General features: G+C 59.7%; 52 protein-coding genes and 1 other RNA gene. 11 read left to right on the top strand and 42 right to left on the bottom strand.

Features of this window, described 5'->3' with window-relative positions; translation table 11 throughout:
* Positions 1 to 129 precede the first annotated feature (129 nt).
* Together NBH09_RS06435 and NBH09_RS06430 are read right to left on the bottom strand one after the other, a co-directional pair.
* Entirely contained in the window at positions 130 to 1434 is a 1305-nt protein-coding gene (locus NBH09_RS06435) for an MFS transporter (protein ID WP_250787383.1), read from the bottom strand.
* A gap of 142 nt (positions 1435 to 1576) precedes the next feature.
* Positions 1577 to 2860, bottom strand: coding sequence for an O-acetylhomoserine aminocarboxypropyltransferase/cysteine synthase family protein (locus NBH09_RS06430; protein WP_250787382.1), 1284 nt, complete (start codon positions 2858 to 2860; stop codon positions 1577 to 1579).
* A gap of 230 nt (positions 2861 to 3090) precedes the next feature.
* Here NBH09_RS06430 and NBH09_RS06425 point away from each other — a divergent pair, with 230 nt between their 5' ends.
* Positions 3091 to 3537 carry a C-GCAxxG-C-C family protein gene (locus NBH09_RS06425; protein WP_250787381.1) on the top strand — a complete coding sequence of 149 codons (447 nt, stop codon included), beginning with the start codon at positions 3091 to 3093 and terminating at the stop codon, positions 3535 to 3537.
* 66 nt (positions 3538 to 3603) lie between these two features.
* Here the strand turns inward: NBH09_RS06425 and NBH09_RS06420 are convergent, their stop codons facing one another.
* The 3 genes from NBH09_RS06420 to rpsA all read right to left on the bottom strand — a co-directional run bounded on the left by NBH09_RS06420 (position 3604) and on the right by rpsA (position 6179).
* Positions 3604 to 4242, bottom strand: a complete 639-nt coding sequence (locus NBH09_RS06420) for a YigZ family protein (protein WP_196031896.1) — start codon at positions 4240 to 4242, stop codon at positions 3604 to 3606.
* Positions 4243 to 4323: 81 nt separating this feature from the next.
* An RNA gene (gene rnpB / locus NBH09_RS06415) (RNase P RNA component class A) lies at positions 4324 to 4685 on the bottom strand.
* A 327-nt stretch (positions 4686 to 5012) separates the two neighbouring features.
* Complete coding sequence (gene rpsA, locus NBH09_RS06410; protein WP_022095232.1) at positions 5013 to 6179, bottom strand: 30S ribosomal protein S1; 1167 nt, start codon at positions 6177 to 6179, stop codon at positions 5013 to 5015.
* Between the two features lie 315 nt (positions 6180 to 6494).
* On the opposite strand from rpsA, the gene NBH09_RS06405 reads away from it, so the two are divergent.
* A complete protein-coding gene (locus NBH09_RS06405) occupies positions 6495 to 7253 on the top strand; it encodes an HAD family hydrolase (RefSeq protein WP_250787380.1) in 759 nt (252 codons plus the stop codon).
* 189 nt (positions 7254 to 7442) lie between these two features.
* Here NBH09_RS06405 and NBH09_RS06400 read toward each other — a convergent pair whose 3' ends face one another.
* Entirely contained in the window at positions 7443 to 8762 is a 1320-nt protein-coding gene (locus tag NBH09_RS06400; RefSeq protein WP_250787379.1) for an L-cysteine desulfidase family protein, read from the bottom strand.
* 271 nt (positions 8763 to 9033) lie between these two features.
* Between NBH09_RS06400 and rpiB the strand changes: the two genes are divergently transcribed.
* The gene (rpiB, locus tag NBH09_RS06395) at positions 9034 to 9501 is read left to right on the top strand and encodes a ribose 5-phosphate isomerase B (protein WP_035138007.1); all 468 of its coding nucleotides are present in this window, start codon (positions 9034 to 9036) and stop codon (positions 9499 to 9501) included.
* 151 nt (positions 9502 to 9652) lie between these two features.
* Here the strand turns inward: rpiB and ndk are convergent, their stop codons facing one another.
* From ndk to NBH09_RS06375, 4 genes are all read right to left on the bottom strand, one after another.
* Positions 9653 to 10057, bottom strand: coding sequence for a nucleoside-diphosphate kinase (ndk, locus tag NBH09_RS06390; RefSeq protein WP_006234152.1), 405 nt, complete (start codon positions 10055 to 10057; stop codon positions 9653 to 9655).
* Positions 10058 to 10442: 385 nt separating this feature from the next.
* Positions 10443 to 11873 (bottom strand): argininosuccinate lyase, encoded by a 1431-nt coding sequence (gene argH, locus NBH09_RS06385; protein ID WP_250787378.1) that lies wholly within the window; start codon positions 11871 to 11873, stop codon positions 10443 to 10445.
* A gap of 118 nt (positions 11874 to 11991) precedes the next feature.
* Positions 11992 to 12162 (bottom strand): hypothetical protein, encoded by a 171-nt coding sequence (locus tag NBH09_RS06380; protein ID WP_158550218.1) that lies wholly within the window; start codon positions 12160 to 12162, stop codon positions 11992 to 11994.
* 230 nt (positions 12163 to 12392) lie between these two features.
* A complete protein-coding gene (locus tag NBH09_RS06375; protein ID WP_238057250.1) occupies positions 12393 to 13619 on the bottom strand; it encodes an argininosuccinate synthase in 1227 nt (408 codons plus the stop codon).
* A 554-nt stretch (positions 13620 to 14173) separates the two neighbouring features.
* Between NBH09_RS06375 and NBH09_RS06370 the strand changes: the two genes are divergently transcribed.
* A complete protein-coding gene (locus NBH09_RS06370) occupies positions 14174 to 15001 on the top strand; it encodes a Cof-type HAD-IIB family hydrolase (protein WP_117746767.1) in 828 nt (275 codons plus the stop codon).
* Between the two features lie 276 nt (positions 15002 to 15277).
* Here the strand turns inward: NBH09_RS06370 and polA are convergent, their stop codons facing one another.
* Complete coding sequence (gene polA, locus NBH09_RS06365; protein WP_250787377.1) at positions 15278 to 18025, bottom strand: DNA polymerase I; 2748 nt, start codon at positions 18023 to 18025, stop codon at positions 15278 to 15280.
* 166 nt (positions 18026 to 18191) lie between these two features.
* Between polA and NBH09_RS06360 the strand changes: the two genes are divergently transcribed.
* A complete protein-coding gene (locus NBH09_RS06360) occupies positions 18192 to 19589 on the top strand; it encodes an aminopeptidase (protein ID WP_250787376.1) in 1398 nt (465 codons plus the stop codon).
* Positions 19590 to 19693: 104 nt separating this feature from the next.
* The gene (locus NBH09_RS06355; RefSeq protein WP_250787375.1) at positions 19694 to 20503 is read left to right on the top strand and encodes a YaaA family protein; all 810 of its coding nucleotides are present in this window, start codon (positions 19694 to 19696) and stop codon (positions 20501 to 20503) included.
* Positions 20504 to 20526: 23 nt separating this feature from the next.
* Here the strand turns inward: NBH09_RS06355 and NBH09_RS06350 are convergent, their stop codons facing one another.
* The gene (locus NBH09_RS06350; protein WP_250787374.1) at positions 20527 to 21048 is read right to left on the bottom strand and encodes a hypothetical protein; all 522 of its coding nucleotides are present in this window, start codon (positions 21046 to 21048) and stop codon (positions 20527 to 20529) included.
* A 170-nt stretch (positions 21049 to 21218) separates the two neighbouring features.
* On the opposite strand from NBH09_RS06350, the gene thiC reads away from it, so the two are divergent.
* A complete protein-coding gene (gene thiC, locus NBH09_RS06345; RefSeq protein ID WP_250787373.1) occupies positions 21219 to 22553 on the top strand; it encodes a phosphomethylpyrimidine synthase ThiC in 1335 nt (444 codons plus the stop codon).
* A 182-nt stretch (positions 22554 to 22735) separates the two neighbouring features.
* A complete protein-coding gene (gene thiD / locus NBH09_RS06340) occupies positions 22736 to 23566 on the top strand; it encodes a bifunctional hydroxymethylpyrimidine kinase/phosphomethylpyrimidine kinase (RefSeq protein ID WP_225093440.1) in 831 nt (276 codons plus the stop codon).
* A 61-nt stretch (positions 23567 to 23627) separates the two neighbouring features.
* Here thiD and NBH09_RS06335 read toward each other — a convergent pair whose 3' ends face one another.
* The 4 genes from NBH09_RS06335 to NBH09_RS06320 form a co-directional block, all read right to left on the bottom strand.
* Positions 23628 to 24287 carry an SGNH/GDSL hydrolase family protein gene (locus tag NBH09_RS06335; protein ID WP_250787372.1) on the bottom strand — a complete coding sequence of 220 codons (660 nt, stop codon included), beginning with the start codon at positions 24285 to 24287 and terminating at the stop codon, positions 23628 to 23630.
* 78 nt (positions 24288 to 24365) lie between these two features.
* Positions 24366 to 25478 carry a TIGR02452 family protein gene (locus tag NBH09_RS06330; protein ID WP_250787371.1) on the bottom strand — a complete coding sequence of 371 codons (1113 nt, stop codon included), beginning with the start codon at positions 25476 to 25478 and terminating at the stop codon, positions 24366 to 24368.
* Positions 25479 to 25618: 140 nt separating this feature from the next.
* Positions 25619 to 26314, bottom strand: coding sequence for a Bax inhibitor-1 family protein (locus NBH09_RS06325; RefSeq protein WP_250787370.1), 696 nt, complete (start codon positions 26312 to 26314; stop codon positions 25619 to 25621).
* An 84-nt stretch (positions 26315 to 26398) separates the two neighbouring features.
* Entirely contained in the window at positions 26399 to 26737 is a 339-nt protein-coding gene (locus NBH09_RS06320) for a hypothetical protein (RefSeq protein ID WP_250787369.1), read from the bottom strand.
* 250 nt (positions 26738 to 26987) lie between these two features.
* On the opposite strand from NBH09_RS06320, the gene NBH09_RS06315 reads away from it, so the two are divergent.
* From NBH09_RS06315 to NBH09_RS06305, 3 genes are all read left to right on the top strand, one after another.
* Positions 26988 to 28037, top strand: a complete 1050-nt coding sequence (locus NBH09_RS06315) for an inorganic phosphate transporter (protein WP_006234237.1) — start codon at positions 26988 to 26990, stop codon at positions 28035 to 28037.
* Between the two features lie 67 nt (positions 28038 to 28104).
* Positions 28105 to 28728 (top strand): DUF47 domain-containing protein, encoded by a 624-nt coding sequence (locus tag NBH09_RS06310; protein WP_161115571.1) that lies wholly within the window; start codon positions 28105 to 28107, stop codon positions 28726 to 28728.
* Between the two features lie 286 nt (positions 28729 to 29014).
* On the top strand, positions 29015 to 29545 hold the full coding sequence (locus NBH09_RS06305; RefSeq protein ID WP_250787368.1) for a nitroreductase family protein: 531 nt from the start codon (positions 29015 to 29017) through the stop codon (positions 29543 to 29545).
* Positions 29546 to 29711: 166 nt separating this feature from the next.
* On the opposite strand, the gene NBH09_RS06300 is transcribed toward NBH09_RS06305, so the two are convergent.
* The 26 genes from NBH09_RS06300 to NBH09_RS06175 all read right to left on the bottom strand — a co-directional run bounded on the left by NBH09_RS06300 (position 29712) and on the right by NBH09_RS06175 (position 56922).
* Positions 29712 to 30386, bottom strand: a complete 675-nt coding sequence (locus tag NBH09_RS06300; RefSeq protein ID WP_006234242.1) for a DivIVA domain-containing protein — start codon at positions 30384 to 30386, stop codon at positions 29712 to 29714.
* A gap of 61 nt (positions 30387 to 30447) precedes the next feature.
* On the bottom strand, positions 30448 to 30714 hold the full coding sequence (locus tag NBH09_RS06295) for a YggT family protein (RefSeq protein ID WP_488212537.1): 267 nt from the start codon (positions 30712 to 30714) through the stop codon (positions 30448 to 30450).
* A 36-nt stretch (positions 30715 to 30750) separates the two neighbouring features.
* On the bottom strand, positions 30751 to 31473 hold the full coding sequence (locus NBH09_RS06290) for a cell division protein SepF (protein ID WP_022094497.1): 723 nt from the start codon (positions 31471 to 31473) through the stop codon (positions 30751 to 30753).
* Positions 31474 to 31533: 60 nt separating this feature from the next.
* On the bottom strand, positions 31534 to 32271 hold the full coding sequence (locus NBH09_RS06285) for a YggS family pyridoxal phosphate-dependent enzyme (protein ID WP_250787367.1): 738 nt from the start codon (positions 32269 to 32271) through the stop codon (positions 31534 to 31536).
* A gap of 119 nt (positions 32272 to 32390) precedes the next feature.
* Positions 32391 to 33248 carry a phosphate signaling complex PhoU family protein gene (locus NBH09_RS06280; protein ID WP_161115575.1) on the bottom strand — a complete coding sequence of 286 codons (858 nt, stop codon included), beginning with the start codon at positions 33246 to 33248 and terminating at the stop codon, positions 32391 to 32393.
* Positions 33249 to 33340: 92 nt separating this feature from the next.
* Positions 33341 to 34144, bottom strand: a complete 804-nt coding sequence (gene pstB / locus NBH09_RS06275; protein WP_089571588.1) for a phosphate ABC transporter ATP-binding protein PstB — start codon at positions 34142 to 34144, stop codon at positions 33341 to 33343.
* Between the two features lie 12 nt (positions 34145 to 34156).
* The gene (gene pstA / locus NBH09_RS06270; protein ID WP_161115576.1) at positions 34157 to 35062 is read right to left on the bottom strand and encodes a phosphate ABC transporter permease PstA; all 906 of its coding nucleotides are present in this window, start codon (positions 35060 to 35062) and stop codon (positions 34157 to 34159) included.
* 3 nt (positions 35063 to 35065) lie between these two features.
* The gene (pstC, locus tag NBH09_RS06265; RefSeq protein ID WP_006234251.1) at positions 35066 to 35992 is read right to left on the bottom strand and encodes a phosphate ABC transporter permease subunit PstC; all 927 of its coding nucleotides are present in this window, start codon (positions 35990 to 35992) and stop codon (positions 35066 to 35068) included.
* A gap of 1 nt (position 35993) precedes the next feature.
* Entirely contained in the window at positions 35994 to 36830 is an 837-nt protein-coding gene (locus tag NBH09_RS06260) for a phosphate ABC transporter substrate-binding protein (protein ID WP_055251678.1), read from the bottom strand.
* Positions 36827 to 37627, bottom strand: coding sequence for a purine nucleoside phosphorylase YfiH/LACC1 family protein (locus NBH09_RS06255; RefSeq protein WP_161115577.1), 801 nt, complete (start codon positions 37625 to 37627; stop codon positions 36827 to 36829). The genes NBH09_RS06260 and NBH09_RS06255 overlap by 4 nt, the downstream gene beginning before the upstream one ends.
* Positions 37628 to 37837: 210 nt before the next feature.
* Positions 37838 to 38992 carry a cell division protein FtsZ gene (gene ftsZ / locus NBH09_RS06250; protein ID WP_118080350.1) on the bottom strand — a complete coding sequence of 385 codons (1155 nt, stop codon included), beginning with the start codon at positions 38990 to 38992 and terminating at the stop codon, positions 37838 to 37840.
* A 198-nt stretch (positions 38993 to 39190) separates the two neighbouring features.
* The gene (locus NBH09_RS06245) at positions 39191 to 40153 is read right to left on the bottom strand and encodes a cell division protein FtsQ/DivIB (protein WP_250787366.1); all 963 of its coding nucleotides are present in this window, start codon (positions 40151 to 40153) and stop codon (positions 39191 to 39193) included.
* Positions 40154 to 40415: 262 nt separating this feature from the next.
* Positions 40416 to 41327: a UDP-N-acetylmuramate dehydrogenase gene (murB, locus tag NBH09_RS06240; protein ID WP_118080347.1), complete on the bottom strand. Its 912-nt coding sequence runs from the start codon at positions 41325 to 41327 to the stop codon at positions 40416 to 40418.
* A gap of 5 nt (positions 41328 to 41332) precedes the next feature.
* Positions 41333 to 42751, bottom strand: a complete 1419-nt coding sequence (murC, locus tag NBH09_RS06235; RefSeq protein WP_250787365.1) for a UDP-N-acetylmuramate--L-alanine ligase — start codon at positions 42749 to 42751, stop codon at positions 41333 to 41335.
* A gap of 97 nt (positions 42752 to 42848) precedes the next feature.
* Complete coding sequence (gene murG, locus NBH09_RS06230; RefSeq protein WP_238057237.1) at positions 42849 to 43964, bottom strand: undecaprenyldiphospho-muramoylpentapeptide beta-N-acetylglucosaminyltransferase; 1116 nt, start codon at positions 43962 to 43964, stop codon at positions 42849 to 42851.
* Positions 43954 to 45447, bottom strand: a complete 1494-nt coding sequence (ftsW, locus tag NBH09_RS06225) for a putative lipid II flippase FtsW (protein WP_238057235.1) — start codon at positions 45445 to 45447, stop codon at positions 43954 to 43956. The genes murG and ftsW overlap by 11 nt, the downstream gene beginning before the upstream one ends.
* Before the next feature lie 35 nt (positions 45448 to 45482).
* Positions 45483 to 46889, bottom strand: coding sequence for a UDP-N-acetylmuramoyl-L-alanine--D-glutamate ligase (gene murD / locus NBH09_RS06220; protein ID WP_250787364.1), 1407 nt, complete (start codon positions 46887 to 46889; stop codon positions 45483 to 45485).
* A 9-nt stretch (positions 46890 to 46898) separates the two neighbouring features.
* Positions 46899 to 47918 (bottom strand): phospho-N-acetylmuramoyl-pentapeptide-transferase, encoded by a 1020-nt coding sequence (gene mraY / locus NBH09_RS06215; RefSeq protein ID WP_117746963.1) that lies wholly within the window; start codon positions 47916 to 47918, stop codon positions 46899 to 46901.
* Between the two features lie 3 nt (positions 47919 to 47921).
* Complete coding sequence (locus NBH09_RS06210; RefSeq protein ID WP_238057230.1) at positions 47922 to 49346, bottom strand: UDP-N-acetylmuramoyl-tripeptide--D-alanyl-D-alanine ligase; 1425 nt, start codon at positions 49344 to 49346, stop codon at positions 47922 to 47924.
* 126 nt (positions 49347 to 49472) lie between these two features.
* On the bottom strand, positions 49473 to 51095 hold the full coding sequence (locus tag NBH09_RS06205; protein WP_250787363.1) for a peptidoglycan D,D-transpeptidase FtsI family protein: 1623 nt from the start codon (positions 51093 to 51095) through the stop codon (positions 49473 to 49475).
* 260 nt (positions 51096 to 51355) lie between these two features.
* Entirely contained in the window at positions 51356 to 51826 is a 471-nt protein-coding gene (locus NBH09_RS06200) for a hypothetical protein (protein ID WP_022094483.1), read from the bottom strand.
* A 90-nt stretch (positions 51827 to 51916) separates the two neighbouring features.
* On the bottom strand, positions 51917 to 52882 hold the full coding sequence (rsmH, locus tag NBH09_RS06195) for a 16S rRNA (cytosine(1402)-N(4))-methyltransferase RsmH (protein ID WP_082421863.1): 966 nt from the start codon (positions 52880 to 52882) through the stop codon (positions 51917 to 51919).
* A gap of 20 nt (positions 52883 to 52902) precedes the next feature.
* A complete protein-coding gene (locus NBH09_RS06190; RefSeq protein ID WP_006234269.1) occupies positions 52903 to 53337 on the bottom strand; it encodes a division/cell wall cluster transcriptional repressor MraZ in 435 nt (144 codons plus the stop codon).
* Positions 53338 to 53799: 462 nt separating this feature from the next.
* The gene (xerD, locus tag NBH09_RS06185; RefSeq protein WP_171025140.1) at positions 53800 to 54741 is read right to left on the bottom strand and encodes a site-specific tyrosine recombinase XerD; all 942 of its coding nucleotides are present in this window, start codon (positions 54739 to 54741) and stop codon (positions 53800 to 53802) included.
* Positions 54742 to 54743: 2 nt separating this feature from the next.
* Positions 54744 to 56405, bottom strand: coding sequence for a CTP synthase (pyrG, locus tag NBH09_RS06180; protein WP_055286060.1), 1662 nt, complete (start codon positions 56403 to 56405; stop codon positions 54744 to 54746).
* A 178-nt stretch (positions 56406 to 56583) separates the two neighbouring features.
* Positions 56584 to 56922, bottom strand: coding sequence for a helix-turn-helix domain-containing protein (locus NBH09_RS06175; RefSeq protein WP_040358312.1), 339 nt, complete (start codon positions 56920 to 56922; stop codon positions 56584 to 56586).
* Positions 56923 to 57217: the final 295 nt, after the last annotated feature.

Here is a 57217-nt window from a genome sequence, read left to right as displayed (position 1 = left end):
GCGCGATTAATAAACGTTGTTCGATAGTCTACCACGGACCGACCCCCGCCCGCCCCACAAGCCACATCGCACCATAAAGCTGCAAGACCAGTAGATAAGCCCGATTCGTGGCAAGCCTGCCACCACAAGCTAATGGCGGGCGCGCATCCTCACCAAACGCACCATGGCGAGCGCAAAGCCCACAGCGGCCACAGCCATGAGCACGTAGAACACCGAGCGAAAGCCAAACAGGAACACATCCGGACGGCCTGCAACAATACTGGTCACAGCCTCGCCCATCGCCACGCCCATCTGCCCATATAGGATATGTGATGCAGCCGTAATGCCCACTGCCATACCCGCATAGCGAGCCAAACTGCCCAAGCTGCCTGCAAAACCGAGCGCCTCGCGCGGGGCCGAACCCATATACAGCGAGTTGTTGGGGCTCTGGAAAATCGACGTGCCGCACGACATAAACGCGGCACAGCACACGATCACAGGGATAGAAGAGTGCTCGTCGAGCGTGCTTACCGCAAAGAGACCGCACACGTACACGCCCAGGCCGACCGCCGTGGGGCCCTCGCAGCCAACACGGTCCGAAACCGTTCCCGAAAGCGGGCCGATAAAGGCATTCACCATCGGCAGTGCCAAAAAGAGCAGTCCGGAAATATCGGAGCTAAAGCCATGGGCGTCCTGAAAATAGAACGGCAGAATAAACTCGGATGCGCCAATGCCAACGAACACGATGAGCATGCAGGCAAGGTTGATGGTAAAGGCCGAATTTGCAAAGCAGCGACGAGCGGCCTCGATCATGGACATGGAACGCTCGCCGGCCTCCGGCTTAACATGCGGCAGCGTATAGAGCCCCACGATAAACGAGATGACGCCAATGGGCAGGTTAATGAGAAAGATGCTCTCCCAGGGAAAGCTTGCCACCAGCATGCCACCGAGCACGGGGCCACACATCATGCCGAGGGCCACGAAGGTCGCGAGAATACCCATAGCACGACCGCGTTCGCGCGCCGGAAACGACTCGGTGATGATACCCATGTTGTTGGCCATGGCCGCCGCGCAACCGACGCCCTGAACAATACGTGCCAGAATAAGAACCTCGAGCGAGGCCGAAAGGCCACAAAGCAGCGAGCCGACCGTAAAGACGATGACGCCCAGCTGGAATACGCCCACCTTGCCGCGCACGTCGCCCAGGCGGCCAAACGGCAGCATAGCCACGCATGTCGCAAGCAGGTACACCGAACTCACCAGCTGAATGCGATCGAGGCCCACGCCCAGTTCCTTTTGCATCACGGGCAACGCCACGGTCACGACGGTCGAATCCAGGCACACCATAAACGTCATGATGAGCACGGTAAACAGAATCGCCCATTTGTTCTTGCCATGGGTGTCACCCTCTAGAGCAATGTGCTCGCGGCGCAGCTGCTCTGCAGTTTTCTCCATATCCATCCTTTCGAGTGGCCTAACGCAAAAAACGGGGCCCCGATCGCCTGCAAACAGCCGCGATTGGGGTCCCGCCTACGGAATCGGAACGAAAGGTCGCCGAAGCTTTCTGCCAGCATCGGCGCCTTATGCGAACGCTAGCCTAGCACTGCTCGAGTGCCTGCTCAAGGTCGGCAATCAGATCGGCCGTGTCCTCGAGGCCGCACGACAGGCGCACCATGTCGGCGGAGATGCCACAGGCGATGAGCTCCTCATCGTTCATCTGGCGGTGCGTAGCGTTAGCGGGATGCAGGCAGCAGGTGCGGGCGTCGGCCACATGCGTGGCGATCTGGGCGAGCTTGAGGCTCTTCATAAAGGTCTCGGCCGCCGCGCGACCACCATTAAAGCCAAAGCTCACAACGCCGCAGGTACCGTTTGGCATGTACTTCTGAGCGAGGTCATAGTACTTGTCGCCCTCCAGGCCCGGATAGCTCACGAAGCGCACCTTGGGATGGCTCTGCAGGAACTTGGCAACGGCCAGGCCGTTCTCGCAATGACGCGGCATGCGCACATGCAGGCTCTCGAGCGAGCTGTTCAAGAAGAACGCCGCCTGCGGGTTCTGCATGGGGCCAAGATCGCGCATGAGCTGCGCGGTGGCCTTGGTAATGAAGGCGCCCTCGCGACCGAACTTCTCGGCATAGGTCACGCCATGGTAGCTCTCGTCAGGCGTGGTGAGACCCGGGAACTTGTCCGCATGGGCCATCCAGTCAAACTGGCCGTGGTCGACGATCACGCCGCCCAGGTAGGCAGCATGTCCATCCATGTACTTGGTGGTGGAGTGCGTAACGATGTCGGCGCCCCACTCAAAGGGACGGCACATCACGGGCGTCGGGAAGGTGTTGTCGACCATCAACGGCACACCGTGGTCATGTGCGGCCTTGGCAAAGCGCTCAATATCGAGCACGGCAAGGGCGGGGTTTGCGATCGTCTCGCCAAAAACGAGCTTTGTGTTGGGCTGGAAGGCTGCCTCGAGCTCCTCATCGGTGCAGTCGGGGGCGACGAACGTGCAGGTCACGCCCATGCGGCCCATGGTGTGGGCGAGCAGGTTATACGTACCGCCGTAAATGGCAGAGCTTGCGACCACGTGATCGCCGGCACCGGCAACGTTAAAGATCGCGAGGAAGTTCGCAGCCATGCCCGAACTCGTGAGCATCGCTGCGGTGCCGCCCTCCATCTCGCAGATCTTGGCGGCAACCAAATCGCACGTGGGGTTCTGCAGACGGCTGTAGAAGTAGCCAGACTCCTCCAGGTCAAACAGCTTGCCCATGTGCTCCGACGTGTCGTACTTCCACGTGGTGGACTGGTAGATGGGCACCTGGCGCGGCTCCGCATCTCCCGGGTGATAGCCGCCCTGAACACATGTAGTACCGATAGTCTGCTCGCTCATATCTAGCTCCCTTACCTGGGTTACGTTTTATTCGGTTCACGATACCGCTACCCTGCACCCCTCTCAACCCATCCCCAAGGTAGGTTATGGGACAAATTGATTAGGGGTATTTATCTCAAGCCTTGGGCATTTGCTCGATAGATAAAAATGAGGCATACATGAAGCTCTCGATGATTACATGCCCCGTCACGGGTACCATAGGCGGGTACACCGTGACCAAGGAGACAACGATGAAGCAGATCGATACCACCCAGCTCGACACCGCCGCCTGCCAGGCTCAGGCTGCCGAATACCACGCCCGCGGCTTTAACTGCGCACAGGCCGTTGCCTGCACGCTCGCACCTGCCGTCGGGCTCGACCCCCAGACCGCCTTTACCCTCACCGAGGGCTTTGGCGCCGGCATGGGTGGCATGACCGAGACCTGCGGCGCCATCTCGGGCGCTGTTGCCATCATGGGCTTTGTAATGAGCAACGGCATGGAGAACCCCAAGACCAAAGGCCAGACCTACAAGCTGTCGCGCGAGATTGCCAAGCGATTTGGCGAGAAGAACACGACGACCGTCTGCGGCACGCTCAAGGGCATCGGATCGGATAAAGGTCCGCTCCGCAGCTGCCCCGGCTGCATCGACGATGCCGTCGAGATCGCCTGCGATGTGCTAAAGCAGCTCGCCGAGTAAACGGCAGCGACATAAAACGACGGCCGGCGCGCTTGGGATATATCCAAAGCGCGCCGGCCGTCGTCGTTAGAACTCGGCAAACTCGGGAGCGCCGACCTCGATCTCCTCGCGCCCCGCCATAAGCTCGCGCATCTTAACGCAAAACGACTCCTGCTCCCCTGCCTTAAACACAAAATGAAGTGTCACGGCATCCGCGAAATCGGTATCCGAAACCTTGGCACCCGAATCCTGCGCCAAACGAAGCACCTGCTCATACTGCGGATAGGCCACATGCACGTCAACCGGCACGACGCTTGTCATCTCAACGATCTGCCCTGCCTCCTGAGCCGCGGCCACCGCCGCCTGCGTCGCCGCGGTATAGGCGCGTACCAAGCCACCAGGCCCCAACAGCGTGCCACCAAAATAGCGCGTCACCACGCAGCAAACATTTTTGAGCCCCGCACCGCGCAGCACCTCGAGCGTCGGCATGCCGCTCGTGCGGCTCGGCTCACCATCATCGCTCTGGCGCTCGCGCCCATCGACCAAAATCCACGCGGGAACATTGTGTCGAGCGTCGTAATGACGCTTGCGAACCATCTCGATAAAGGCATTCGCCTCATCCTCGGACTCAATATGGACCAGCTGGGCAATAAACCGGCTCTTGCGGTCCACAAACTCGCCCGAAGCCTCAATATTCGATTGCAGAGTAAAATAGCTGTCCAACAAAGTCCCTCAACAGAATAAAGCGCAGCAACAAACAGCCTCAATAATACGGCAAAGGCCGTACCGATTGTCAGGGTAACAAAAATGCCAAGTGGGCCTATAAGCCGGGTTCTGTCGTGAACGGTCATTTATCTTGTCTGCACGTTACCGTGCAGCTCCACGCACGCTACCCGAACGCGGACCGGGCCGGCCCATAGCGTTCCTATTCGCGCTTGCTCCGGATGGGGCTTGCCAAGCCGCCGTGTTGCCACGACGCTGGTGGTCTCTTACACCACCGTTTCAGCTTTTCCCTTTACGCCTTGCGGCGCAGGTGGGAGTCTTCTTTTCTGCGGCGCTTTCCGTCGGATCACTCCGCCCGGCCGTTAGCCGGCATCCCGCCCTCTGGAGCCCGGACTTTCCTCACGCGTACTGTAAGCAGCACATCGCGCGACCGTCTGGCCCACTCAGCAGTGCAAGAGTGTAGCACACCGTCACCACAGGCAATGGCACAACACAAGCGTTCGACACGATAAACCAAGAACCACGCCATGCAGTACAATAGGGTTGTCGATGGGCAACGTCGTCAGTCGAGACGCGACCGCGCTCCGCACCCCTCCGTCTACTCGGTGCGTTCCCGCCTCCTCCCCGAGGCGGGATGTCGGCATTTTTTCATGCACCGACAACCAAATAGCCTGTGTACAGCATGGGCAGCATCGCGTATCTCGGCACCAAATGCAAAAAGGGACCCGTCCATTACGGACGGATCCCTTAAAACAAGTGATCGTCAAACCGATTTACTCGGCGTCGGTCTCCTCGTCCTTCTTCTCGGAAGGAAGCGGGGTAACCTCGATCTCGACGCCCAGAGTCTCAGCAGCGGACTTCATGGACAGGGAGATACGACGACGGTCGAGGTCGATCTCCATGACCTTGACCTGAACCTTGTCGCCCACATGGGTGACCTGAGAAGGCTGATCGACGTGCTTGTTGGCCATCTCGGAGATGTGCACCAGGCCCTCGATGCCCTCGCCCAGGTCGACGAAAGCGCCGAACGGGACAAGCTTGGTCACAGTGCCCTCGACGATAGCGCCGACGGGGTACTTCTTGACCAGTGCACGCCACGGATCCTCGGTGGTCTGCTTGAGACCCAGGGAGATGCGCTCGCGGTTGAGATCGACGTCGAGAACCTCGACCTCGACCTCCTGGCCGACCTTGACAACCTCAGAAGGATGGTTGACGTGGTTCCAGGAGAGCTCGGAGATGTGGATGAGGCCGTCGATACCGCCGAGGTCGACGAAGGCGCCGAAGTCGACGATGGAGGAAACGGTGCCCTGGAGACGCATGCCAGACTTGAGCTTGGACAGAATCTCGGAGCGCTCGGCCTTACGGGACTCCTCGAGCACGACGCGACGGGAGAGGACGACGTTGTTGCGGTTGCGGTCCATCTCGATGACGCGAGCCTCGATGCGGGTGCCCATGTAGGAGGTGAGGTCCTTGACACGACGGAGGTCGACGAGGGAAGCGGGCAGGAAGCCACGCAGGCCGATGTCGAGGATCAGGCCGCCCTTGACAACCTCGATAACCTCGCCCTCGACGTTCTCGCCGGAGTTGAACTTCTCCTCGATGCGGTTCCAAGCACGCTCGTACTCGGCACGCTTCTTGGACAGGACCAGACGACCGTCCTTGTCCTCCTTCTGGAGAACCAGAGCCTCGATGGGATCACCGAGTGCAACGATGTCTGCAGGGTTAGCGTCCTTGCGGATGGACAGCTCGCGGACCGGGATAACGCCCTCGGACTTGAATCCGATGTCAACGAGCACCTCGTCATGCTCGATCTTAACGACAGTGCCGTTAACGAGATCGCCCTCATCAAAGTCGGTAATCGTACCGTCGATGAGGTTGTTCATCTCCTCCTCATTGACATCGTCAAGAGAGAAAATGGACGAGTTCTGAATCTCACTCAAAGGTGGACCCCTTTCGAACTACGGGGCCCCGATTGCTAGGACCTACAGAAGGGTGCGACAAGCACACAACGTTTAGGAACACTCGGGAGCCGACAGATACTAATGTGACGCTTATGCAATCACGTTCGTATAGGTTACGGGGAAATGAGTTCGATTTCAAGCGTGAACTGCGATTTTTTACTCGTGTGGAGACTTTTTCGTAATCTTATGAACACACGTCTCCACAACTTGACGATAACCAGCCAGGCATTTGGCTTTGGGGTAAAGTATCCGGAGCCAACGATTCTGGAACGATTTATCGAGAAAGGTGCCCGCGTGCTCAAAGCAGTCGTTTTCGATATGGACGAAACGCTTCTCAGCATCAACCTCAACGCGTTCATCCTTCGCTATTTTAAGGATGTCTCGTCGATGCTCGCGGATATCGGTCGCCGCAGCCACGGTGGCACGATGGCACGCCTCGGCACTATCTTGGTCGACCTCAACGCCAATCGCCGAAACGGCACGGATAATCGCACCAATCTTGAGTTCTACCAAGAAGAGGTTGAGCGCCGGTGCGGCATTTGCCTCTCGGACCCACTCATCTACGAGGCGTTTACCTACTACGACCGCGAAGTTCTTCCGTACAAGAACGACGATGTCATCAACGCCCACGCCATGCCGGGCGCACACGCCGCGCTTCAGGCCGTACAGGATGCAGGGCTACGTTGCGCGCTCTTTACCAACCCCAGCTTTCCGCAGGGGGCCATCGAGTGCCGCATGGGTTGGGGCGACCTGGCCGACGCCCCCTTTGAGCTCGTCACGCACATGGGAAACACCACCCGCTGCAAGCCCGATGCCACCTACTATCTAGAGCAGCTTCAGGTGATGGGGCTCGAGCCGCACGAGGTCCTTATGGTGGGCAACGATCCCAAGCGCGACTTCCCCAGTCCCGCCTGCGGCATTCAAACTGCCTATGTTGGCCAGGGAAAACCCGGCCGAGCCACCTGGCGCGGAACCATGGAAGACTTCGCCCGCGACTTTAACGCCGTAGTAGAAGCCTTCTACGAACACCAAGTAGCCGACGAACTGTCGTAGGACCCCTCGCTCCAAACCAAATATCGCCGCAGTTTGAGCACAAGTCAGCGAAAATGCCCCTAAACGAGCAATGTGCCTTGAAAGAGGAGGGCATAGGCCTTCTGGCCATGCCCGACGATTGAAAGGCAGATTGCCGCTTAGGGGCGTTTGCAGCGTCGACTGGTTACGCGGTTTGGTAAAACCGCGTAACTAGCACACCTGGGTTTTGCCGATCATGATGTTGAGGATCTCGATGTCGGTGTCCTTCATGCCCACGCGGCCTACGTAGCCCATACTGGCGATTGTCTGCTCAACGGTATCTTGGATCAGGCCCTCGCCGGCGCGGAAGCCGCGACCCTGCATGGCCATATCGTGGCCCAGAATCGCCGCATCAACGGCTGCGGAAATCTTGGCGGCACAGCTCGCCTTGGCGCCGTCGCACACGATGCCGCCCACGTTGCCAAGCGTATTCGAGACCGTCGCGCCAATCTGCTCGCGCGTGCCACCGCACAGCCAGGTAATCGCGGCGCCGGCGCCGCACGCGGCGCAAATAGCACCGCAAAACGCCGAGAGCGCACCAATATAGCTCTTGATATGCACAGCGATAAGATCGGACAGCATCACGGCGCGCACCAAGCGCTCGTGGTCGCAGCGCAGGTACTCGGCATACTCCATGACGGGCAATGCGCAGGTAATGCCCTGATTGCCCGAGCCGCACACAATGGCGACCGGCAGCGCGCAGCCGTTCATGCGGGCGTCGGACCCGGCGGCCGCACGGGCACGGGCACGGCAGGCGACGTCATCGGCACGAGCACCCAGCAGCGTACGACCCACCTCGGCGCCCCAAGCGTGCGCAAGGCCCTCGGCACTGATTACGCCATTCAGCTCAATCTGACGCTCAACGGCAGCGCGGGCGTCCTCAATGTCACCGTCCTCGATAAAGTCGATGATAGTCTCAATCGACATGGGCGTATCGGCATTATCTGCCGCCCGCTCGGCCACGACGCGCTCGGCGCAGGCGGCACACTCCCCCGCCGACTTGCCGCACACCGGAATACCGTCGAGCGTATGGCACGTGATATTGGTGTGGTGGTCGGTAATCTCGACGACCGCGGTATGGCCCCCGGCCGTCGCAGTCACCTTGATGTAGAGGTTGGGCACACCCTCGACAAGCGACACATCGCAGTAGCCGGCGTCGGCGAGGAGCTCGGACACGCGCGCACGGTCTTTATCGTCAACGCTCTCGAGCACCTCGAGAGCGCTCTTGGCGTCGCCGCCCACGGCACCCAGCACGGCCGCAGCCTCAATACCATGCATTCCGCCCGAATTGGGCACGGTCACGCTCTTAACGTTCTTGATGATGTTGCCCGAGCAGGCAACGTCCATGTGATCGGGTTCGCAACCGAGCGTCTGGCTCGCCAGCGCCGCTGCATAGGCAACGGCAATGGGCTCGGTGCAGCCGAGTGCACAGACAAGCTCGCGGTTCAAAACATCGCAAAACGCGGCATCACGGATGGAATCGGTAGGCATAGGTATCTCCTGCTTGCATAACGGGCTGGGCTCTCAAAAAAGTTAGCTCCTTTATTTGATAACAATGCATCAAAAACCGCAACCATGGTTCCGGCAGACGGCGCTCAAGCGCAAACTGACGACATTCATTCACGAGAAGCCAGTCTTGTTGCCTGCTAAAGCGTTTGACCAAAAAACGCTCGAGCGTTTACGCAAAAGTCGCGCTATCATGCAGTCGAACGCGGTAAACACCTTTAGCATTTGCGCCGCACAGACCAGAGAGGAACCATCCATGAAGATCGGTATCGGTAACGACCACGCCGCCGTCGAGCTCAAGAACATCATTTCCGAGCACCTGAAGGAGCGCGGCTGCGAGGTCGTGAACTTTGGCACCGACACCTCCGAGAGCTTTGACTACCCCATCGCCGGCTACAAGGTGGGTAAGGCCGTTGCCAACGGCGACGTCGACCTGGGCATCCTCATCTGTGGCACCGGTGTCGGGATCAGCCTGGCTGCCAACAAGGTCGAGGGCGTACGCGCCGTTGTGTGCTCCGAGCCCTTCAGCGCCAAGCTCTCCCGCATGCACAACAATACCAACGTGCTCGCCTTTGGCGCCCGCGTCGTGGGCTCCGAGCTCGCCAAGATGATTGTCGACGAGTGGCTCGACGCCGAGTTTGAGGGCGGTCGTCACGAGCGTCGCGTTAACCTCCTCAACGAGATCGATCACACGCGCGGCCTTAAGATCGTCGACGAAGCCTAAACTATTCAGTGCCACAAGCTAACAGCAGGGGCCCGCTCGGAACACATGTCCGAGCGGGCCCCTGCATAGATTTTGGAATAAAAGGGCACCGCAGATGGAGTTCCGCGGCGCCCAAGCCACACGCTAACAGCTTTAAGGAGTCAAAGCTGGTTTAGCCAAAGAAGCGCTTGATCTCAATCTCGGCGTTCTCCAGGCAGTCGGAGCCGTGGATCACGTTGGCGTTGACATCGACGGCAAAGTCGCCGCGGATGGTACCAGGAGCAGCGTCAAGCGGATTAGTAGCGCCCATGAGGGTGCGCATCTTAGCAACAGCGGAGAGACCGGAAACGACCATCTTGACGACCGGACCGCTCGTCATAAAGTCGCAGAGACCGCCAAAGAAGGGCTTGTCGGCCAGATGGGCGTAGTGCTCCTCGACGGTAGCGCGCTCGAGCGTGGTCATCTCCATGCGCTCGATGACAAGGCCGCTGCGCTCAATGCGAGCAACGATCTCGCCGATCTTGCGGTCGCGCACGGCGTCGGGCTTAATCATGATGAAGGTCTTCTCGATAGCCATAAAAGTAGCCTTTCAAGTAGGTTCGCGCGTGCCCAAGTCCCATTCCGGCACCCGCCTGGACTGCATCGTAACAGAGTTTTAGCTGCAGTTAAACAAAAAGCTGTTTATTGAAACGTTGCAATTTATTAAAGCGCTCCATATGTGTCACTTCTGTTTCGAAGCCCGATTAGAGTACCATCCGACCGCCCATCAACCGCATCGAACAGAGCAGGCGGTCGGTTGCCGCCCGCGAACGTAACCCCTTCACAACCTGCCCAAAGGTCCTACAGAAGTTCTCGACAAGCCCCTCCCCCATAGCAACAAAATACGGGCGCCCACATCAGCAGGCGCCCGTAAAGTGAAAACGATTTATCAATAAATGGCCAAAACGGCTTCAGCCAAATCCCTACTTTACCCCGTGGCCCATCTCGACGACCTTAGTCAGCGATCCAAACACGCCCTCGTCGGCCACGAGCTGTGCCTCGGCGCGCTGCAGCTGCACGGCAACGGCGGCAGGGGCGGTGCCGCCCTCGGTCGTGCGCGCGGCGACAATCGACGGGATGTCGAGCGCCTCGGTAATGTCGCGCTCAAAGAGCGGGCTTGCCTCATGGAACACCTCAAACGGCAGGTCCTCAAGATTGCAGCCGCGCTTCTCACACATCAGAACCAGATGCCCCACCACGGCATGAGCCTCGCGGAACGGCAGACCACGCTTAGCCAGGTAATCGGCAACATCGGTGGCGGCAAGGTGACCCACGCCGCACTCGCGCGCCATGGCATCCTCGTTGACGGCCCAAGTCGAAATCATACCGGCCATAACCGACAGGCACTGCATGAGCGTATGGGCGGTATCGAGCGCGCCCTCCTTGTCCTCCTGCAAATCCTTGTTATAAGCAAGCGGCAGGCCTTTCATGGTCACGAGCAGCTGCACCAGGTTGCCATACACACGGCCGCTCTTGCCGCGAATAAGCTCGGCAAAGTCGGGATTCTTCTTCTGCGGCATGATAGACGAGCCGGTGGAGTAGGAGTCTGAAAGCGTGATAAAGCCAAATTCGGAGCTCGACCACAGCACGATCTCCTCGGAAAGACGCGACAGGTGCATCGCCATGACGGATCCGGCGTAATGCAGATCGAGCAGGAAATCGCGATCGGAAACAGCATCGAGTGAGTTAGGAATCACGCCCGCAAAGCCAAGCTCGGCAGCCGTCATCTGGCGATCGAGCGGATAGCTCGTACCGGCAAGCGCGGCAGCACCCAGCGGGCAGTTGTCGGCGGCATCAAAGGCGGCCTTCAGGCGCGTAAAGTCGCGCGCGAACATCCAGGAATACGCCAGCAGATGATGCGAGAGCAGCACGGGCTGAGCGTGCTGCATATGCGTGTAGCCCGGCAGAATCACCTTGTCGTACTTCTTAGCCGCATCCACCAGCACATGGCGCAGCTCAAGATTGGCCTCCATGAGCTCCTTGGCCAGCGCCTTGACGCCCAGGCGCGTATCGGTCGCCACCTGGTCGTTGCGCGAACGGCCGGTATGCAAGCGCTTACCGGCCTCGCCGATGCGGCGCGTCAACTCGCTCTCGATGGACATATGAATGTCCTCATCGTTGATATCGAAGGTAAAGTTGCCGGCATCGATATCCTGTTCGATTCCGGTCAGGCCCTTGGCAATCGCCTGCTCGTCCTCGGCACTGATGATGCCCTGGGCCGCCAGCATTTTGGCATGCGCCTTAGAGCCGGCGATATCCTGCTTATAGAGATGTTTGTCGACCGGCAGCGACGCGCCAAACTCCTGCGTGACCTCGGCCACGCCTGCCTCAAAACGACCGCCCCAAAGAGCCATGGAACCGTCCCCTTTCTCCAAATACCAAAACAAGCGCCCAAAGCAATGCGCCATATCGCTAAAGCGATTTTTCAACCGCTAGTTTTACACATTCCCCACCGTGTGCGGTGCCATGTAGCTAATTTGCAAAGAAGTGACGCGCCATGCACTTGGCGCCCAACGTCTCCCTCCGGATGTTGCCCTGCGAACCATCGATCCAGGCCTTCAGGCTCATAGGGACGTCCTCGACCCTTGCAGCATCGAACTCGGGCGCGAGGGCAAGTAAAGCATGCGCGATAGCATTGAACATAATGGATACTCCTCATATATAGGCGCAGAGCCGCCAAATTGATAGAAGGAGCCCCGCCGGACAACCCCGGCGGGGCTCGGACTCAGCCACAGTCGCGGCATCATATATGCGGGCGGAACGTAGGGGCCACCGATGTTAAGAAGTGTCAGCAAGCATAACGAAAGGTAGGACCCCGTGCGCCCGTTATGTATCACGCGGATGGGCCGCGCGGATACCAAGGGAAGGAGGCGCTAGGCCTGGGCGGCAGCAGAGCTGGGGCCCTGGACCTTTGCCCACGTCTTGAGCGACAGCGTATCGATCTCGATAAAGCCGGCGCTGGCCTTCTCGTCAAACGTGGTGTCGCGGTCGTAGGTAGCCAGGCCGTAGTCGTAGAGGCTGAAGGGACTCTTGCGGCCGACGACATGGCAGTTGCCCTTAAAGAACTTCAGACGGACAGTGCCGGTCACGAACTTCTGGGTATCGGCCATAAAGGCGTCGAGCGCGTTCTTGAGCGGGCTGTACCACTGGCCGTTGTACACGGCGGTGGCCCAATCCTGCTCGAGCTTGATCTTGGTCTTGAGCAGGTCGCCCTCGACGCAGATGTCCTCGAGCGCCTTGTGGGCGGTGATGAGCGTCAGGGCGCCGGGAACCTCATAGCACTCGCGGCTCTTGAGGCCCACCAGACGATCCTCGACCAGGTCAAGACGGCCAAAGCCGTTGTCGCCCGAAATCTTGTTGAGGGCGATGACGATCTCGGAGAGCTTCATCTTCTTGCCGTCGACGGCGACAGGCTTGCCGGCCTCAAACTCGATCTCGGTATAGGTCGGGGCGTCAGGCGTGTCCTCGGGGTTCTTGGTCATAACCCAAGCGTCATCGAGCGGCTCATTCCAAGGGTCCTCCAGGTGACCGCACTCGATGGCGCGACCCCACAGGTTGTCGTCGATGGAGTAGGGGTTATCGTTGGCACCCTCGGGAACCGGCACGTTGTGGGCGTGGGCATAGGCGACCTCGTCGGGACGGCACTTCAGATCCCACTCGCGCACCGGGGCGATAACCTTGAGCTCAGGGTCGAGGGCCTTGACGGCAGCCTCAAAACGAACCTGGTCGTTACCCTTGCCGGTGCAGCCGTGGGCGACGTAGGTCGCGCCAAACTCGTGGGCGACCTCAACAAGCTTCTTGGCAAGCAGCGGGCGAGACAGGGCGGAGAGCAGCGGATACTTGTTCTCGTACATGGAGTTTGCTGCGATGGCTTTGGTCAGGAACTCATCGGAGAACTCGTCGCGCAGGTCGAGCACCTGGCAATCGAGAACGCCCAGGTCGAGCGCCTTCTGCTTCTTGGCATCCAGTCCGGTCTCTTCCTGGCCCACGTTGCCGCAGACGCAAACGACATCGAGATTCTTCTCGTCCTGGAGCCATTTGACACATACGGATGTATCAAGACCACCGGAATATGCGAGAACGACTTTTTCCTTGCTCATGGCTGTTTCCTTTCGCCCTTGGTAGCTAGTTAGAACATCGGTCAGTTGCAAGTCATTTCAAGGTCATATACCGTGCAATATCAGGTTAAATAGCAAAAATCAGCACATACATGCCCTAGAAACATGCAGCAATGTCGTGCTAAAACCCAACGACCTCAAAATGACTCTGTTGAGGCAATTCGCCCCATGCGGACAGAGACGATTGTTATCGTCGTCGGGAAATTGCGCGCTGGCGTCGGATGGCATTGTCTGCAGTGGTGATGATCTTTACGAACTGCATCTGCCTCTCCTTTCACGTATCGCCGGGCGCAATTCAAATATCGTAAACGGTACCTTTTACTCGGTAGGCGGTTGTTTTTCCGTCTCCGTTTTCGATGGTCGCTATATTACGCTAAAGTGCCCGCAGCACAAGCGACAAATTCAAATTTCTGAAAAGTTTTTTCATTACTTTGTGAAGCGTGGTGCAAACACGCTCCGTTCCTGCGAAAATACGCTCGACTACGAGTTGATGGTTATAACGTCTGAAACAATCTCGAAACGAAAGGCTCGCTTTTATGCAAACTTACGAATCGGACGCCAACATCGGCAACATTAAGATTCTCGCCGTCGATATGGACAAGACGCTGCTGACCGACGAGCGTGTGCTGCCCCAGGGTCTTGATGAGCGCCTGGACAAGCTCGCCGACGCCGGCATCGTATTCTGCCCCGCCAGCGGACGTCCCGCCCCCAAGCTCGAGGAGATGTTCGAGGGCATCAAGAACCGCCTCGCCTTTTGTCCCGACAACGGAGCTTGCGTGATCTATCGCGGCAGCTATATCTATAAAAGCAATATTGACGTGGAGCTGTATCAGCAGGTCTTGAACCGTGCCTCGGAGGATCCTCGCGCTGTCCCCGTCCTGTGCTGCTTCGACGAGTTCTACGTGCTTGCCCGCGACCATCAATACCACGACGAGATCAGCGTCTACTACAACACAATCAACTACGTAGACAGCTTTGAGGGCATTGATTTCGAGTCCAACAAGATTTCGGTCTTCTTCCCCGGCTACGACGCCGAGCCCGCTTTCCGCGAGACCTATAGCCCCGAGTTCTCGGACAAACTCTACGTCACCAACGCTGGGCGCGAGTGGATCGACTTTATGAACCTGGGCGTCGACAAGGGCGCCGGCGTCGCTCACCTGTGCGAGCACCTGGGCATCGATATTGCCGATGCTGCCGCCGTGGGCGACACCTACAACGACATCCCCATGCTGGAGCGCGTCGGTCACAGCTTTATCGTGGACAATGCCGAAGAGCACATGAACGCGCACGCCAAGTGGCGCATTCCGAGCAACAACGACGGGGGCGTACTGACGCTCATCGACGCCATCCTGGCGGCTCGTTAACGTTGCTCGTCGGACCTGGCCGGGCGAGGCGGGTAAGTTTTTCGTTCGGTCAGGTCCTGGGCTCGCTCGGAAAGCACATTAAGTGCTTTCCGGCTCGTGCGGAATCTACGAAAATCTTACCCGCCTCGCCCGGCCAGGTCCTAGGGTGACTTGCTTGCCGTCTGGGTGGCGTCTTGGCGCCTAGATACTTTGGCTGATTTTTTGGAATGAAGGGGGCTCCTTGTTGGCAAGGAGCCCCCTTCTGCTTTTAGTTACTTTGGAATTGTGAGCGCTTCCCTATTTGGCGTCGGCCCAGGTTATGCCGGTGCTGGCTTCGGCGATTAGGGGGACGCGGAGGTCTACTACGTGTTCCATGACGTCGCGGACCATGGTGGTTAGGCGCTCGACTTCGTCGACGGGGCACTCAAAGTCCAGTTCGTCGTGTACCTGCAAGATCATGTGGGCGGCAAAGCCTTCTTCTTCCAGGCGACGACTTACGCGGACCATGGCGATCTTGATGATGTCTGCTGCGGTGCCCTGCATGGGATGGTTCATGGCCGTGCGCTCGCCAAAGCCGCGGAGTTGCGGGTTTTTGGCCTTGAGCTCCGGAATATGACGACGGCGGCCGTACATGGTCTCGGCGTAGCCCGTCTGCTTGGCGCGTGCCACCACGTTGTCGAGGAACGTACGCACGCCCGGGTAGGCCTCGTAGTAGCGGTCGATCATGTCGCGCGCCTCGGCCATCGAGATATGCAGCGACTGCGACAGGCCGTAGGCCTGCTGGCCATACACGATGCCAAAGTTCACGGCCTTGGCGCGACTGCGCAGGTCGGGCGTTACCTCGGACACCGGCACACCAAACACGCGCGCCGCCGTCTCGGCATGGAAGTCCTCGCCCTCGTTAAAGGCGCGCACCAAGTGCTCGTCACCCGAGAGATGTGCCAGCAGACGCAGCTCGATCTGCGAGTAGTCCACCGCCAAAAAGACGCTTCCCTCGCCTGCCGAAAACGCCGTCTTGACGGTACGCCCCAGCTCCGAGCGCGTCGGAATGTTTTGCAGATTAGGGTCGCTCGAAGACAGACGCCCCGTCGCGGTGATGGTCTGGTTGTACGTGGTGTGCACACGACCGTCACCGCGGCGCAGCGGGCCCAACGTGTCCAGATAGGTTGACTTGATCTTGGACTTCTCGCGCCAGTCTAAGATCAAACGAACAATCTCGTGGTCACGGGCAAGATCACTCAGTACCTTGGCATTGGTCGAATAGTAACCGCGCTTGGTCTTTTTGAGACCCTTGGTCGGAAGGCCCATCACATCAAAGAGCACATGCGAAAGTTGCATGGGGCTGCCGATGTTAAAGGTCTCGTCACCGGCAAGGTCGCGAATACTGCGCTCAACCTCGGTAATCTGGGTCGCCAGGCCCTCGGACAGACTGCGCAGGCGATCGGGGTCCACGAGCATGCCCGCGCGCTCCATCTTGGCAAGCACCGGCACGAGCGGCATCTCGATGCCATCGAACACGTTGGCGGCGTTCTCGCGGGCCATGCGGTCGCGCAGCGGTGCGACCAGCGCCAGCGTCAAGGCCGCCGTGCGAGCGGCGGGCGCCGGAGCGTCCTCACCGGCACCCCCTGCACCGCGCGCCGCAGGCAGCACCATCTGCAGATACGTATCGGCCAGATATGCCTCATCGAACTCGGAGCGATCGGAATCCAGCAGATAGGCAGCGACAACGGTATCGAAGATACGCGTGGAATCGGCAGCGAGCGGATCCATGAGCTCGGGCTCAGAAGAATCGATGGGCGAAAGCTCGTGCAGCAGCACCTTCATATCCGGGCTCGCCACGCGACCCTCCATAAACAGACGCGCGAGCACGCCAGCAATCACGCCGTGGACGAAGTTGAAGCCCTCAACCTCAGCCGCCGCGCAGCTGTCGCCCTCCTCGAGCGCGAACAGGCCCTTGGACGTCGCCAGCCACAGCGTGCGCGTCAGTCCAAAGAGCGCGCCCTCTTCCTTGTCGTCATCCACCACGGCGGCGACCCACTCGCCGGCATCAATCGCGCGGGAGACCTCAGCCGCAACGGCACCAAGCGCGTCAGCATCGCCGGCGGCTGCGCGAACCATAGCAGGTATCTCAAACACACTGGAGGCAGCAGCCCCGCCCTCGCCGCCGATCAGCGCCAAGAAACGGTTCTGCATGGCGGTGATACCAAGCGTACCCAGCGCCGCGGAAACCTCATCGGCAGAAAACGCCGGGAAGGACGTCGCCTCAAAGTCGAGCTCGACGGGCGCATCGGTGCGAATTGTCGCAACCTTGCGGCTCAGTAGTGCGTCATCGATGTGTGCACGCAGGTTCTCGCCCATCTTGCCCTTGACCTCGTCGGCATGCGCGATGACTTCGTCCAGGCTACCGTACTTCGCAATGAGCGCACTCGCCTTTTTGGGACCGATGCCCGGTACACCGGGGATGTTGTCGGACGTATCGCCCTTTAGACCGTAAAAATCGGGCACGAGCGCCGGCGTAATGCCGTGATACAGGTCGTCCACGCTCTCGGGCGTCATGATCGCCACGTCAGACAGGCCCTTGCGGGTCGAGACCACGTTGACGTGCTCGGTCACGAGTTGATACATGTCGCGGTCGCCGGTCACCAGTAGCATGTCGCAGCCGGCCTGCTCGCCCAGGCGCGCCATGGTTCCCAGGATATCGTCGCCTTCCCAGCCCTCGGACTGCAGAATCGGCACGTTGAGCGCGGTGAGCAGCTCCTTAATCATCGGAAACTGCGCATGCAGATCGGGGTCCATGGGCGGGCGTTGCGCCTTATACTGCGGCAGCATCTCCATGCGCACGCGCGGCTTACCCTTGTCAAACGCCACGACCACACCGTCGGGGTTAAAGGCATCAATCATCTTAAGAAACATGTTCAGAAAGCCAAAGATCGCGTTGGTGGGGCGACCGTCCGGCGCGTTCATGGTCGGCGGCACGGCGTGAAAGGCGCGGTGCATGAGCGAGTTGCCGTCGATAACGGCAAAAGTGCGGCGCTTGTCAGACATATTAAATACCTCGCTTTGGGCTGGGCACGGTTTGCTCACTCCAGTTTACACGCTCCCCACCCCGCGGCCACCTCACATCAAGCTCCCCCGCCACCGTGAGCCCGCGCGTGATACGATGGCTCACGGTACATCAACCAGCACGATCGATCCGAAAGGAGCCTGCGTCATGGAGCGTCCCTGCGCATGGAAAAAGTACACGCCACAGCAAGTCGAGGAGCTCGAGGAGCTTTGCCGCGGCTATAAGCAGTTTTTGAGCGAGAACAAGACCGAGCGCCTGTGCGTCAAGACCGGCATCAAGATGGCCAAGGAGGCGGGATACGTCGACCTGGAGACCGTGATCGCCGAAGGCCGCGAGCTCAAGGCAGGCGACAAGGTGTACGCCGCCAATCACGGCAAGGACCTCATGCTCGTCAACCTGGGCAACGCCCCGCTCGAGCAGGGCTTTAACATCCTGGGCGCCCACGTGGACTCGCCGCGCCTAGACCTTAAGCAGAACCCCGCCTTCGAGGCCGGCGACATGGCCTATCTCGACACGCACTACTACGGTGGCGTCAAGAGCTACCACTGGGTGGCCTCCCCGCTCGCACTCGTGGGCGTCATCTGCAAAAAGGACGGTACCACCGTCGACATCAATATCGGCGACAAGGCGGACGACCCGGTCTTTACCATCTCCGACCTGCTGATCCACCTCTCGAGCGAGCAGATGTCCAAGCCTGCCAAGGACGCCGTCGATGCCGAGATTCTCGACGTGATCGTGGGCGGCCGCCCCGTCAAGTTTGACGAGGACGACAAGGACGCCCCCAAGGAGCCCGTCAAGCAGATGTTCCTGGACATCCTTAAGGAGCAGTACGACGTCGAGGAGGAGGACTTCCTCTCCGCCGAGATCGAGGTCGTGCCCGCCGGCCCCGCCCGCGACATGGGCCTCGACCGCTCCATGATTCTGGGCTATGGCCATGACGACCGCGTCTGTGCCTACCCCTCCATGCTCGCCCAGATCAACGTCACCAACGTGGAGCGCACGAGCATCACGCTCATCGTCGACAAGGAGGAGATCGGTTCCGTGGGTGCCACCGGCATGACGAGTCACTTCTTCGAGAACACCGTCGCCGAGATCATGATGCTCGCCGGCGAGGACAGCCCGCTGGCTCTGCGCCGCGCGCTCGCCCGCAGCCGTATGCTCTCCTCCGACGTGTCCGCCGGCTTCGACCCGGGCTATGCCGGCAAGTTCGAGACCAAGAACGCCGCCTTCATGGGTCGCGGCCTGTGCTTTAACAAGTACACGGGCAGCCGCGGCAAGGGCGGCTCTAACGACGCCGACGCCGAGTATGTGGCCCTCGTCCGCGACATCATGGACGAGGCCGGCGTGGACTTCCAGACCTGCGAGCTCGGCCGCGTCAACGCTGGTGGCGGCGGCACCATCGCCTACATCATGGCCAAGTACGGCATGAACGTCATCGACTCCGGCGTTGCCGTCCTGTCCATGCACGCCCTGTGGGAGGTCGCCAACAAGGCCGACATCTACGAGGCATATCGCGGTTACAAGGCCTTCCTCGAGCGCGCCTAACCAGCCCCTTCATCAGTTGCGGTGAAATACGGACTAAACTGGCCTATAAACGGCCAAAACAGACCGTATTCCACCGCAACTTCCTTTTTGACAGAGGAGAGTCCATGCTGCAGGTCATCATTTCGCCCGCCAAGCAGATGCGCTCGGCCCAAGATGCTTTTGAAGTCCTGGGCATTCCGCCCTTTGCGCGCGAGACGGCTCGACTGCATCGCGCGTTGCTAGATATTGAGCGAAATGAAGGCAGCGGCGGCCTGCAGGCGCTATGGAACGTGAGTGACAAACTGCTGGGGCCTTGCCTCAACACCCTGCATGAGTTCGGGCCCATCCTGAAAAGCGGCGATCTCGACAATCCCGCACTCGCCCGTCACCTCTCCCCTGCCGTCATGTCCTATCACGGCATTCAATACCAGAGCATGGCCCCCGAGGTGATGGATGCCGCGCAGCTCGCATGGCTGCAAGACCATCTGTGGATCCTCTCGGGCCTTTACGGATGCGTACGCCCCTTTCATGCCGTCGAACCGTATCGGCTGGAGATGGGTGCGAAGCTCGCCGTTGACGATGCCCGAGACCTCTACGCGTTTTGGAGCGACAAGCTCGCGCGGATTATCGCCCCGGCAGGTTCAAACACCACAATCGTCAACCTCGCCAGCGTAGAGTATGCCAAAGCCGTTCTGCCCCACCTCGCGGGCGACGCCACAGCCGTCACGTGCCTCTTTGGCGAGGGTATCCGCAACGGGAAGCCCATCCAACGGTCGACCGCCAGCAAAAAGGCGCGCGGCTCCATGGTGCGGTGGATGGCAGAAAACAAGCTCGAGGATGCAAGCGAACTTACCGCATTCAACATCGGCTATCGGCACATCCCCGAGCTTTCAGACAAAAACACCCTGGTTTTCATGAACGCGCAGGCACAATAGGCCCGCCGTTTCCAAACACCCCATTACTCCGCCAAGCCATCGGCCTTTGCAATCTCGCTCGTCGAGCCATCTTGGTAGGTAATCTTAACGTGCCCTACGTCGGATACCGCAACGCCCGACGGAGGTTCCAGACGCCATTCCGTCAGGGCGATATCCATGGTCGTGGGCGCATCTCCTTGATCTTTGAGCTTCACCGTGAGCGTTTTGAGCGCCGCGTCAAACGTCACGCATTCGATTTCTTCACCTGGAATGGACCCACCACTCAGTTGCAACTGCACAAACTCATCGCGCGGGTACCAATAATCGCCCGGAACGGCGAGCGTATTGGCATTACCGCCAGTACTCCTCACCGTCATAATCGGTAGGCTGTCATCAGCCTCGAACTCCCATGCAGCGCCGCCGCGACCGCCGAACGTCCAAATACAAAAGGCAATCACCAACACGGCAAGCACCGCAAAACCAATCGCGACAAGGCCATGGTGCGCACGGCTTTCCTCGGCCGATACATCCCATTGTGTCTCTCGATATAGATGCTTGTCTTCCATGTTCGCCTCCCCACGGGCACGCTTGTTAGGCCAATCGTACCCATTCAGGCTATACTTGAGCCCATGACATAACGGGGAGCTTGCAGGACAAGACGGCAGGCTGAGACTGGGCGCGCCCGCCCTGACCCGCAAACCTGATATGGGTAATGCCAACGAAGGGAGCCGTGCCAATGAGCACACAGACCGAGCCCAAGCTCGTCACGCAAATCGACTTCGCCCGTGCCGGGCAGATCACACCGCAGATGAAGGAGGTCGCCGAGCGCGAGCATCGCGACCCCGAGTACATTCGCGAACGCGTGGCCGACGGCCGCATCGCCATCCCCGCCAACATCGTGCATATCAAAAAGGGCATGCGTGCCTTTGGCGTCGGCGAGGGCCTGTCCACCAAGGTCAACGTGAACTTGGGCATCTCGGGCGACAAGGCCGACGCCGCTGAGGAATGGAAGAAGGTCAAGATCGCCGAGGACTTTGGCGCCGACGCCATCATGGACCTCTCCAACTCGGGCAAGACGCGCCAGTTCCGCCAGCAGCTCATCGACGAGACGCCGCTCATGGTAGGCACCGTCCCCATGTACGATGCCATCGGCTACATGGAAAAGCCGCTGGTCAAGCTGACCAAGGACGATCTGCTCGAGGTCGTGCGTGCACACGCCGAAGACGGCGTGGACTTTATGACCATCCACTGCGGCATCAATAAATCGGTCATCAAGACCTTCAAGGAGACCGGCCGCCTCATGAACATCGTCAGCCGCGGCGGCTCGCTGCTGTTTGGCTGGATGGAAGTCACCGGTAACGAGAACCCCTTCTACGAGTTCTACGACGAGGTGCTCGAAATCTGCCACGAGTACGACGTAACGATCTCGCTCGGCGACTCCTGCCGCCCGGGCTGTCTCTACGACTCCAACGACGCCACCGAGACTGCCGAGATGATCGAACTGGGCAAGCTGTGCAAGCGTGCTTGGGCCGCCGGCGTCCAGGTCATGGTCGAGGGCCCGGGTCACATGGCGCTCGACGAGATCGCCGCCAATATGAAGCTGCAGAAGCGTCTGTGCCACAACGCCCCGTTCTATGTGCTGGGGCCGCTGGTGACCGATATCGGCGTGGGCTACGACCACATCACCGCAGCCATCGGCGGCGCCATCTCCGCGAGCTCCGGCGCCGACTTCCTGTGCTACGTGACGCCGGCCGAGCACCTATGCCTGCCTAACGCCCAGGACGTGCTCGACGGCCTCATGGCCACTAAGATTGCCGCGCACGCCGCCGATATCGCCAAGAAGGTGCCGCACGCCCGCGACATGGACGACAAGATGGGCCAGGCACGCCGCAAGCTCGATTGGGACGCCATGTGGAAGTGCGCACTCGACCCGGTTACGGGCAAGAAGCGCTACGAGGAGTCCCCCGCCGCCACCGAAGGCACTTGCACCATGTGTGGCAAGATGTGTGCCGTCCGCACCGTCAACAAGATTTTCGAGGGCACCACGATCGACCTCGGCGTGGAGGACTAGCCCTGTCGCCGCGGCCGCTTCTGGCGGCGAGCTGGTGCCTGTCAATTGTTGACGTGTGAACATTTGCTTGCATTTGCGTAAAGATTGCATCGCCCGCCCGGGTTCGACATAGAGTCGGCCCGGGCATCATTATAATGCTGGCTTATAGACCCATTTGATTCCGACCGAACAAGGGAGCGAACATGGATCGTAGTAAGGTACCTGCCGTTCTATCCATCGCAGGATCCGATTCCAGCGGTGGCGCCGGCATTCAGGCCGACATCAAGACCATCACGGCGCACCGCCTGTATGCCGAGACGGCCATCACCGCCATCACCGCACAGAACACCTTGGGCGTCACCGCCGTACAGGATATCTCGCCAGATATCGTAGCCGCGCAAATTGACGCCGTTTTTGACGATATCCGCCCGAACGCCGTCAAGATCGGCATGGTTTCTTCTGTCGAGATTATCGAAGTCATCGCCGACCGCTTGAGCGCCTGGAACGCAACAAACGTGGTCGTCGACCCCGTCATGGTAGCCACCTCGGGCGCACGGCTGATTGCCGAAGATGCCGCCGAGGCGCTCACCCGCCGCCTGTTCCCGCTAGCGACGGTTATCACGCCCAATATCCCCGAGGCCATGGCCCTGCTCGACTACGAGGTCGACTCCGAGCGCACGCAGCAAAATGCTGCCATGCTCCTCACCCGCCGCTTTGGTTGCGCGTCTCTCGTTAAGGGCGGGCATTTTGTCAACGAGGCCAACGATGTGCTAGCAGAGCCCGCGCCGCTCGATGACGAGGGCAACCACCTGGGCGATCCGCTCACCACGTGGTTCCGCCACAAGCGCATCGAGACCGGCAACACGCATGGCACCGGTTGCACGCTCTCGTCCGCCATCGCCTGCGCGCTGGCCCAGGGCATGGATCTTGCCGACGCCGTCAACGCCGGCAAGGCCTACCTAACCGGCGCTCTCGCCGCCGGCTTTGACATGGGCAAAGGCTCCGGCCCCGTTAACCATATGTGGCAGTATTAAGACTCGCAGTCCAAAGCCACCGCAAAGGCGCCCGTCCCCTTTGCGGTGGCTTGGGGTCGCGCTACTCACCAAGCATCTCTTGGAGCTTGGCTGCCACGGCGTGGCCCAGGCTCTCGTGGCTTTCGGGCATCATGTGCAGATAATCGATATCGCCCGGCTCGGCAAAATCAGCGGCATTCAAAAAGTCGCAGCCAAACTGTTTAGCAGCATACGCATAGTATTCGGCAAAATGCTCCGAGGCCTCGACGGAGCGCTCGTCAAAGTCGGTCATGTACACATCGGCGATCTGCGGTTTAATCTTGATAGGTGCCATCAGCAGAATACGCGGGCAGGGTGCGGCATTGGTCCAGGGAAATGCACGCACCGCGCGAATCAGCGCCATGGTGCCACGGGCAATATCGGAGGCCGTCACACCAAAGACCGTCTTGCAGTCGTTGGTGCCCAGCATAATCACGATCGCATCCAGCGGCTTATGAGCCTCGAGCAGCATCGGCAACGCGCGGATGCCGTTGAGATTAGTGTCCAGATGGCACATGTCGTCACGCACCGTCGTGCGGCCGTTGAGGCCTTCCTCAATCACGTGCCAGCCCTCGCCCAGGTCGCGCTGGGCCACGCCGCACCAGCGCACATCGTGCGCATAGCGTACCGCGGTGCCGTCGCGCATGCCCGCCGGATCATAGCCGTAGGTATTGCTGTCGCCAAAGCACAGAACGTTTTTCATCGTAAGCCCTTCCTCTAGTAAAAAGTCGGCGGGAGCAGTCTCTCCCGCCGAATCGACCTATCTGTCAGCACATACCGATTACAGGTACTTGCGCCAATCGTCATCGTCTTCATCGTCCTCGGCGGCAGCCTGGGCCTGCTCGGCGGCGCGGGCAGCCGCAGCGCGAGCGGCAACCTGGGCATAGGACTCCTCGTTGCGCTCGGGGAAGTTTGCCAGCACATGCTCGAACTTGGCAAAATCTTCGTCCCAGCGCGTAGAGGGCACGGCAAAAAAGACCTGCTTGACCTTAAAGTCGCCCGATGCGAGCTCCTTGCGGAAGAGCTCGGCCACGGCCTCGGCGTCAAAGCCGTTGTTGTCGCAGCCCCAAGCGCCCAGCACGAGCTTCTCGCGACCCAGCTCGTCGCAGATGGCAAGCACAAAGCGGATGCGATCGCGCAGGGCGTCCAGCAGGGCATCGTCACCCACACGATACTCCTGGCGAGCGCGCTTGGCGTTGGGCGCGGCGGCCACGATCACGTCGGCATACGCATGCACGTGGTTGCGGTCGAAGCGCACCGCAGGCACCACCAGCGCACGGTTGCGGTAAAGCTCGCAGTTGATGTTGCGGCGACGGTTCTCGCCGTACCATTTGCGCTGTTTATCGAGCACGTTGTACAGGTACGAATCGGCACAGAGCGTGGCCTCCTGACCCAGATAGCCCTGGATGTAGCCGCCGCCCGGGTTGGTGAACGAGGCAAAGTCGAGCACGGCCATGTCGCAGAACTGCGCATAGCCTCGGCCGTTATCCAGAATGGCCTGCGTGGCAGAGGCGTCAAGCACGGTGACCTCGGGCAGGACCGGAGCGGGCTCCTCGGCGGGCTCGGACTCGGCTTCGGCGGCCTCCTCGACGGGCTCGGGCGCCACCTCGGTATCGACTGCAGCCTCGACCTCGGCGGCCTCGGGCTCCTCGGCAACCTGCTCCTCGGCAGCAGCAGCCACCTGGGCCTTGGCCTTCATCGCCGCGACAAAACCGGCAGGCATACCATCGAACTCGCACACGCCGGCAAGCGAACGCTCGATATCCTTGGCGCACGCTTCGGACACAGTTGCCACGTGACGCTCGGCGGCCTTGGCACGGGCCTCGCGCTTGGGATTGGGCTGACCCGCTCGGTTGGACCTGCGGTTACGGTTCCTGTTGTCGACGTCTGCCATAAGTGGTCACCTTTCCTGTCGCTGCCGCTATCGGCTTTTCCCATCCATGATACCCCGCCGCGTACAAAAAAGACGGCCCCGAAGGACCGCCTTTCGCATCGTTTTACCGTGTCCGGCAGGAAGCGTCGCAATGCCGCGCTTTAATCGCGACGGCCGAGGATGTTCAAAATGCGCAGGAACACGTTGATAATATCCACGAACAGGTTAGAGGCCATGAGCACGGCGTTGGGCAGCGTAGGCGGCACCGTCGCGGCAACATAGGTGTCGTAGCCAATAAAGCCGGCGAACACCACGATCACGATCAGATCGGTGATGGTCTGCGAGACGCCCATGAACATCAGCACGATCTCAACCAGAATAGTGGCGAGCAGAATGCCAAAACCGATGCCATATACGCGCTGGAAAAACTTGGGGAACGTCACGCCCAAGGCGCCAAAGACAAAGGTGATGGCGGCCGTGGCGATAAAGGCAGTGTTGATGGTGGGCAGGTCGTAGTTGGCAAGGCCAAACGACGCGGTCAGCCCAAAGGTACTCGCAAAGATTACGTAGCCCACAAGGGACAGGCCCACGGACTGCTTGCTGGCGGCGGCCGACATCATGACCATGCCGACGATGGTTAAAATAAACGAGCCAAAGACTAGCGGCAAGGCGGCGCCGCTCATCATCATGCGCGCAAACGACATGGTGCTCGTAAAGTAGGCGCCGGCGCCCATGGCGCAAAAGCCCAAGAAGATGAGGGCAGACATGACAAGGTTGTACGCGCGCGGCGACATCTCCTTGGCGCGGCTTGCGCCGCTCTCGACGGGGCCGTTCTGATAGCCCTGGATATCGTTCATAGGTTCGTCCTTTCAAAAAGCGCCACAAATAACGGCACAGCAGGTGACAAGATTCCTGTCATTGTACCCGAATGCCGTACGTCCTTACCTACGGCGCTCGCCCTCGAGCGTACGATCAAAGGCCCAGACCCACCAACGCATCACGTGCGCCTGCGAGCCATCTGGTCGTTCGCGCGTCTGGTCCTCCAAATACAACTCGGTCGCGTGCCCGCCAAAACGCACCTTATAGGTTGCCGTACGAATGCCGTGAACTGTCAGGCCAAACCCAGTGGTCGAGACAATCTCGTCAATCGTAAAGCAACGACCGTCGACCCAGCAGACGGTGACCGGCACAACCTGCCCGCCCGCGAGGATGCGAGCCACGACGTCCACATACTGCTTGTGCACGCGCCGAGTTTTGCCATCTGTCTGTCGATATTCCATGCCTCCTATTATCGAACGCATGTTTGCATGTTGTAAAGCGAACAGACTGTGGTTTTGGAGTGTCGCAGTAATCGCACGTGTCCGCATGGCGTGTTAGCAAAAAGAACACCCGCGGTCAACAGGGCTAATATTCAATTTTAGTGCCAAAAAGTTCACTTCTCCCATCAGAACTCGGTAAAGAAACCCACAGGAGGTGATACGATTTATCATGTTTTTGTAACGTGTCTGCAAACTTCGAGAAAGCCCATATATGGACGTAACGTTCTCAACCTTCCTCGGCCAAATTGTGTCGAACCCAGTCCTTGCCGTCACCGTGATCCTCGCGTTGGGTGCCATCTTCGTCAATGGATGGACCGACGCGCCCAACGCCATCGCGACCTGCGTCACTACGCGTTGCATGCCCGCCCGCGCCGCCATTCTCATGAGCGCCGCATTCAACTTCCTCGGCGTGCTCATCATGACGCACTTTAACGCGAGCGTCGCCAACACCATCTCACATATCGTCGACTTTGGCGGAAACAGCACCATGGCGCTCGCCTGCCTATGCGCGGCGCTGTTCTCCATCGTCGTCTACGGCGCCACAGCGTCGCGTTTTGGCATCCCCACCTCGCAAAGCCACAGCCTTATCGCCGGCCTGACCGGTGCCGCCATCGCCCTCGGCGGTGCGAGCAGCGTCAACGTCCACGAGTGGATGAAGGTCATCTACGGCCTGGCGCTCTCCATCGGCCTGGGCTTTGTCATGGGCTGGGTCCTGTGCAAGCTCGTCTCGATTCTTTTCGCCGCCGCCAACAGGCGACGTGCCAATGTCTTCTTTAAATACGCTCAGATCGCGAGCGCTGCGGCCATGAGCTTTATGCACGGCGCGCAGGATGGACAGAAGTTCATCGGCGTGCTCTTTTTAGGCGTGGCCTTTGCCAGCGGCCAGACGAGCGTCGGCGATGCAGGCATCCCCATCTGGATTATGCTGCTGTGCTCGGCCACTATGGGTATCGGCACCAGCGTGGGCGGCGAGCGCATCATCAAGTCCGTCGGCCAGAGCATGGTCAAGCTCGAAAAGTATCAGGGCTTCTCCGCCGACCTGGCGGGCGCCGCAAACCTGCTGCTTGCCACCCTTACCGGCATCCCCGTGTCCTCCACACACATCAAGACCTGCGCCATCATGGGCGTCGGTGCCGTCAAGCGCCTCTCAGCCATCAACTTCGGCGTCGTCAAAGACATGATGTTCACCTGGTTCTTCACCTTCCCCGCCTGCGGACTCATCAGCTTTGTCATGGCCAAGCTGTTCATGATGTTCCTCTAGTCAAACCGAACGTCCATCCGGACTGCATTACCTCGCCCACCCGTCTTCGCCTCGAAAGGACCCACCCATGGCAAAGAAACCCGATTCGTTCTACTTCGACAACTACGTCGCCTGCGCCGACCTTGCCGTCCAGGCCGCCGAGCTGCTCACCAAGATTTTCGAGAACTTCGATCCCGCAAAGATTCACGATATGCTCAACAAGATGCACGCGATCGAGCATACGGCCGACAAGAAGCACCATGAGCTTGAGGACGCCTTGCTCACCGCCTTTATCACCCCGCTCGAGCGCGAGGATCTGGATCTGATGAGCTGCTCACTCGACACCGTGCTCGACCGCATCGAGGGCGTCGTGCAGCGCGTCTACTTCACCAACATCCAGAGCATCCATCCCGACGCCATCGTCATCGCCCACAAGGTGACTGACGCCTGCCGCGCCATGAAAGACCTGATGGTCGAGCTGCCCAACTACCGCAAGTCCAAGACCCTGCGCGAACTCGTCATCCAGATCAACACCATCGAGTCCGAAGCCGACGAGCTCTATATCAACGCCATGCGCAACCTGCACGTCAACGGCAAGGACCCGCTCGAGGTCATCGCCTGGCGTGACGTATACGCCTTCTTGGAGTACTGCGCCGACTGCTGCGAGAATGTGGCCGATGTCGTGGATTCGATTGTCATGAAGAACAGTTAATTGGGGGTATGTGTCCCACCGGTCGCGGGCCCGACCACTAATAACCTTTTTCACTCCGGCTGCAAGCAGAGTCGTTCAAAAGGTTATTAGTGGTCGGGCCCGCTCCCTTATGTACCACCATTGGGAACTTTGGCTGATAGTTTTAGCGCAACGGGGGTTTGGCTGAAGGGACCTTTGGTACCCGTTCGAACACTTTGGCCCTTGGTGAGCGTTTGGCTGATTGCCGCTTTGGGTACTCTTTGGGTTACTTTGGGTTTGTTTAATTTTTAATTGTTGGAGGGCTTGTATGTCGTATTTGGATCTGGCTCGGTCTCGGTATTCTTGTCGTTTGTTTGAGGACCGTTCTGTTGAGCAGGCTGTGGTGGATGCCATTGTTGAGGCTGGGCGTATTGCTCCTTCTGCTTGTAATAATCATCCAACCCGTGTGATGGTGTTGGATACGCCTGAGCTTCTGGAGAAGGCTGCTGCTTGTCAGCCTCGGTTTGCTCGTGATGGGTCTATCTTTGGGGCTCCGCTTGTCTTTCTTATTTGCAGCGTTACCGATGATGCTTGGGTGCGCCCGTATGATCAGATGAATTCCAGTGAAATCGATACGTCCATCGTGTGTGATCAGATGATGATGGAGGCCACCGAGCAGGGCCTGGGAACGTGCTGGGTATGCCATTTTAAGCCTGGGGTGGCACAGGAGCAGTTCAATCTGCCCAAGGGCGTCTATCCCTATCACATGCTCGTCTGTGGATATCCTGCCGACCACATCGCCGATCCCGAGCATCGCGAGGCCCGTACCATTCCCCTCTCCGACTTCCTCCTCAAGTAGGTTTTGGGACATGCCTTAAAACCTACCCTTGACCGCTCACCCGTTCGCCGAGTTCTGCGCCATTATGTGCAGGGCTCGGTTTTTTATGTTACGCACTCCGGCACAGTCATAAAAAAGGACCCGCAAGCTGCGGGTCTTTTCTAGGCACTAAATTGTAGGCCGAATGTTAGTCCAGGTCGTCGGCAGCAAAGTTGTCGATCGGGGCGAAGGGATCGGCCACGGGGACAACCGGGTCAGCGACGGGCAGCGGCTCGGCGGGAACAGTCACTGCAGGAGAAGCGGCAGAACCGACCGGCGTGGAAGCCATCAGATCGGCCGGGAAGGAATTCTGGGCATCGTCCATGAAGTGCTGGATGAGCTTGAGATACTCTGCCTTGAACTCCTCACGGGAAGCCTTGAGACGATCGATCTCCTCGAGCTCGGCCTGCTTCTCGGTCAGAGCCTGGCGGATAACCTCGCGGGCCTTGGCGTCAGCCTCGTTGCGGATACGCTCAGCGTTCTCGTTGGCATCGTTGACGATGGTCTCAGCGGTCTGCTGGGCAGCGATCAGGGCAGCGGAAATCTGGCGCTCCTGAGCGGAGAAGTCAGGGGCGGGAGCAGCCACGGGGGCGGCAGGAACGGCCTGGGCGGTGGCATCCTGAGCCTGGGCAAGCTGAGCCTGCGCATCGGCAAGCTGCTGCTCGGTAGCAGTCAGACGACCCTTAAGGTCGACGATCTTAGCGAGCATAGCGTCAACCTCGGAGGACAGCGTCTCCAAGAAGACGTCGACCTCGGCAGGATCGTAGCCACGCTTGGCCTCAGAGAAAGTCTGAGCCTGGATGTCTGCAGGGGTAATAGCCATAACAAGTCTCCTTTTTCATCGCCTCGGCGCTACACGCCCGACGTAAGTTACTAAGACAGTTCTACACGAGTATACCTATAAGAAGCTGCAGAACCAGCCTCTGCACCAACTGCAACGCAATAATCGCAACGACCGGCGAAAAATCGATACCGCCCATCGGCGGGATGAAACGACGGAACAGGTTGAGCCACGGACCGCACACGCTATCAAGCACCGCAGCAATATCCTGAAGCAAACCACCCTGCTTCATGGGAATCCACGTCATAAAGCAGTAGACGACAATGAGCGTGGAATAGAAGTTGAACAGCGTGTTGACCAGCTGGACGATAGTGTAGATGTTGATGGGAATCTCCTCGTCTTGTCTTTACTTAAGGTAGCCGTCGGCACGAAGCTTCTTGAGATCGGAATCTTTGACCTCGCAACCGGCGGGCAGCACCATGAACACGCGGTCGCCCACCTCCTTGACCGTGGCACCCAGACCGCAGGCAAAGCCGTAAGAGAAGTCCAAGACGCGCTTGGCAACTTCGGTGCGTACGCCCACAAAAATCAGTGCGACAGGCTGCTTGGTGCGCACACGGCGGACAACGGTCTCGACATCGTCATAGCTCTCGGGGCGCAGGACATAGGCCGGCAGCTGCGGCGTGGCGTTGATGATATTGCTCGCATAGGCCGAGGCATCGCTCGGTGCAGGCGCGGGTGCAGCGGCGGCACGGGCGCGGGTATTCTCGGCGTAGCTCGACGGCGTGTCATAGGCACCGGGACGATAACCGCTCGCAACACTGTCCTGCGAGCGCGAAGGCGGGTTATACGTCGTGGCATGGCGGGAGTCATCGCCGACCAGCTGACCGGAGCGCGTATACACGGCAACCGACTCAGCTTCACCGCGGCGCGTCTGGCCAAGCAGGCCGTTGCTCGGCTCGTCTTGGGTGTAGAAGCCCTCGCCCGAAGCACCGCTGTAGCCGTTGCCCTGATAGCCATCGTCATAGCCGTCATCGTAGCCGTAGTCGTCGTCCTGGCCATAACCCTGGTCGTAACCCTGCTGGCCGCCCAGGTGCATCTTATTTTTAATCTCGTCAAGGAAGCCCATGGTTGTGTCCTCTCGCGGTTTAGTGCAGGCGCCCCGATAATCAGTGCGCACTTCAGAGCCTTATTTTACTGCAAACTCCGGGCTAAATACTACCCTGCCCAGGCGAACGAGCGTAGAGCCCTCCTCAAGGGCAGGCTCAAAGTCCTCGCTCATGCCGCAGGAAAGCTCAGGCAGGTTCAAATCGGGATGCGCCGCCTCCAGCTCATCCCTCAGCTCACGAAGCCCCGCAAAGGTGCGGCGTGCCACATCCTTATTCCCCCGGGGCGCCATAGTCATAAGCCCCTGTACGCAAATTCCCTCAAGTTCTGCAAGCTCACCCGCGGCGGCGCGAATCTCATCGGGTGAAAAGCCTCCCTTCGACTCCTCACCACTCACATTGACCTCAATGAGCACACGCTGGGGGCCGACGAGCTCGCCTGCCTCAATCTTGCGAACAGCACGACTCGAGATCGCCTGCGCCAGATGCAGCGAACCCACCGAGTGAATCAGCTCGGCTGAGCCCAGCACCGCATTGATCTTATTGGTCTGCAGGTTGCCGATCATATCGAAGCGCACCTCGGGCAGCTCCGGATGCTCCGCCAGACCCGTGAGCTTGCGAACCAGCTCCTGCGGGCGGTTCTCGGCAAAATGGCGATACCCCGCCTGGATGGCGGCAACGGTCTCATCGACACCAACGGTCTTGGACACGGCAATGAGGCTCGCGGCGTCGTGGGGACGGCCCGCGCGATCGAGCGCCGCATAAAAACGTTCCAGAATCTGCTCGCGGCGAGCGCGCATCAAGTCCAAATAGTTATCCATTGCCAATCGCCTCCGCTGACAGCCAAACAAGTAGTCCCATGCTAACGCAAGAGCGCGGCCCCGCATGTGCAAGGCCGCGCTCACTTAGGTATTTACAATCTTTCGACGAACGGGGTTACTTACTCCTCGTCGTCCTCGCCATCGTCCTCATCCTCAAGATGATCGAGCAGGTAGCGAAGACCCTCGCTGACCTCGTTAACGGGCACCTTGGCAACGTAGCGTGCATCGACGGCGGGCCTCATGATAACACCCTCGCCCGAAGGCACGCGCATGCTCTCGAGCTCATCCTCATCAGTGCAGGCGATATCACCGGCAGTCATACGCTGTCCGGTCAACAGGAAGGTCAGACGGCAGGCGGCATCGATGGAAATCGAGGCGATGCGATCGAGATAGCGCGATACCATGATGGCGCGGCGCAGGTCGTCATAGTTGCTGTCGTCGTCCATAAAATCGCCCGTGTCCATGCGGTTAAAGGTGCGGAAGAACTTCTCGTAGGCGGCGTGCACTGGCTCGTCCTCGACGGCCAAGTTGCAGATGATGGACATGTCGTTGGTGACGAGCGCAGAAAGCGAAGAGCCCAGCACCTGGTAGACGGCCTCAGCCTCGGCCTCGACCGTGCCGACAAGCTCCTTGGGCAGCGAGATGTCGGCCTTGATCATATGACGCGTGGCGCGGCAAATCTGGCGAACCTTATCGGTCATGCGCTGCAGGTTAAAGTCGACGTAGATGATCGTCTGCAGCAAGCGGAAGTCGGAGGCGACCGGTGACTGCGTGGCAATCAGGTTGTAGCAGACGGCCTCCAGGTTGGCGCAGCGTGCGTCAATCGAAAGCGTGCGCTTCTTGGTCTTGGTGGCGAGCTTGCGGTCGTCGATCACATAGGCCTTCACGGCATCGTGGAGGGCCAGATCGACGGCCTCGTAGATGCTCAGCATCTCGTGACGGGCCTCGATGAGCTGACGGGAAAACAGTTTGCGCATGGTTCACTCCAATCAGTTGGGTGCGGTCATGCCGCCCGCACAGTGAATACGCACCGGACCAGATCCGATCGGCTTGGGACTAGTCGCACCGATCAGCCAAAGCGGCCGGTGATATAGTCTTCCGTCCGCGAGTCCACCGGGCTGGTGAAGATCGCGTCGGTTTGACCATACTCGATGAGCGTAGCGGGCTCGCCGGCAACTTCCTGCAAGAAGAATGCGGTGTAGTCGCTAATGCGAGCTGCCTGCTGCATTGAATGCGTGACGATGATGATCGTCATCTCGGGCGCCAGCTCGGCCATCAGATCCTCGACCTTAGAGACGGACGTGGGGTCGATGGCGGAGCAGGGCTCGTCCATCAGAAGGACATCGGGTTGCACCGCAAGCACGCGCGCGATGCACAGACGCTGCTGCTGACCGCCCGAGAGCGCCAAACCATCCTTGTTGAGCTGATTGGATACCTCTTTCCAGAGGTTGGCGCGCTTGAGCGATTCTTCCACGATGTCATCGAGGTCACTTTTGCTAGTCACGCCCTGCAGACGAGGGCCAAAGGCGACATTCTCGTAGATGGATTTAGGAAACGGGTTGGGCTGCTGAAAGATCATGCCCACGCGACGACGGAGATCGACCGGGTCGACACCCTCGGCATAGATATCGTTGCCGTCGAGCGTCATCGTGCCCTCGACGCGCGTGCCCTCGATCAGGTCATTCATGCGGTTGATGCAGCGCAAAAACGTCGACTTGCCGCAGCCCGAAGGGCCAATGAAGGAGGTGATGGCGTTTTTGGCGATGTTGAGGTCAAGCCCCGTCAGCGCATGAAAGTCACCGTACCAAAAGTTGAAATCCTTGGCCGTAATGGCCGCTTGCTCCAACGTGGGAGCGGACTGATAAACGGACATGGGACTCCTTAACTAGCGACGCTTGCGCGACAGGAAGCGCGCAAACAGGTTGAAGGCCAGAATGATCACCATCAGCAAGAGCGCGGTGCCGTAGGCTGCGTTCATGTTGATGCCGTCGTTGGCAAGCAGATACAGGTGAACCGTCATGGGGCGGCCGGAATCGAGCGGCGAAATAGGTAGATTGATGGCCTGCCCCATGGTATAGAGCACCACCGCGGTCTCGCCAATGGCACGGCCGATGGCGAGAACGATGCCCGTGGCAATACGGCCAAAGGCAGAAGGAAGCACGATCTTGGAGACAACCTGCCACTTGGTGGCGCCCAGGCCATATGCGCCCCAGCGGATATAGCGCGGAACGGCGCGAATGGCCTCTTCGGTGGTACGCATGACGATGGGAAGCATCAAGAGCGCGAGTGCCAGGGCGGCCGAGACCATCGAAAGGCCCAGGCCCATGGCCTCGACAAACAAGGCGTAGCCAAACAGGCCCATAACGATGGAGGGCACCGAGGCCAAAGCGTCAGCAGCGTAGCGAATGAGCTCGACGACCTTGCCCTGCTTGGCGTACTCGGCCAGATAGACGGCTGCCAGCACAGCGATCGGCGTGCAGATAAGCATGGCGAGCGCCGTCACGTAGACGGTCGAGACGATCGTGGGCCAAATTCCGCCCTCGGCGTTGACGCCCTGGGGCCAACCGAAGATAAAGTCGAGCGAGATGTGTGGCAGGCCGTTGATGACCACGTAGGCGATGATAGCGACCAGCACCAGCGTGGTGATGTAGGCAGCGGCACGAAACACGCAAAGCATGATCTTGTTGGACAGGTCCTTGTTGATGCGGCCCTTCTTGCCGTGGGAAAGGGCACGCTTGATGCGCTCGCGCGACGAGGTCGTATCGACCGTCGTGTCAACGGAATCGGACATAGCCTACCCCCTCTTCTTCTTGGAAATCAGACGGACGATGCCCACCAGCGTGGCGGAGATGATAAACAGGACCACGCCCATGCCGAACAGCGCCGAGCGATGCAGACCCGAGGAATAGCTCATGTCGAGCGCGATCTGGCTCGTGAGCGTCGAGATAGGGCTCGCAATGCTGTCGGGAATAACCGGGGCGTTACCTACGACCATGAGCACGGCCATGGTCTCGCCGATGGCACGGCCCATACCCAGCACGATGGCATCAACGATACCCAGCTTCGCGGCAGGTAGCACGACCTTATAGATGGTCTGCCACTTGGTGGCGCCCATGGCATACGATGCCTCGCGAATGCCCATGGGAATGGAATTGAGGGCATCGATGGTGAGCGTGGTGATGGTAGGGACGATCATGATGGCGAGCACAAACCACGCCGTCAGCGCACCAAAACCAAGGCCGCCGGTCAGTTGTGCGATAAACGGGCGGATGATGATCATGCCAAAGAAACCATAGATGATAGAAGGGATGCCGGCCAACAGGTCAACGGCGGGGCTGATGAGCTTGCGCACGCGCTTGCTGGCAATCTCGACCAGGTAAACGGCCGTACCCACGCCCAGCGGCACGCCCATGGCGAGCGCACCGACGGTCACCAGACCCGAGCCGGCAAGCAGCGACAAGATGCCGTAGTGGCCCTCAGAGGGCGCCCACGTAAAGCTAAAGAAGTCCGCCAGACCGATGTCGGTAAAGACGGGCAGCGCCGAGTACGTGGTAAAGACAAAAATCAGGATGACGGTAACGACCGCCAAGAACGCGCAGGCAAAGAAGATCCACTGCAGCGCCTTCTCCTTGATATAGGTACTGCGCGATACGAGCGCCAGCTCGCGCTTCTTGGGCGTCTGAACATTCTGCTCAGTCTGGGAGTTTTCCTGTGCTTCCATGCTACTCACTCCCCTTCTCGTCGTTGGTGACGGGAATAAAGCCCGCCTCGCGAATCTGCTTGTCCATCTTTTCGGACGTCACGTAGTCGATGTAATCCTGCGCCTGCTGCGAAGGCGCACCCTTCACAAAGAAGTAAAGGTCGCGCGAGATGGGATAGCCGCCACTCGCGACCGTCTTCTCGGACGCCTCAACATGATTGACCGAGACGGCCTTGACCGAGGTCTTGGCGTTGAGGCTATCGACGAAGCCCAGCGAAATGTAGCCGATGGCCCCACGCGAACGAGATACCACGTCGCGCACCTGGCCCGTACCCGAAAGAACAGCCGAGCGGCGATCGAACGGCGTGCCATCCATCACGATGGTACGGAAGGCCTCGCGCGTACCGGACGCCTCGTCTCGGTTGATGACCTGAATCCTCAGGTCCTCGCCACCGACCTCTTTCCAATTGGTAATCTTGCCGGCGTAGATATCGCGGAGCTGCTCGGTCGAGAGGTTATCGACCGGGTTATCGTCGTTCACGATGACCGCGATACCGTCGTGGGCAATTACGATGGGGGTCAGGCCCAGATCCTGTTCGTCGGCATTGAGCCCACGGGAGGAGCTGGCGATATCGGCCGTGCCGGCGCTGACGGCCTCGATGCCAGCGGAAGAACCCAAACCGGAAACGAGCACGTCGATGCCGGTCTCCTCCTTAAAGCCCTCGGCCGCAATCTCGGCGATAGGAAGGCAGGTCGTGGAGCCAGCGACGGTAATGGAAGAGGTAGAAGATCCCGAAGAACAGGCACACAGCGTAAGTGTAAGCACAGCGGCGCTCAGGACCGATACGATCTTTCTCATAGCATCACGCCGATCGCAGCATGGCGCCCACAGGTGCCGTCCTCGTTACGGTAGGAATAAAAGCGGTCGTTCTGACGCACGGTCGAAAGCTGGGTATCCACGATATCATCCGCGTCGACACCGACATCTACCAGCGCCTCGCGAATGGCAGCGGAAAGATCGAGCATGCGAGAGGTACTCGCATCGATGCAAGAGAACTCGGCGGCAAAGCGATCCATGAGTTCCTGGGATACCTCATATTCGTCACCCAAGATATGGGGGCCGATATAGGCGGAAACGTCGCCCGCATCGCAGCCGGCAGCATCGCAAAGCGCCTGGCACGCCTTGGCAGAAATACGTGCAATCGTGCCCTTCCAACCGGAGTGTACCACGGCAAATCCGCCAGGGGCCACCAGCACCACGGGAACGCAGTCGGCAAAGCAGAGCAGCACGGGCACGTTATGCGCCGTACAGACGATGGCATCGCAGCCCGCGGCAATCTGCTCGCGGACGTCCTCAAGGTCATCGGCGCCATTCGAGGTCACCGCAACGATATGGTCACCATGGACCTGATTGGGAACGAGCAGGTTGTGCTCGCACTCCGCGGCACCCATAGCCTCGAGTGCGCGGCGACGATTTTCTTGAACAGCAAAGGGATCATCGCCAACATGCGAGCCCAAGTTGAGTGAGGAGTACGCATCTTCGGAAACGCCACCGGCGCGCTCGGTGAAGGCAAAGCGAACATCGGATGTCGCGCCCTCCACCAACGTAACTCCATCATGGTCGACACGCGAAACTTTGTCCGCACGTGCTGCCATACTAAAGCCTCCTAATAACACAAGTACCGCGGCATCGCCGCTACAGCCCGCGTTTATACGGCTGTCATACTTCTCTAAAAGGATACCTGCTGCGCTGGAGGCAATCGTAAAGGGAACGTAAAGAGATTGGAGGTTCTAGTTTACAAAGTCGAAATAAAAAGGGCGCGTCCATACGGACACGCCCCTGTGCACAACAATGCAAAGAACGACTTAGAAGCTACCGCGCTTCAGGAAGTCGGGAAGCTCGAACTGATCGTTGCCGAAGTTAGGAAGCTCGGTGCCACCGACGTTGCGGGTCGGAGCGGCCTGAGCCGGGCTGGTGGCCGGAGCGGTGCGCTGCGGCTCGGTAGAAGCAGCGGCCTTGCTCTGGGACTGCTGTGCAGCGAAGAGCTCGTCCTGACGGTTGACGTTGGAGTCGGAGAAGCCCGTAGCGATGACGGTAATACGCACCTGATCGCCCAGGGACTCGTCGACAACGGTACCGAAGATGATGTTGGCCTCGGGGTCGACGGCGTTGGCGACAACGTCGGCAGCGTCGCTGATCTCCTGAATACCCAGGTCCTTGGAACCGGCAATGGAAAGCAGGACGCGCGTAGCGCCATCGATGGAGCTCTCGAGCAGCGGGCTGGAAATAGCCTGCTGGGCAGCGTCGACGGCACGGGTGTCCCCAGAAGCGGTACCGATACCCATCATGGCGGTACCGGCCTGCTTCATGATGGTCTTAACATCGGCGAAGTCCAGGTTGATGATACCGGGGACGGTGATGAGGTCGGTGATGCCCTGGGTGCCCTGGGAAAGGACGCCATCGGCGATTGCGAAGGCCTCAAGCATGGTGGTCTTCTTCTCGGCGATGTCGAGCAGCTTGTCGTTAGGGATAACGATCATGGTGTCGACGCAGTCGGAAAGCGTCTTAATGCCTTCTTCGGCGCTCTTCTTGCGCTTGCGGCCCTCAAACGTAAAGGGCTTGGTCACGACGGCGACGGTCAGCGCGCCGACCTCGTTCATCGCGATATCGGCAACGATGGGGGCAGCGCCGGTACCGGTGCCGCCGCCCTCGCCGCAGGTGATGAACACCATATCGGCGCCAGCGAGCGCCTCGGCGATGTCGTCGCGGGACTCATCGGCGGCCTTACGGCCGACCTCGGGGTTGGCGCCAGCGCCCAGGCCGCGGGTAAGGTCGGTGCCGATGTGCACCTTGATATCGGCATCAGAGATCGCGAGTGCCTGAGCATCGGTGTTGATGGCAACAAACTCGACGCCGCGGATACCCTCTTCGATCATTCGATTGACCGCGTTGGTACCGCCGCCGCCGACGCCGACCACCTTAATGACGGCAAGGTAGTTGTTGATCTCTGTCTCGTGCATGTCGGTCCTCCGAACAAAGGTTATTGCCATAGCATGGGTTGACCCCTGCGCACATTAACCTTCAAGTTGAAAGTAAATGCAAAGGTAAACCGTATTATGTTTGCACATTATGAACGTATCAGTCAAATAATTGACGGTGAAAACCAAACAAACCAGATAAACGGCGCGGTATGCCCCGTCAACAAAGGCCAGAAAACGCTACGAGGTCGGTGCGTTCCTAAACGTATAGTTGCCAGGAGATCGAACGTTGATATACGTCACGCCCTCCACCTGCGAAAGCAGCTTGGTCACGATACGCTCCTTTTTGGCAATGTCGTCCGAATCTCCGAGCGACACCTCGATACCGTTATCGAGATTCGCCGAGATGGCCTCGACCGAGGGCGTGGAAATATCCTTGACCTGGCCCAGGAACTCGCTCGAGAAACCGCGGACGTAATCCAGGCCGGCCTTGACGGCCTTGGAATTTACGGCTTGCCCCGAAACCGGTGCGACATCGGCCGAGACATCGGTCAACAGCACGGCACCGTAATGTTTAGCGAGTGCCAGGGCGGCATCGATACCGTTTAGGGTGTTGGCACCCTCCCCCGTTGTAATGACATTGCCCTGGTCGTCAACATCGACCGAGGTAGACAGTGGTGCAATCCATGTGTCATCGTCCCCGATCGCCCAGGCAAGATCGTCGGAGCTAATGTAGGCGATTGCGATAACCTTGCGTTCCGTCGGCGTGATGATGAGCGTATGAGGAAATTGACGTTGGACATCCACGCCCGAGACCCACGGATTTTGCTTAAGGCCCTCGGTGATCTGGTCGGGATTCACATTGAACAGCGACGTGTTCTCGGGCAGATCGATCAGCTGGATGGCATCGTGCTTGGTCACATGCTCGCTGCCCTGGATCTGAATATCGGTAGCGGCGAACAGGCCAGAGTTAATGACGACGACGGCAACGACTGCAAGCGCTGCCAGAGCGGCAAGGATGCCGCCCACGATTTTGCCCTTGCCCTTAACGGCAGAAGCGGCACCCGCCGCATGATTTGCCAGGGCGCCGATCGATGACAACGGATTAGAGCCCTTTTTGCCCGATTGCGGTTTTGCGGAGGCCGACACCGACGTCAGCATACGTGGCTTAGATGCACCCAGCGCGCGACCGGGACGCGTCACCTTTGCCCCCAACGAGGGCTTGGGCGACGCTATGGGGCGAGAAGGTATGGCGCCCATCGCCGGTTTGGGCGTCACCGAGGGACGTGCCACCGGACGAGCAACATTTTTGGCCGCGGGGCGTCCGCCAAGCTGCGAACCGGCAGTCGAACGCTTGGCAGGCCGCACGGACCCAGCAGGCTTAGAAGGCATAACGGATTTACGTTGAGGCTGAGACGGTGCGCCGGAACGCCCTCCGGCGCGGCGGAAGGTTGGTTTCGATGCTCTAGAAGCCGAGGAATTTAACTTCCGGTCTGAGCTCGATGCCATACGCCTCCCTCACCTTTCCGTGCACATGTCTGATAACCGCGGCCACGTCATCGGCCGAGGCGGTTCCGTTATTAACGATAAAATTAGCGTGTACGGGCGAAACTTCCGCGCCGCCAACCGAAAAACCCTTTAATCCACAATCCTCGATAAGCTTGCCCACGCTCGCATCGGGCGGGTTGCGAAATACCGACCCGCAGGATGCACAGCCCATGGGCTGTGTGCGCTTACGCCGCGTCAGGTACCGCTCCATACGTTCACGGATATCGGCCTTGGGCGCAGGTTTGAGCTTGAGCACGCACTCCAGAATGATCTCGTTACGCGGCAGGCTGCATTCACGGTAGCCCCAAGCGATCTCCGAGCCCGCGTAATGTTTGATGCCGGAGCTCGGGTCAAACGTAACGACATCTTCGACCAGCGAGCCAATCCACTCGGTTCGCGTGCCGGCATTCATGGACACGGCGCCGCCAACGGAGCCGGGAATACCGACCGCAAACTCAAGGCCCGAAAGGCTGCGCGACAGCGCGTCGTTGACTAGGCGAGCGAATATCACGCCCGCACCGACCGTCAGCGTACAACCGTCTTCGGCGACAACCGTACGCTGGAACTCACGCCCCAACGAAATGACGGCGCCGCGATAGCCTGCATCGGCAACAAGCAGATTAGATCCCTTGCCGATAATGACCCACGGCACCTGCTCACGATCGAGCACCGCCACGGCGCGACGCAAGGCATGATAGCTGTGACACGTCACAAAGAGGTCCGCCTTGCCGCCGATACGATAGCTCGTATGGCGCGCGAGGCGTTCATCCTCAATTATGTCCGTATCGATCATGCCCGAAAGCGCCATGACGGCGTTAAACAGACCCATGGGGTTTAAGCGTCTTTCTTGGCAGTCAGATACTCGATGAACTCGGGGCCGACCGTCGTGACGTCGCCGGCGCCCATGGTAAGCAGCAGATCGCCCTCGCCCACCATCTTCTCGAGCTCCTCATTGAGCTCAAGACGGCTCGAGCAGTACACGACCTCCTTGCCGGGATGCTTGGCGCGCACGGTATCGGCAAGCATCTTGGACGTGACGCCCGGGATGGGCATCTCGCCAGCCGAGAACACATCAATCAGCAGCAGTTTATCGGCATTGGCAAATGCATCGGCAAAGTCGTCGCAAAGGGCCTGCAGACGCGAATAGCGGTGCGGCTGGAACACGACGTCGACGTGCTTGTAGCCCAGCGACGAAGCGGCAGCAAGCGTCGCCTTGATCTCAGTGGGGTGATGGCCGTAATCATCGACCACGGTGATGCCATCGATATCGCCTACGTGGGTAAAGCGACGACGGACGCCCTCAAAGCTCGAGAGCGCCTTGGCGGCGGCGTCGATGTCAAGGCCCAGGACATGGGCGACGGTGAGTACCGCCGTGGCGTTGAGCATGTTGTGGCGACCGGGATTGCTCTTGATCTCCACAGCATGCTCAGTGCCGTCCTCAAAGCGAACGATAAAGTCGCTCTGGATGCCCTTGACATCCGGGTGCATGCAGACGATGTCGTTGCTCTCGGCAAAGCCGTAGGAAAGCACGTGACGGCCCGTCGACTTGGCGAGCTCGACCAGATGCGAGTCCTCACCGCAGACGATGACGGTGCCGTCCTCGCCCACCAGGCTCATGAATTTGGCGAAAGTTGCCTCGATCTCCTCGATACCCGAGTAGTGATCGAGGTGGTCGGCCTCGACGTTGGTCACAATGACCACGTTGGGGTTCAGGAACAGGAAGGAGCTGTCGGACTCGTCGGCCTCGGCGACAAAGTAGTCGCCCGAGCCGTTCTTGCCGTTCGTGTCATAGCCCTCGACGATGCCACCGATCAAGAAGCTCGGATCCAGACCCATGCGGTCGAGCATGGTGGCGCACATCGAAGACGTGGTGGTCTTGCCATGCGTGCCGGCAACAGCGACGGTGGTGTAGCCGTGGCCCAAAGCAGAGAGCATCTTGGCACGGGGCCACACGGGAATACCAAGCTCGCGAGCACGCACGAGTTCAGGGTTGGACTCCGGAATAGCGGTGGAGACAACAACCACGTCGGGCTTGACCTCGTCGATCGTGGCGGCCTCATGGCCCACATGCACCTTCACACCAGCGCGGGTAAGCTGGCGGATATAACGTGACGTCTTAAGGTCGGAGCCGGTAACGGCATAACCGCGCTCGTGCAGAACGAGGGCGATGCCGCTCATGCCGGCGCCGCCGATACCGATAAAGTGGGCGCTCTTAAACTCGGGCGCGGAGGTTGCAGTCTGGGAATCAGCCATGTGCTCGTGTACTCCTTGCGTAAACACTGCCTGTAACCCGTTAACTGTACCGCACCTACCGCATCAGCGCGAGGGCGACCGACGATATCCCGTCTAACTAACGCAAACCCTCTACCGCATCCGCCAGAAGAGCGGCGGCCCTATCCTGAGCCAGACCACGTGCCGCCTGACGCATGGCGTCGCGCGCCGCCGCGTCATCGACCAAGTGCAGCAGCTCATCGGCAAAGGCAGAACCGTCGATATCGGCATCGGCGCAGAGCACACCGGCCCCGGCGTCGACCAGATAACGGGCATTGGTGGTTTGGTGGTCGGCCGTCGCATGCGGATACGGCACGAGCACCGAGGGCACGGCGAGCGCAGCGATCTCGGCCACGCTCGATGCGCCCGAACGCGAGAGCACCAAATCGGCAGCAGCCAGCATATCGCCCATGTTGTCGATGTAAGGCTGGACGCGGTAACGCTCCGCCTCCTCGGGCGTCAGCGCCAAAGCGCGCTCGGTCTCCTCAAAGCCGTCGGCACCCGTCGAATGCAACACATAGAGGTTCTTGCGCGAAAGCAGCTCGTTTTTGAGCGAAACCACGCGCTCGTTGAGGTGCTGGGCGCCAAGTGAACCGCCAAAGACGAGCAGCAGCGTAGCGTCCTCGGGAACGTCAAGTGCCTTGCGGCCGCGAGCGCGATCGCCTTCGATTACCGAGCGACGTACGGGGTTGCCGGTCATGAGCACGTGGTCAGGGTCACCTTCGCGCTCAAAGACCGAACGCGCTGCCGGCACCGAGATGCACACGCGGGCGGCGTGGGAGTTCATCATCTTGTTGGCCAGGCCCGGAACAGAGTTCTGCTCATGCAGCAGATACGGAACGCCTGCGCCCTTGCACCACCCCAGCAGCGGAACCTCGACATAGGCACCAAAACCTATGGCGACATCGGGCTTGCAGGCTTTTGAAAAATGGTTACCGAGCGCGCGCTTCGCCTTATAGACACGCCACAGCGAGCTCAACGCCGTCCAAGGGCGAGAACGGTCGAAGCCCGTAACCGTAATCGGCACAAAATCGAACCCAGCCTCGGGAACCAGACGACCCTCGAGCTTGTGCGACTGACCCACAAATACAACGTGGTGGCCACGGTCACGCAGCTCCTCGGCCAAGGCGAGTGCGGGGTTGATATGTCCCGCCGTACCGCCGGCTGCGATAGCAACGGTCATCTTATCGGTCATGGTAGTCCCTTCGTACACGCGGTCCCTGGTCGTCGGTGCGCAGACGCGCCGACGGGTCCGAGTTCAAATCGATTCGATTATATCCGCCGCCCGCGTTGCGAGGGCTGGGGCGCTGAGGACGACCTTGCGGAGCCATTCGCGGGCGTGGACGAGCTGCCGGCTCGGATGGAGAACCATCAAGAACGGTAAAGCCGCTACGCGAAGGTCGTTCACCGCGCACATGGGCCACGCCAGCGGTGCTCTCGTCCATAACGGCAAAGCTCTCGCGGCGACGGTCGTACTCATCGCGACGGGCGCTCTCATACGAAACGCGCAGGATCAGACCGGCGAGCATAAGCGACACGATAATCGACGAACCGCCGTAGCTAATAAACGGCAACGGTTTGCCCGTCATGGGAAACACGTTGAGGATGCCCAGCGCGTTAATCAAAAACTGCACCGCGAGAATGACCGCGGAGCCAGACGCCATAAGCGCGCCCCGACGATCGGTCGCCTGCTCGGCAATGCGAAACGCCGAGTAGATCAGCATCGCAAACACCAAGAAGAACAGCACGGTTCCGACAAAACCGACTTCCTCGCCAATGATGGCCAGGATGTAGTCATTGTGCGCCTCGGGAAGATACGAGTACTTCATGGTTGAGTTGCCGATGCCACGGCCGAACAGACCGCCCGAGGCAAAGGCCATGATGGCAAGCGTGGCCTGATAGCCGTCACCATACTCGTCGGCCCAAGGGTTCAAGGCAACCTGAATGCGCACCATACGGTACGGCTCTGCGACAAGCGCAATCACGATCACGAGAATGCCGAAGATTAGCACGCCGATGATAAATCTGGGGTCGAGACCCGCAAACAACGCCATGCACATGAGGGTCAACAGGATGATCAGGACAGTACCGAAATCGGGCTGGATAAAGATCAGAAAGAGCGAAATGCCCAGGTAGATGCCCATCTTGCGAAGGAATTCGTTGATGTTGCCACCGGGCGAAAAGAAGCGATCAAGCATGATGGCCGAATACGCAATGGCAAATGGCTTTAAAAACTCGGAAGGCTGGAACTGAATACCGGCGATGTTGAGCCAGCGCGTGGCGCCACGGCTGCCGCTGCCCACCAAGAACACCAGAAGCAGTAGCCCTATCATGCCGATAAGGAAGATCCTGAGCACATCCTCCCCAAACCAGCTGTCCGGCAAAACGCGCACGATGGCAATCAGCGCTAGAACACCGACCACGGCAAACGCGGCCTGTCGACCCAGAAAAAACGTCGCCGAGCCATTCTCGTGCAGCGCCTCGACCGAAGACGCCGAGTACACCATCAGCAGGCCAAAGCATACCAAGGTAAACAGGCAGGCCATGAATATCAAACGGGGGCGCATGATACGGGCGGGAACGCCGGCAATATAGCGTTCGCTAAACGACTGCCCGCCGCGGCTGGAACGCGGTGTGATGCGACGTGAGGAAGCACGGTCCGAGTCGGGCCTCCTCATACCTTGTCGGGGGCTCTCCTCTCTCACCGCAACCCCTATTCCATTTGTGATTTCGCTGTAGCGGCAAGCTGAGCCACGTAGTCCTTAAACACGCGGCCGCGCTCCTCATAGCCCGAGAACTCATCGAACGAAGAGCAGGCAGGAGAAAGTAAGATCACGTCACCACGACTCGAAAGCGAACGGGCAACGTCCACGGCGTCGCGCAGATCATCCGCCTGAGCGATATCCACATCGCCATCGACATCGGCCTCGTCCATAGCGGCGGTGAAGCGCTCGCGCGCATCGCCAAAGCAGACGACCGAGCGCACGTTGTCCATAACGACGCGCGCGAAGTCCGTGAGCGGCGTGCCCTTATCGTGGCCGCCGAGCAGCAAGATCACGTCGTCATCGGGAAATGCCGTCAGCGCCTTCTCGACCGCATCGGTGTTAGTCGCCTTGGAATCGTTGACGTAGCGCACGCCGTCAATCTCGCCACACGGCTCCACGCGGTGCTCGAGCGGCTGGAACGAGGCAAGACCGCGGCAGACACCATCAACATCGGCACCGACCGCCAAGGCAGCCGTGGCAGCGCACAGGGCATTGATAACATTGTGATGGCCCGAGATCTTGAGCTCGGATGTAGCGATGAGCGGGGTCTCGACGCCTTTCAGACGCACGATCATCTTGCCATCGCGCACAAAGGCGGCATCCTCGCCCTCAGGCTCGTCAAAGGCAACCTTGCAGATGCGACGACCCGGCGTGTAGATGTACTCATCGAACTCGTGAATGCCGGCGTCTTCGACGTCGACAACCACCAGATCGTCATCGACCATATTGTCAAACAGTTTGACCTTGGCAAGCGCATAGTTCTTATGGCTCTTATGCCAGCCCAAGTGGTCGGGAGTGATGTTGAGCAGAACCGCCACGCGGGGGTGGAGCTCGGTGGTCGTAGCAATCTGATAGCTCGAGAGCTCAGCCACAAACCACTCGTTGTGGGCTCGGCCGTCAATCTCGTTGACCGGCGGCTCGCCGATGTTGCCGACAGCAACGCTGGCCTCGCCGGCAGCCTTGAGCAGATAATCCGTCAGCGACGTGGTGGTCGTCTTGCCGTTGGTGCCCGTGATGGCAATCCAGTTATCGGGCGACAGACGATAGGCAAACTCGGGCTCGCCCATAATCTGGGCGGCATGATTGCGCCCGGCCTTAAAGAAGCCCGAGAACTCCGAGATGCCCGGGCACGTCACGCATACGTCATAGGCGCCCTCGACCTGTTCGGTCCCATAGACAAACGACGCACCAGCAGCCTCGAGCGCACGCGTGGCGTCATTGGGCTCAGAGGTGCCGCCGCCATACACGGTAACGGCGCTTACGCGCTCGGGATGTGCCAGCGCCCAGCGGGCGACATCGAGACCGGATTTGCCCTGACCCAAAACGAGCAGGCTAAAGACATCAGCAAGAGGCATGAAAGACCACTATCCCAACTGGAAGAACAGAGCAAGGCCAACGGCACCAAAGGCCGCAGCGATAATCCAAAAACGGATGACGACCTTGGTCTCGGCCCAGCCCTTCTTTTCGAAATGATGATGGATGGGCGCCATAAGGAAGACGCGCTTGTGCGTAAAGTGGAAGTAGACAACCTGAATCATGACCGACAGGGTCTCAACGATAAACAGGCCGCCGATGATGAGGGAGACGACCTCGGTGTTGGTCATGATGGACGTGCAGGCAAACGCGGCGCCCAGGGCAAGCGAGCCGGTATCGCCCATAAAGATGCTCGCCGGATAGCAGTTGAACCACAGAAAGCCCAAGCAGGCACCGGCACACGCGGTGCAGAAGATGGACAGGTTCACGTCTCCGTGCAAAAACGCCATGGCAGCCATGGCGAGCATGGCAATCATGGAGGTGCCGCCAGCAAGACCGTCAAGGCCATCGGTCAGGTTCACGGCATTAGAAAGACCGGCGATCATCAGCCAGCAAAAGACAATGTAGAGCCACGGGAACGAAAGGCCGCAGATGGTGGTCGAAAGCACGCCAAGGTCAATCGTCAGGCCGCCGGGAAAACGAATCTCGGGGGCGACGCCGCACCAGTTAACGGCAAGTACCGTAAAGGTGACACAGATAATGGTTAGGCCGATCATCTTGGCATGAGGCGTCAGACCGAGCGAGCGCCCATGCGTAACGGAGGTCAGGTCGTCGATCAGGCCCAGCACGCCGGTCGCCAGCGTGGCGAGCAGCACGAGCACGAGCTCGGTGGTGAGCTTGCCCATCAGCAGGCAGGTCAGCGAAATCGCAACAAGGATGATGACGCCGCCCATGGTCGGCGTACCCTGTTTAATCAAATGACGCTTGGGGCCGTCGGCTCGGACCTGTTGGCCGATACCCTCGACCTTCAGCAGCTTGATCCACCACGGCATGAGCAGCAGCGCAATGGCAGCGGCGATGCCAAGCCCCAAAAAAGCCTGATACGTTGGATACGAGGGATTGCCGAACATGGGCTAGCACACACCTTCCACAAAGCGGTCGAGCTCAACAAAGCGGGAACCCTTGACCAGTACAACATCATGTTTTTCAAGCGCGCCGCCCATGCGGTCGAGCACCTGCTGATAATCGGAGAACACCTGGATGCGGTCCTCGTCCATGCCCATCATGCGCGCGGCATCGGCCATAAGCTGGGCCAGCTCACCACCCACGCACGCCAGCATGTCGAGCTTCTTGGCGGCCGCATAGGCGCCCACGAGCTCATGCATGCGAGGAGCCTCATCGCCCATCTCGCCCATCTCGCCCAGGATCGCCATGCGAGACCCCGTGCACGAAAGCGAGCACAGTAGATCGAGGCCAGCAGCCATGGATTCGGCACTGGCGTTATAGGAATCGTCGATGACGCGGGCACCGCTCTTGGCGCGCTTGATCTCCTGGCGGCGACCGGTGATCGTGAGGCCCCTAAAGGCAGCATCGATCTGCTCGGGCGTCACGCCCAAGCGATAGGCAACCGCGGCGGCCTTAACGGCATTAGGAACGGACTGCACGCCGGGGATGGCAAGCATGGTATCGATCGTCTCACCCTGGCCAAAATCGAGCGTAAAGACCGGACGTCCCTCGTCATCAACACGAATGTCGCGGGCACGGACCTCATCATCGTCCGAGACGCCGGCCAGCATCACATCGATACCAGCAGGCTGGGCGAACGTATCGCGAATGAACGGCGTAAAGTCGTCCTCACCGCCCAAAACCAGCAGCGGCAAGAAGTCGCCGGCGGCGCACATACCCTGGACAATCTCGGCCTTAGCGCGGGCGATGTTCTCGCGGCTGCCCAAAATGCCGATGTGAGAGGTACCAATCTTGCTTACGATGGCAAGGTTGGGATTGGCGGACTGGGACAGGCGCTCAATCTCGTGGAAATGGTTCATGCCCATCTCGAGCACCAGGACCTCGGTATCGGCCGGAGCGGAAAGCACCGTGAGCGGCATGCCGATCAGGTTATTGAAATTGCCCTTGGTGGCCCAGACACGATAGCGCTTGGCGAGCACGGCGGCGAGCACGTCCTTGGTCGTCGTCTTGCCGATGGAACCGGTAATGCCAACGACCAGGCAGCCAAGCTCCAGGCGATACGTGTGCGCCAAACGCAGCAGAAACTCCTCGGGATCATCGGTCAGCAGGATGGCGCACCCCTTGTCCTGCGCCAGCGAGACCAGCTCAGCCTCGGGCTCACGCGTCATCACGACGGCGCCGGCACCCGACTGGACGGCACGGGAAGCAAAATCATTGCCGTCGACGTTTTCACCGGGAAAGGCGACGAAAATCGTCCCTTCCTCGACCTGGCGCGAGTCGATAACGCACCCGCGGCATACCCGATCGGCTTCTCCCGTCACGGTTCGGGCCCCTGTTGCGGCCGCGAGGTTGTTGACGGCGATCTCTATCATTGCAGCTCCCCTGTAAACCTAATAATGCTATCGGCGTATTGTATCCCAGCGCCGCACATGCGTGGTGCAGGGCATGTGAACACCCTCATATGGGACAACAAACAACGCCCCAAAGATTGTAACCCCCTACTTCGTGTGCGGGATACCCAGCACGTCGAGCGCGTTGGCCATAATGGACTGGAACGGCACCGCAGCGGCATCTGAGCCGCTCGGCGTTCCGTCGAGCGTGATATAGCACAGCACCTTGGGCGATTGTGCCGGTGCAAAGCCCATAAAGGACGACATGTAGTTCTCCTTGAGGTAGCCGCCGTTCTCGTCGGCACGTTCGGCCGTACCGGTCTTACCCGCCACGTCATAGCCGTCAACCGCGCCGCCAACGCCCATTCCCTCGGACACGACCGTCTGCATGCACGATGTCACCTGGGATGCGGCGTCCTCCGAAATCGCGCGCTCGCCTTCACCCCAGTCCTTCTCGTCGCCTTTGCTGGACTTATAGAAGTGCGGTGTCATCATCACGCCGCCGTTGGCGATGCCGCCCACGGCACGTGCGATCTCAATCGGCGAGACGGACAGTGCCTGTCCAAAGCTCATCGAGCCCAGCGTGGCGCCGTCATACTGGTCACGCTCCTTGACGATACCCAGGCTCTCTCCCGGAAAATCGACACCCGAGCTGTGACCGATGCCCCACTTGTCCACATAGGCGGCAAAGTCGTCGGCACCGATCTTGCGCCCCACCAGGACAAAGCCCACGTTGGACGAACGGCGCATCATCTCGCGCACATCCATGGTCATGGCATAGTCGCGCTTGTCGGCATCGGTGACGGTATCGTCGCCCACCTTGATGCTCGCCGGCACCTCAAACGACGTACTCGATCGCACGACGCCCAAGTCGAAGCCGGCGCCCGCCACGAGCGTCTTAAAGACCGAGCCGGGCTCGTAGGCGTCGGTGACCAGGCGCAGATTCATATCCTCGGTCTTGGCATTCTCCAGATCGGTCTGGTCGTAGGTCGGGTACGAGCAGGCTGCCAAAATCTCGCCTGTCGTAGGATCGGTGACCAGCGCCGAGCCGTTCTTGGCCTTAGTCTTCTCAACTGCCTCTGCCAGGGCATCCTCGGCCGCACGCTGGATATTGACGTCGAGCGTCGTCACGATATCAACGCCGTCGACCGCAGCCACCTTTTTATAGGCACCGCCCGCGATATAGCTGCCGTCCCTCGCGCGCTCGCGTACGAGAGAACCGTTCGTGCCGGTCAGAAGCTTGTTGTATTGCTTTTCGAGACCCGTCAAGCCATCGTTGTCCACATTCACTACACCCAGCACCTGCGATGCCAGATTGCCGTATGGATATACGCGCTTCATGGCCTGCTCAAAAAGCACACCGGGCAGGTTCTTCTTCTCCAGCGTCGCAGCATCGTCTTCGTCCACCTGGCGCTTGATATACACCCAGGTTCCATCGGACTCAACGAGCTTGCGGCAGGTCTTTTTATCGATTCCAGTTGCCTTGACCAGCGCCGACACCGTCTTGTCAACGTCCTCGACAAGCTGCGGGTTCACGGCGATGTTGCGACATTCGACCGACGACGCCAACACGTTGCCGTTGCGGTCGTAGATGGTGCCGCGTTTGGCATAGAGGGTCTGCGCAAGCAGGCGGCGCGCATCGGCACGCTCGCGCAGTTTATCGGCTTCGACAACCTGATAGTCGGCAAGGCGAAAGACGCCCAAGCCCAAGCCAAGCCCAATGAATCCCATGACGGCTTTGCGGCGAGGCAGAGGCGTGCCTGTGAGCCATTCGGTCGGCGAACTCTTGCGCGACCTGGTGTTATGCACTTGAGGGCCGCCCGAGCCGCGAAGTCGCGACGCCGGGTCGTTGCCACGGGACCGCCCGGCGTTGTAAGATTGCCGACCCGTTCCTTGATAACCAGAACGTCCCCGCGACGAGGGACGTCCAGAACCGCGGCCCCTATCGGAACCGCGGCGATAGTCATTTGTCATACTCAGCTACCGTCTTGCTACTGAGCGGTCGCGGTCGCGTTGGCGCCCGCGGCTGCATCCTGCGAAAAGTCAAGTGTAACGCTCTCGCTGGGCTCCACCATGCCATAAGCGCCCGCAAGGTCGCGAATGCGCGTGTCGGCGCCATAGACCGAATGCATGACCTCCAGGTCGGAGCTCTCATCGGTCGCCTTTTCGAGCGTGTTGGTAAGCTCGGCGTTGCTGTTGAGCACCTGGGCCGTAACGCCGGCGAGCGCCACGCGGGCGACGCCGATCGTCATGAAGATAGCCGCAATGATGCAAAACGTTTTAAGAACGCTCATGAAAACCGGGCTTACCGCCTGGTTTGCCTGACGGCCCGCGCCCGTGTAGACATCAAAGCGCGGCGTGCGCTGCTCACGGGGAGCAACGGGGGCCTGCGGCGTCTCACGATAGGCGGGCATGGCGTTCATATCATAGGCGAGTGCTGCGCTTGAAGTGTTGTAGCCCATGATATGCCGCCTCCCATCCCGAGTACGTTGGTAGTGTGTTTAAGCTTCGTTTATGGTGCGAGCGGGAGGTCCAATATCGCGCGGTCGCGCCTACAGACGCTGCGCCACGCGGATTTTGGCTGATCTCGCCCGAGGGTTGCGCTCAACCTCATCAGGCTGGGCAACCAGGGGTTTGCGGGTGATGACCTTGAGTATCGGCACGTTGCCGCACACGCACACCGGAATCTCCGGCGGACACGTGCACCCCTGGCTCATCTCCTTAAAGTGGTTCTTTACGATACGGTCCTCGAGCGAGTGATACGAGATGACGCAGATACGTCCGCCCGGGTTGAGCCACCTGGTGGCGGCATCAAGCCCTCGTTCGAGCACATCGAGCTCGTGATTGACCTCGATGCGAATGGCCTGGAAACTTTTCTTGGCCGGGTGTCCACCATGCCGACGAGCGGCAGCCGGGATACCCGCCTTGATGATCTCGACAAATTGGCCGGTGGTTTCGATCGGTTCTTGCTCGCGGCGGCGCACGATCTCGCGCGCGATCTGCGAGGCGAACTTCTCTTCGCCGTAGACGCGTAGAATCCGGGCGAGGTCGTGTTCGTTATAGGTGTTGATGACCTCAGCTGCGTTTAAGGTGTTATTACCCGGATCCATCCGCATGTCCAATGGGGCGTCCTCGTTATACGAAAAGCCCCTGCCAGGGATATCGAGTTGCGGCGACGAAACGCCCAAATCGAACAGGAAGCCATCGACCCCGGGCACCTCGGCCGAGCAAAGCAGCTCGTCCAAGTCGCCGAAGTTGCCCTTCAGCAGCCGGTGCGGAACGCCGGGAACCTCGCGGTCCAGACGGGCGCCAGCGGCCTCGAGGGCCATGTCGTCCTGATCGACGCCGAGCAAAAGGCCCGTCTCCCCCACCTGCGCGGCCATCTTTACCGAATGGCCGGCACCGCCAAGGGTGCAATCGCAGACAACGGAGCCGCTCTTTAGCCGCAGCGACTCAAGCACTTCGCCGAGCATGACAGGTTCATGCCGATATTCTTGTGTCAAGATCCCACGCTCCATCCGTTACCCGTGCCTTGCCCTTACGAGAAGAAGAGGTCCAGCAGGGCCTCATCGTCATCGTCCTCATCGGCCGCGGCGCGATCCCAAACCTCAAGGTGGTCGTAGTTGCCCACAACCGTGACCTCGCGGTCGAGGTTCGCCTGCTTGCGGAGAGACTCGGAAAGACCGATACGACCGGCGCTGTCCACGTCCATCGACGTGGTGCGCTTGTTGATCGCCCTCATGAGCTTCTGGTCATTAATGTCACGCGGGTTAAAACCCTCGTGGCCCTCACGACCCGCGAAGAGTCCTTCGACCCACTTATCGAAGGCCTCGGCAGAGAACACGTACAGAGCATCGACATCCAGGGCTTTGAACACGCGAACGTGCTCTCCAAGCTCCTCGCGAAGGGGTGCAGGCAGGGACAGACGACCTTTTGCATCGAGATTGCGCTCGTATGCACCAGTCATTCCCATGTGCGCCCTCCCCTCGGTTACTCAGATGGCACGTACGCGGGGAACCACCCCGCCTGTCGACGTCATCAATAATATGGGGAACCGCCCCATTTTTCAACACCTTTCCCCACCCCTTCCCCCACCCCGCCCCACCACTCCACTCACCATATATTGCAAAACACCCCCAAGCATATGTTCGAAAACACAATATGTTGTGTTTGCAGCAACGGCGGGATGCCACCTGTAGAACCACACCCGCGAACCTCAACCTTCAAGTTGACCTTGAGGCGATTTTTACGTCCCTTTACATGCCGTTCACATCGCCCCCAAACTCCCCCACCCAAGGCCCGTGCGGCCCACCACCGCGACGCCAAGTGGCGAAAAATGGGACGGGCCCCAGATTGCCCATGCGCGCGCAAAAGCACGCCGCGGCAATCTGGAGCCCGTCCCCAAATACCTATAAATATGCAGGTCAGCGATGTGTTAACGATGTGCCAGCGGGTGCGCCGCCAAATAGACCTCGGTCAGTTGCGTACGATCGACATGCGTGTAGACCTGCGTGGTCGATATATCGGCATGTCCCAAGATCTCCTGTAGCACACGGAGGTCTGCGCCGCCCGCAAGCATATGGGTGGCAAAGGAGTGACGCAGCGTATGGGGATGGAGCCCCACCAGTCCCACCTGGCGCCCGTAGCGCTCACAGATGGCATGGATGCCCTGGCGCGACAGACGGCGGCCGTTCTTATTTAAAAAGACCGCCGAGGTCTCGGTTCCGCGGGCATGGGCCGCCAAGCGAGAACGCCCCTCAGTTACATAAAGCGTCAGAGCTCGCGCCGCGCTTCCCACCAGCGGGGACAGGCGTTCCTTCGAGCCCTTACCGCGAACGAGCACAAAGCCATCGTCGATATGGATATCGCCCACATCGAGTCCCACCAACTCGCTCACACGCAAACCGCATCCGTAAAGCACTTCCAAGATGGCATGGTCGCGCAAGCCCATCTCGCCCTCGGGGAAGTCTTGATCGAGCAGCGCCGAGACATCCTCCACCGATAGATACTCCGGCAAACGCTCAGCCTTTTTAGGCAGGCGCAACGCCGCCGTTGGATTTTGGGCCACAGCCCCATCGCGCACCAAAAAGGCATGCAGGCCCTTCACGGCCGCAAGCGCACGCTCCACCGAGGCATCCGAATAGCCCCCATCGCGACGGTCGGCGACAAAGCCCTCCACGACCTGACGGGTCACCTCTTCAAAAGACACAATACCCGCCCGCTCCAGATAGGCGCAGTACGTCGTCAGGTCACGACGATAGGCCGCAATCGTGTTGCGCGCCAAACCCCGCTCGACCGCAAGGTAATCGAGATACTCCCCCGCCGCCACGGCGAGCGACGAGGGAGTAGCTTCGGTATGTTCCTTATTCGCCGGCACCCTTAGTCCGTAGCGAGGTTCATGGGCGTCACCTGCAGACGGTCGACACCCTCGTGCTGGCCGATCGAAGCGCGCACGAACTCGCGGAACAGCGGCTGCGGGTTGGTCGGGCGGCTCTTGAACTCGGGATGAGCCTGGGTTGCCACATACCACGGATGCACGTCGCGCGGCAGCTCGACCATCTCGACCAGGCGCTCGTCAGGCGACAGACCCGAGATAACCAAACCGGCGTCCTCGAGCTGGTCGCGGAAGGCGTTGTTGAACTCAAAGCGGTGACGGTGACGCTCGTAGACGAGTTCCTCGCCATATGCCTCGCGAGCAAGGGTATCGGCGGCGAGCTTGCACGGATAGGCGCCCAGGCGCATGGTGCCGCCCTTCTCGGTCACGTCCTCCTGCGAGCTCATCAGATCGATGACGCTAAACGGGCCATCCGGATCGAACTCAGAGGAGCTGGCGCCGGCAAGGCCGACGACATTGCGCGCAAATTCGCACACGGCCACCTGCATACCCAGGCAAATGCCCAGATACGGAATCTTGTGCTCACGGGCAAACTCGGCCGCGAGGATCTTGCCCTCCAGGGCGCGCTTGCCAAAGCCGCCGGGGACCAGGATGCCCGAGGCGTCGCCCAGAACCTCGGAGACATTCTGCTCGTCGAGGCTCTCGCCGTCGACCAGCTGGACGTCCACATGGCGATCGTAGAAGACGCCCGCATGGTGCAGGGCCTCGATAACCGACAGGTACGCATCGGGCAGCTGCGTGTACTTGCCCACGACGGCGATCTTCACCTTGTCGGCGTGATGGTTGGCGTGATTCTGTTTGCGCAGGAACTCGTTCCACTCGCTCATGTCGCGCTCACGCGGGTCCAGACCCAGGCGCTCGCAAATGCGCAGGTCAAAGTCCTGCTCGGCAAGCAGCTGCGGAACATCGTAAATGCTCGCGCAGTCCTCGTTGGTAAAGACGCAATCGGTGTCGACGTCGCAGAAGCTTGCGATCTTTCCGCGGATAGCGTCATCGATATGGTGGTCGGAGCGCAGCACGATAATATCGGGCTGGATGCCAAAGCTGCGGAGCTCCTTGACGGAATGCTGTGTGGGCTTGGTCTTGACCTCGTGGGCGGCGGCGATATAGGGAACGAGCGACACGTGGATGTAGCAGACGTTCTCGGGGCCGGCCTCCTTGCGGTACTGACGGATGGCCTCGACAAACGGCTGGGACTCGATGTCGCCAATCGTGCCGCCCAGCTCGGTGATGACTACATCGGAGCCGGTCTGCTCCTCGATGCGGCGGAACTTGTCCTTAATGGCATTGGTGACGTGGGGAATCACCTGCACGGTACCGCCCAAAAAGTCGCCGCGACGCTCGCGGGCGATTAGGCTTTTGTAGATGGCACCGGTCGTAAAGTTGGAATCGCGGGTCAGGTTCTCATCAATAAAGCGCTCGTAATGACCCAGGTCCAGGTCGGACTCGTAACCATCCTCGGTAACGAAGACCTCACCATGCTGGAACGGGCTCATGGTACCGGGGTCGACGTTCAGATACGGGTCGGCCTTCTGCATCGTTACTTTGTAGCCACGCGACTTGAGCAGACGGCCCAGCGAGGCCGCGGTGATACCCTTGCCCAGGGACGAAACCACGCCACCGGTTACGAACACATGCTTGGTCATATTGAGTTACCTGCGCTTCCCGTAGAAGTTGTTTATCCACATCTTACGGGTCTTCATTGTAATACTCGCGCCGCGGACCGTTCGCAATTTTTCTCGCGTGCGATTGCATTTCTCAATCTTGAAACAAAACGCCGCCCGGTTTCCCAGGCGGCGTCGCTATGGCAAGGGTTACATGCTGCTATCGATCAGCAACCTCGTCCTCAAGCATTTCTTGAACGAGCATGCCGGTACGGACGCCCTCAAGATACCACTCGCCACGTTCGGTGAGGCAAATGCCATTTGCAAGCTGACCGCCGTCGTCGCTATAACGCGAGACGACATCAATCATGCCTTCGGAATCCAAGCGATCGATTGCGGCGCGGGCACGATACGGCGAAACCCCCACGCGCTCGGCAAGCGTTTTGCGCGAGAAACCATACGGCCCGCCATTGTCTTCGGTTTGCTGGTCGATTTCCATCAACACCAGCACCTCGACACGCTTCATATCGTTGACACTCGCACGACCCTTGCCCGCCATAGCAGCCTCCTCAAACCGAGCACGAGCATCTAACGCGCCGTGCGCGACCGACACACCTCACGATGGCAGGTAATATCCATCATGCGGCATCCCGCTAAGGATGAAACAGTTACGGTTATTGTATACCGCTCAAATTGTTTCTAGGCAGGTAAACGGCTATTTTTCGCCGAAAGGGGGTGCGGACAGAAAGTTGGACCGTGAAGCGGTCCGGACTGGAGGTTCGCATGTACAGCAGGGAGAAGGTCGAGCTCTTCCTCCTGGCGACGGAGGACGGCATGGGGCCGACCGCCGCCGC

Source organism: Collinsella sp. BG-O-102 (assembly GCF_023656745.1).
GTDB lineage: Bacteria > Actinomycetota > Coriobacteriia > Coriobacteriales > Coriobacteriaceae > Collinsella.
Note: the sequence above shows the minus strand (reverse complement) of the source record. Positions and strands in the feature narration are given on the sequence as shown.

What these genes read in the sequence shown, in the direction of transcription:
- murB (WP_118080347.1), bottom strand. Translation starts at nt 41,327, where the DNA reads ATGGGTCTGTTTAACGCCGTCATGGCGCTTTCGGGCATGATCGATACG.
- pstC (WP_006234251.1), bottom strand. Translation starts at nt 35,992, where the DNA reads ATGGAAGCACAGGAAAACTCCCAGACTGAGCAGAATGTTCAGACGCCC.
- NBH09_RS06380 (WP_158550218.1), bottom strand. Translation starts at nt 12,162, where the DNA reads ATGTTCAATGCTATCGCGCATGCTTTACTTGCCCTCGCGCCCGAGTTC.
- ftsZ (WP_118080350.1), bottom strand. Translation starts at nt 38,992, where the DNA reads ATGCACGAGACAGAGATCAACAACTACCTTGCCGTCATTAAGGTGGTC.
- NBH09_RS06315 (WP_006234237.1), top strand. Translation starts at nt 26,988, where the DNA reads ATGGACGTAACGTTCTCAACCTTCCTCGGCCAAATTGTGTCGAACCCA.
- NBH09_RS06210 (WP_238057230.1), bottom strand. Translation starts at nt 49,346, where the DNA reads ATGATAGAGATCGCCGTCAACAACCTCGCGGCCGCAACAGGGGCCCGA.
- pstB (WP_089571588.1), bottom strand. Translation starts at nt 34,144, where the DNA reads ATGTCCGTTTATCAGTCCGCTCCCACGTTGGAGCAAGCGGCCATTACG.
- NBH09_RS06285 (WP_250787367.1), bottom strand. Translation starts at nt 32,271, where the DNA reads ATGGATAACTATTTGGACTTGATGCGCGCTCGCCGCGAGCAGATTCTG.
- NBH09_RS06300 (WP_006234242.1), bottom strand. Translation starts at nt 30,386, where the DNA reads ATGGCTATTACCCCTGCAGACATCCAGGCTCAGACTTTCTCTGAGGCC.
- NBH09_RS06280 (WP_161115575.1), bottom strand. Translation starts at nt 33,248, where the DNA reads ATGCGCAAACTGTTTTCCCGTCAGCTCATCGAGGCCCGTCACGAGATG.
- NBH09_RS06355 (WP_250787375.1), top strand. Translation starts at nt 19,694, where the DNA reads ATGCTGCAGGTCATCATTTCGCCCGCCAAGCAGATGCGCTCGGCCCAA.
- murC (WP_250787365.1), bottom strand. Translation starts at nt 42,751, where the DNA reads ATGGCTGATTCCCAGACTGCAACCTCCGCGCCCGAGTTTAAGAGCGCC.
- thiC (WP_250787373.1), top strand. Translation starts at nt 21,219, where the DNA reads ATGAGCACACAGACCGAGCCCAAGCTCGTCACGCAAATCGACTTCGCC.
- NBH09_RS06255 (WP_161115577.1), bottom strand. Translation starts at nt 37,627, where the DNA reads ATGGCAGCACGTGCGGACAAAGTTTCGCGTGTCGACCATGATGGAGTT.
- NBH09_RS06335 (WP_250787372.1), bottom strand. Translation starts at nt 24,287, where the DNA reads ATGAAAAACGTTCTGTGCTTTGGCGACAGCAATACCTACGGCTATGAT.
- argH (WP_250787378.1), bottom strand. Translation starts at nt 11,873, where the DNA reads ATGGCTCTTTGGGGCGGTCGTTTTGAGGCAGGCGTGGCCGAGGTCACG.
- NBH09_RS06310 (WP_161115571.1), top strand. Translation starts at nt 28,105, where the DNA reads ATGGCAAAGAAACCCGATTCGTTCTACTTCGACAACTACGTCGCCTGC.
- ftsW (WP_238057235.1), bottom strand. Translation starts at nt 45,447, where the DNA reads ATGAGGAGGCCCGACTCGGACCGTGCTTCCTCACGTCGCATCACACCG.
- NBH09_RS06175 (WP_040358312.1), bottom strand. Translation starts at nt 56,922, where the DNA reads ATGGCGGGCAAGGGTCGTGCGAGTGTCAACGATATGAAGCGTGTCGAG.
- mraY (WP_117746963.1), bottom strand. Translation starts at nt 47,918, where the DNA reads ATGTTCGGCAATCCCTCGTATCCAACGTATCAGGCTTTTTTGGGGCTT.
- NBH09_RS06370 (WP_117746767.1), top strand. Translation starts at nt 14,174, where the DNA reads ATGCAAACTTACGAATCGGACGCCAACATCGGCAACATTAAGATTCTC.
- NBH09_RS06260 (WP_055251678.1), bottom strand. Translation starts at nt 36,830, where the DNA reads ATGAGAAAGATCGTATCGGTCCTGAGCGCCGCTGTGCTTACACTTACG.
- NBH09_RS06430 (WP_250787382.1), bottom strand. Translation starts at nt 2,860, where the DNA reads ATGAGCGAGCAGACTATCGGTACTACATGTGTTCAGGGCGGCTATCAC.
- thiD (WP_225093440.1), top strand. Translation starts at nt 22,736, where the DNA reads ATGGATCGTAGTAAGGTACCTGCCGTTCTATCCATCGCAGGATCCGAT.
- NBH09_RS06435 (WP_250787383.1), bottom strand. Translation starts at nt 1,434, where the DNA reads ATGGAGAAAACTGCAGAGCAGCTGCGCCGCGAGCACATTGCTCTAGAG.
- NBH09_RS06350 (WP_250787374.1), bottom strand. Translation starts at nt 21,048, where the DNA reads ATGGAAGACAAGCATCTATATCGAGAGACACAATGGGATGTATCGGCC.
- pyrG (WP_055286060.1), bottom strand. Translation starts at nt 56,405, where the DNA reads ATGACCAAGCATGTGTTCGTAACCGGTGGCGTGGTTTCGTCCCTGGGC.
- pstA (WP_161115576.1), bottom strand. Translation starts at nt 35,062, where the DNA reads ATGTCCGATTCCGTTGACACGACGGTCGATACGACCTCGTCGCGCGAG.
- NBH09_RS06290 (WP_022094497.1), bottom strand. Translation starts at nt 31,473, where the DNA reads ATGGGCTTCCTTGACGAGATTAAAAATAAGATGCACCTGGGCGGCCAG.
- NBH09_RS06425 (WP_250787381.1), top strand. Translation starts at nt 3,091, where the DNA reads ATGAAGCAGATCGATACCACCCAGCTCGACACCGCCGCCTGCCAGGCT.
- NBH09_RS06325 (WP_250787370.1), bottom strand. Translation starts at nt 26,314, where the DNA reads ATGAACGATATCCAGGGCTATCAGAACGGCCCCGTCGAGAGCGGCGCA.
- ndk (WP_006234152.1), bottom strand. Translation starts at nt 10,057, where the DNA reads ATGGCTATCGAGAAGACCTTCATCATGATTAAGCCCGACGCCGTGCGC.
- rpiB (WP_035138007.1), top strand. Translation starts at nt 9,034, where the DNA reads ATGAAGATCGGTATCGGTAACGACCACGCCGCCGTCGAGCTCAAGAAC.
- NBH09_RS06375 (WP_238057250.1), bottom strand. Translation starts at nt 13,619, where the DNA reads ATGAGCAAGGAAAAAGTCGTTCTCGCATATTCCGGTGGTCTTGATACA.
- NBH09_RS06305 (WP_250787368.1), top strand. Translation starts at nt 29,015, where the DNA reads ATGTCGTATTTGGATCTGGCTCGGTCTCGGTATTCTTGTCGTTTGTTT.
- murD (WP_250787364.1), bottom strand. Translation starts at nt 46,889, where the DNA reads ATGCCTCTTGCTGATGTCTTTAGCCTGCTCGTTTTGGGTCAGGGCAAA.
- murG (WP_238057237.1), bottom strand. Translation starts at nt 43,964, where the DNA reads ATGACCGATAAGATGACCGTTGCTATCGCAGCCGGCGGTACGGCGGGA.
- NBH09_RS06200 (WP_022094483.1), bottom strand. Translation starts at nt 51,826, where the DNA reads ATGGGCTACAACACTTCAAGCGCAGCACTCGCCTATGATATGAACGCC.
- polA (WP_250787377.1), bottom strand. Translation starts at nt 18,025, where the DNA reads ATGTCTGACAAGCGCCGCACTTTTGCCGTTATCGACGGCAACTCGCTC.
- rsmH (WP_082421863.1), bottom strand. Translation starts at nt 52,882, where the DNA reads ATGGAGCGTGGGATCTTGACACAAGAATATCGGCATGAACCTGTCATG.
- NBH09_RS06190 (WP_006234269.1), bottom strand. Translation starts at nt 53,337, where the DNA reads ATGGGAATGACTGGTGCATACGAGCGCAATCTCGATGCAAAAGGTCGT.
- NBH09_RS06360 (WP_250787376.1), top strand. Translation starts at nt 18,192, where the DNA reads ATGGAGCGTCCCTGCGCATGGAAAAAGTACACGCCACAGCAAGTCGAG.
- NBH09_RS06205 (WP_250787363.1), bottom strand. Translation starts at nt 51,095, where the DNA reads ATGGGATTCATTGGGCTTGGCTTGGGCTTGGGCGTCTTTCGCCTTGCC.
- NBH09_RS06400 (WP_250787379.1), bottom strand. Translation starts at nt 8,762, where the DNA reads ATGCCTACCGATTCCATCCGTGATGCCGCGTTTTGCGATGTTTTGAAC.
- NBH09_RS06320 (WP_250787369.1), bottom strand. Translation starts at nt 26,737, where the DNA reads ATGGAATATCGACAGACAGATGGCAAAACTCGGCGCGTGCACAAGCAG.
- NBH09_RS06330 (WP_250787371.1), bottom strand. Translation starts at nt 25,478, where the DNA reads ATGGCAGACGTCGACAACAGGAACCGTAACCGCAGGTCCAACCGAGCG.